Origin of the sequence: Flavimaribacter sediminis (assembly GCF_019492055.1) — a bacterium.
GTDB lineage: Bacteria > Pseudomonadota > Alphaproteobacteria > Rhizobiales > Rhizobiaceae > Flavimaribacter > Flavimaribacter sediminis.
On sequence record NZ_JAICBX010000003.1, the window covers coordinates 626,125 to 683,512 of the forward strand.

Annotated in this window: 49 protein-coding genes (2 of these 49 running past the window's edge); 25 read left to right on the forward strand and 24 right to left on the reverse strand. The window is 61.3% G+C overall.

Going from position 1 to position 57,388, the window contains the following annotated elements; translation table 11 throughout:
- The 3 genes in view from K1W69_RS18630 to K1W69_RS18640 are tightly spaced (at most 20 nt apart) and all read right to left on the reverse strand, a layout consistent with a single transcriptional unit that may run on beyond the window.
- Positions 1-2,641, reverse strand: partial view of a sarcosine oxidase subunit alpha gene (locus K1W69_RS18630; RefSeq protein ID WP_220229919.1) — the 5' portion only. It extends 347 nt beyond the left edge of the window; 2,641 of the gene's 2,988 nt are visible here — the first part of the coding sequence; its start codon is at positions 2,639-2,641; its stop codon lies off the left edge, out of view.
- On the reverse strand, positions 2,638-2,946 hold the full coding sequence (locus K1W69_RS18635) for a sarcosine oxidase subunit delta (protein ID WP_220229920.1): 309 nt from the start codon (positions 2,944-2,946) through the stop codon (positions 2,638-2,640). Before K1W69_RS18635 ends, K1W69_RS18630 begins: the two co-directional genes overlap by 4 nt.
- Before the next feature lie 20 nt (positions 2,947-2,966).
- On the reverse strand, positions 2,967-4,220 hold the full coding sequence (locus tag K1W69_RS18640; protein ID WP_220229921.1) for a sarcosine oxidase subunit beta family protein: 1,254 nt from the start codon (positions 4,218-4,220) through the stop codon (positions 2,967-2,969).
- 328 nt (positions 4,221-4,548) lie between these two features.
- On the opposite strand from K1W69_RS18640, the gene rpsU reads away from it, so the two are divergent.
- Positions 4,549-4,773, forward strand: coding sequence for a 30S ribosomal protein S21 (rpsU, locus tag K1W69_RS18645; RefSeq protein WP_220229922.1), 225 nt, complete (start codon positions 4,549-4,551; stop codon positions 4,771-4,773).
- A 109-nt stretch (positions 4,774-4,882) separates the two neighbouring features.
- Entirely contained in the window at positions 4,883-5,722 is an 840-nt protein-coding gene (locus K1W69_RS18650) for a tetratricopeptide repeat protein (RefSeq protein WP_370688271.1), read from the forward strand.
- 84 nt (positions 5,723-5,806) lie between these two features.
- On the opposite strand, the gene K1W69_RS18655 is transcribed toward K1W69_RS18650, so the two are convergent.
- The 5 genes from K1W69_RS18655 to K1W69_RS18675 all read right to left on the reverse strand — a co-directional run bounded on the left by K1W69_RS18655 (position 5,807) and on the right by K1W69_RS18675 (position 9,958).
- Positions 5,807-7,201 carry an NAD(P)(+) transhydrogenase (Re/Si-specific) subunit beta gene (locus K1W69_RS18655; RefSeq protein WP_220229923.1) on the reverse strand — a complete coding sequence of 465 codons (1,395 nt, stop codon included), beginning with the start codon at positions 7,199-7,201 and terminating at the stop codon, positions 5,807-5,809.
- A 10-nt stretch (positions 7,202-7,211) separates the two neighbouring features.
- The gene (locus K1W69_RS18660) at positions 7,212-7,631 is read right to left on the reverse strand and encodes a proton-translocating transhydrogenase family protein (RefSeq protein ID WP_220229924.1); all 420 of its coding nucleotides are present in this window, start codon (positions 7,629-7,631) and stop codon (positions 7,212-7,214) included.
- On the reverse strand, positions 7,631-8,782 hold the full coding sequence (locus tag K1W69_RS18665) for a Re/Si-specific NAD(P)(+) transhydrogenase subunit alpha (RefSeq protein WP_220229925.1): 1,152 nt from the start codon (positions 8,780-8,782) through the stop codon (positions 7,631-7,633). The genes K1W69_RS18660 and K1W69_RS18665 overlap by 1 nt, the downstream gene beginning before the upstream one ends.
- 79 nt (positions 8,783-8,861) lie before the next feature.
- The gene (locus K1W69_RS18670; protein ID WP_220229926.1) at positions 8,862-9,086 is read right to left on the reverse strand and encodes an aa3-type cytochrome c oxidase subunit IV; all 225 of its coding nucleotides are present in this window, start codon (positions 9,084-9,086) and stop codon (positions 8,862-8,864) included.
- A gap of 143 nt (positions 9,087-9,229) precedes the next feature.
- Positions 9,230-9,958 (reverse strand): N-acyl amino acid synthase FeeM domain-containing protein, encoded by a 729-nt coding sequence (locus K1W69_RS18675; RefSeq protein WP_220229927.1) that lies wholly within the window; start codon positions 9,956-9,958, stop codon positions 9,230-9,232.
- 389 nt (positions 9,959-10,347) lie between these two features.
- Here K1W69_RS18675 and K1W69_RS18680 point away from each other — a divergent pair, with 389 nt between their 5' ends.
- The gene (locus K1W69_RS18680; protein WP_220229928.1) at positions 10,348-11,634 is read left to right on the forward strand and encodes an MFS transporter; all 1,287 of its coding nucleotides are present in this window, start codon (positions 10,348-10,350) and stop codon (positions 11,632-11,634) included.
- Positions 11,635-11,646: 12 nt separating this feature from the next.
- Here the strand turns inward: K1W69_RS18680 and K1W69_RS18685 are convergent, their stop codons facing one another.
- The gene (locus K1W69_RS18685) at positions 11,647-13,983 is read right to left on the reverse strand and encodes a putative bifunctional diguanylate cyclase/phosphodiesterase (protein WP_220229929.1); all 2,337 of its coding nucleotides are present in this window, start codon (positions 13,981-13,983) and stop codon (positions 11,647-11,649) included.
- Positions 13,984-14,067: 84 nt separating this feature from the next.
- Positions 14,068-17,544: an indolepyruvate ferredoxin oxidoreductase family protein gene (locus K1W69_RS18690; RefSeq protein ID WP_220229930.1), complete on the reverse strand. Its 3,477-nt coding sequence runs from the start codon at positions 17,542-17,544 to the stop codon at positions 14,068-14,070.
- Positions 17,545-17,682: 138 nt separating this feature from the next.
- On the opposite strand from K1W69_RS18690, the gene K1W69_RS18695 reads away from it, so the two are divergent.
- The 6 genes from K1W69_RS18695 (at position 17,683) to K1W69_RS18720 (ending at position 22,591) form a co-directional block, all read left to right on the forward strand.
- Positions 17,683-18,375 carry a TetR/AcrR family transcriptional regulator gene (locus tag K1W69_RS18695; protein ID WP_220229931.1) on the forward strand — a complete coding sequence of 231 codons (693 nt, stop codon included), beginning with the start codon at positions 17,683-17,685 and terminating at the stop codon, positions 18,373-18,375.
- Complete coding sequence (locus K1W69_RS18700; protein WP_220229932.1) at positions 18,372-19,262, forward strand: amidohydrolase family protein; 891 nt, start codon at positions 18,372-18,374, stop codon at positions 19,260-19,262. The genes K1W69_RS18695 and K1W69_RS18700 overlap by 4 nt, the downstream gene beginning before the upstream one ends.
- Before the next feature lie 20 nt (positions 19,263-19,282).
- Positions 19,283-20,011: a PIG-L deacetylase family protein gene (locus tag K1W69_RS18705; RefSeq protein WP_220229933.1), complete on the forward strand. Its 729-nt coding sequence runs from the start codon at positions 19,283-19,285 to the stop codon at positions 20,009-20,011.
- Positions 20,011-20,685 (forward strand): 4-carboxy-4-hydroxy-2-oxoadipate aldolase/oxaloacetate decarboxylase, encoded by a 675-nt coding sequence (locus tag K1W69_RS18710; protein ID WP_220229934.1) that lies wholly within the window; start codon positions 20,011-20,013, stop codon positions 20,683-20,685. The genes K1W69_RS18705 and K1W69_RS18710 overlap by 1 nt, the downstream gene beginning before the upstream one ends.
- On the forward strand, positions 20,678-21,745 hold the full coding sequence (locus K1W69_RS18715) for a 4-oxalomesaconate tautomerase (RefSeq protein ID WP_220229935.1): 1,068 nt from the start codon (positions 20,678-20,680) through the stop codon (positions 21,743-21,745). Before K1W69_RS18710 ends, K1W69_RS18715 begins: the two co-directional genes overlap by 8 nt.
- 66 nt (positions 21,746-21,811) lie before the next feature.
- On the forward strand, positions 21,812-22,591 hold the full coding sequence (locus K1W69_RS18720) for a gamma-glutamyl-gamma-aminobutyrate hydrolase family protein (protein ID WP_220229936.1): 780 nt from the start codon (positions 21,812-21,814) through the stop codon (positions 22,589-22,591).
- Here the strand turns inward: K1W69_RS18720 and K1W69_RS18725 are convergent.
- Together K1W69_RS18725 and K1W69_RS18730 are read right to left on the reverse strand one after the other, a co-directional pair.
- Positions 22,581-23,597, reverse strand: coding sequence for a LacI family DNA-binding transcriptional regulator (locus K1W69_RS18725; protein WP_220229937.1), 1,017 nt, complete (start codon positions 23,595-23,597; stop codon positions 22,581-22,583). The genes K1W69_RS18720 and K1W69_RS18725 overlap by 11 nt on opposite strands.
- Positions 23,598-23,743: 146 nt before the next feature.
- Positions 23,744-24,220, reverse strand: coding sequence for a MarR family winged helix-turn-helix transcriptional regulator (locus K1W69_RS18730; protein WP_220229938.1), 477 nt, complete (start codon positions 24,218-24,220; stop codon positions 23,744-23,746).
- Positions 24,221-24,390: 170 nt separating this feature from the next.
- Between K1W69_RS18730 and K1W69_RS18735 the strand changes: the two genes are divergently transcribed.
- From K1W69_RS18735 to K1W69_RS18745, 3 genes are all read left to right on the forward strand, one after another.
- Entirely contained in the window at positions 24,391-25,182 is a 792-nt protein-coding gene (locus tag K1W69_RS18735) for a creatininase family protein (protein ID WP_220229939.1), read from the forward strand.
- A 63-nt stretch (positions 25,183-25,245) separates the two neighbouring features.
- Positions 25,246-26,307 carry a CobW family GTP-binding protein gene (locus K1W69_RS18740; RefSeq protein ID WP_220229940.1) on the forward strand — a complete coding sequence of 354 codons (1,062 nt, stop codon included), beginning with the start codon at positions 25,246-25,248 and terminating at the stop codon, positions 26,305-26,307.
- A gap of 13 nt (positions 26,308-26,320) precedes the next feature.
- On the forward strand, positions 26,321-27,295 hold the full coding sequence (locus K1W69_RS18745) for a WD40 repeat domain-containing protein (RefSeq protein WP_220229941.1): 975 nt from the start codon (positions 26,321-26,323) through the stop codon (positions 27,293-27,295).
- Positions 27,296-27,301: 6 nt separating this feature from the next.
- On the opposite strand, the gene odc2 is transcribed toward K1W69_RS18745, so the two are convergent.
- Positions 27,302-28,435, reverse strand: a complete 1,134-nt coding sequence (odc2, locus tag K1W69_RS18750) for an ornithine/lysine decarboxylase (RefSeq protein WP_220229942.1) — start codon at positions 28,433-28,435, stop codon at positions 27,302-27,304.
- 530 nt (positions 28,436-28,965) lie between these two features.
- On the opposite strand from odc2, the gene K1W69_RS18755 reads away from it, so the two are divergent.
- From K1W69_RS18755 to K1W69_RS18775, 5 genes are all read left to right on the forward strand, one after another.
- Positions 28,966-30,165 (forward strand): amidase, encoded by a 1,200-nt coding sequence (locus K1W69_RS18755; protein WP_220229943.1) that lies wholly within the window; start codon positions 28,966-28,968, stop codon positions 30,163-30,165.
- A 2-nt stretch (positions 30,166-30,167) separates the two neighbouring features.
- Positions 30,168-31,079: a LysR family transcriptional regulator gene (locus K1W69_RS18760; protein ID WP_220229944.1), complete on the forward strand. Its 912-nt coding sequence runs from the start codon at positions 30,168-30,170 to the stop codon at positions 31,077-31,079.
- A 109-nt stretch (positions 31,080-31,188) separates the two neighbouring features.
- Positions 31,189-31,824, forward strand: a complete 636-nt coding sequence (locus tag K1W69_RS18765) for a DUF1007 family protein (protein WP_220229945.1) — start codon at positions 31,189-31,191, stop codon at positions 31,822-31,824.
- Positions 31,824-32,786: a nickel/cobalt transporter gene (locus K1W69_RS18770; protein WP_220229946.1), complete on the forward strand. Its 963-nt coding sequence runs from the start codon at positions 31,824-31,826 to the stop codon at positions 32,784-32,786. The genes K1W69_RS18765 and K1W69_RS18770 overlap by 1 nt, the downstream gene beginning before the upstream one ends.
- 178 nt (positions 32,787-32,964) lie before the next feature.
- Complete coding sequence (locus K1W69_RS18775; RefSeq protein WP_220230028.1) at positions 32,965-33,951, forward strand: uroporphyrinogen decarboxylase family protein; 987 nt, start codon at positions 32,965-32,967, stop codon at positions 33,949-33,951.
- Positions 33,952-33,962: 11 nt separating this feature from the next.
- On the opposite strand, the gene K1W69_RS18780 is transcribed toward K1W69_RS18775, so the two are convergent.
- Both K1W69_RS18780 and K1W69_RS18785 read right to left on the reverse strand, forming a co-directional pair.
- On the reverse strand, positions 33,963-34,184 hold the full coding sequence (locus tag K1W69_RS18780) for a hypothetical protein (RefSeq protein WP_220229947.1): 222 nt from the start codon (positions 34,182-34,184) through the stop codon (positions 33,963-33,965).
- Positions 34,171-34,869: a GNAT family N-acetyltransferase gene (locus K1W69_RS18785; protein WP_220229948.1), complete on the reverse strand. Its 699-nt coding sequence runs from the start codon at positions 34,867-34,869 to the stop codon at positions 34,171-34,173. Before K1W69_RS18785 ends, K1W69_RS18780 begins: the two co-directional genes overlap by 14 nt.
- Before the next feature lie 103 nt (positions 34,870-34,972).
- Between K1W69_RS18785 and K1W69_RS18790 the strand changes: the two genes are divergently transcribed.
- Positions 34,973-36,142: a pyridoxal phosphate-dependent aminotransferase gene (locus tag K1W69_RS18790; RefSeq protein ID WP_220229949.1), complete on the forward strand. Its 1,170-nt coding sequence runs from the start codon at positions 34,973-34,975 to the stop codon at positions 36,140-36,142.
- A gap of 18 nt (positions 36,143-36,160) precedes the next feature.
- On the opposite strand, the gene K1W69_RS18795 is transcribed toward K1W69_RS18790, so the two are convergent.
- From K1W69_RS18795 to K1W69_RS18820, 6 genes are all read right to left on the reverse strand, one after another.
- Positions 36,161-37,777 (reverse strand): TRAP transporter large permease, encoded by a 1,617-nt coding sequence (locus K1W69_RS18795; RefSeq protein ID WP_220229950.1) that lies wholly within the window; start codon positions 37,775-37,777, stop codon positions 36,161-36,163.
- 6 nt (positions 37,778-37,783) lie between these two features.
- Complete coding sequence (locus K1W69_RS18800; protein WP_220229951.1) at positions 37,784-38,464, reverse strand: TRAP transporter small permease; 681 nt, start codon at positions 38,462-38,464, stop codon at positions 37,784-37,786.
- 69 nt (positions 38,465-38,533) lie between these two features.
- Positions 38,534-39,535, reverse strand: coding sequence for a DctP family TRAP transporter solute-binding subunit (locus K1W69_RS18805; RefSeq protein ID WP_220229952.1), 1,002 nt, complete (start codon positions 39,533-39,535; stop codon positions 38,534-38,536).
- A 339-nt stretch (positions 39,536-39,874) separates the two neighbouring features.
- Entirely contained in the window at positions 39,875-41,248 is a 1,374-nt protein-coding gene (locus K1W69_RS18810) for a sigma-54-dependent transcriptional regulator (RefSeq protein ID WP_220229953.1), read from the reverse strand.
- Positions 41,248-42,999, reverse strand: a complete 1,752-nt coding sequence (locus K1W69_RS18815) for a sensor histidine kinase (protein WP_220229954.1) — start codon at positions 42,997-42,999, stop codon at positions 41,248-41,250. The genes K1W69_RS18810 and K1W69_RS18815 overlap by 1 nt, the downstream gene beginning before the upstream one ends.
- A 41-nt stretch (positions 43,000-43,040) precedes the next feature.
- Positions 43,041-43,682 carry a 2-dehydro-3-deoxy-phosphogluconate aldolase gene (locus K1W69_RS18820; RefSeq protein ID WP_220229955.1) on the reverse strand — a complete coding sequence of 214 codons (642 nt, stop codon included), beginning with the start codon at positions 43,680-43,682 and terminating at the stop codon, positions 43,041-43,043.
- Positions 43,683-43,846: 164 nt separating this feature from the next.
- Here K1W69_RS18820 and trhO point away from each other — a divergent pair, with 164 nt between their 5' ends.
- Positions 43,847-44,785 (forward strand): oxygen-dependent tRNA uridine(34) hydroxylase TrhO, encoded by a 939-nt coding sequence (trhO, locus tag K1W69_RS18825; RefSeq protein WP_220229956.1) that lies wholly within the window; start codon positions 43,847-43,849, stop codon positions 44,783-44,785.
- Positions 44,786-44,833: 48 nt separating this feature from the next.
- On the opposite strand, the gene K1W69_RS18830 is transcribed toward trhO, so the two are convergent.
- Entirely contained in the window at positions 44,834-45,856 is a 1,023-nt protein-coding gene (locus K1W69_RS18830; RefSeq protein ID WP_220229957.1) for a Fe(3+) ABC transporter substrate-binding protein, read from the reverse strand.
- Between the two features lie 222 nt (positions 45,857-46,078).
- Here K1W69_RS18830 and rirA point away from each other — a divergent pair, with 222 nt between their 5' ends.
- Positions 46,079-46,543, forward strand: coding sequence for an iron-responsive transcriptional regulator RirA (gene rirA, locus K1W69_RS18835; RefSeq protein WP_220229958.1), 465 nt, complete (start codon positions 46,079-46,081; stop codon positions 46,541-46,543).
- A gap of 62 nt (positions 46,544-46,605) precedes the next feature.
- Here rirA and K1W69_RS18840 read toward each other — a convergent pair whose 3' ends face one another.
- Positions 46,606-46,887, reverse strand: a complete 282-nt coding sequence (locus K1W69_RS18840) for an SCP2 sterol-binding domain-containing protein (RefSeq protein ID WP_220229959.1) — start codon at positions 46,885-46,887, stop codon at positions 46,606-46,608.
- 141 nt (positions 46,888-47,028) lie between these two features.
- Between K1W69_RS18840 and K1W69_RS18845 the strand changes: the two genes are divergently transcribed.
- The 5 genes from K1W69_RS18845 to K1W69_RS18865 all read left to right on the forward strand — a co-directional run bounded on the left by K1W69_RS18845 (position 47,029) and on the right by K1W69_RS18865 (position 56,337).
- Complete coding sequence (locus K1W69_RS18845) at positions 47,029-48,180, forward strand: acyl-CoA dehydrogenase family protein (RefSeq protein ID WP_220229960.1); 1,152 nt, start codon at positions 47,029-47,031, stop codon at positions 48,178-48,180.
- Between the two features lie 207 nt (positions 48,181-48,387).
- Entirely contained in the window at positions 48,388-49,617 is a 1,230-nt protein-coding gene (locus K1W69_RS18850; protein ID WP_220229961.1) for a DMP19 family protein, read from the forward strand.
- An 89-nt stretch (positions 49,618-49,706) separates the two neighbouring features.
- Entirely contained in the window at positions 49,707-53,045 is a 3,339-nt protein-coding gene (locus K1W69_RS18855) for a transglutaminase family protein (protein WP_220229962.1), read from the forward strand.
- Positions 53,046-53,049: 4 nt separating this feature from the next.
- A complete protein-coding gene (locus tag K1W69_RS18860; RefSeq protein WP_220229963.1) occupies positions 53,050-55,455 on the forward strand; it encodes a circularly permuted type 2 ATP-grasp protein in 2,406 nt (801 codons plus the stop codon).
- 3 nt (positions 55,456-55,458) lie between these two features.
- Positions 55,459-56,337, forward strand: coding sequence for a transglutaminase family protein (locus tag K1W69_RS18865; RefSeq protein ID WP_220229964.1), 879 nt, complete (start codon positions 55,459-55,461; stop codon positions 56,335-56,337).
- Between the two features lie 28 nt (positions 56,338-56,365).
- Here K1W69_RS18865 and K1W69_RS18870 read toward each other — a convergent pair whose 3' ends face one another.
- Positions 56,366-57,388: the 3' portion of an MFS transporter gene (locus K1W69_RS18870; protein ID WP_220229965.1), read on the reverse strand. The gene runs 177 nt beyond the window's last position; only the last 1,023 of its 1,200 coding nucleotides appear in the window; the start codon falls outside the window, past its right edge; it ends in the stop codon at positions 56,366-56,368.

Here is a 57,388-nt window from a genome sequence, read left to right on the forward strand (position 1 = left end):
TCTTCGCGATCGCCCATCCGAGGCCGGCGTCGTGCGGCGTCACCGTGCCATCGGTGTCCTGGCCGACGATGATGAAGCCTTTTTCGGCGCGCAGCACGTGCATGGTTTCAGTGCCGTAGGCGCAGGCGCCAAGCGGCTCGGCCTGCTTCCAGACCGCTTCCAGCACCGCCTGTCCGTAATGCGCCGGCACGTTGATTTCGTAGCCCGGCTCGCCGGTGAAGGAGACGCGGAACAGCCGCGTCGGCGCGCCGCAAATCTTGCCTTCACGCACGCTCATATGCGGCATGGCGTCGTTCGAAAGATCGATCCCCTCGACCAGCGGCGCAATGATGTCGCGCGCCTTCGGTCCCTGCACCGCGATCACCGCCCACTGTTCCGTGGTCGATGTCAGCCAGACGTCGAGATCCGGAAACTCCGTCTGGAGATAGTCTTCCATGTGATTGAGAACGCGCGGCGCGCCGCCGGTCGTCGTGGTCACGTGGAAGCGGTCTTCCGCCATGCGGGCGACGACGCCGTCATCATAGATGAAGCCGTCCTCGCGCAGCATGATCCCGTATTTGCAGCGGCCGGGCGCCAGTTTCTGCCAGCCATTCGTGTAGATGAGATCGAGGAACTTCGCCGCGTCCGGTCCCACCACCTCGATCTTGCCGAGGGTCGAGGCGTCGAAGACGCCGGCCGTCTCGCGCACGGTCTTGCATTCGCGGCTGACGGCGGCGTGCATGTCCTCGCCGGCGCGCGGGAAATACCAGGCGCGTTTCCAGTTGCCGACATCCTCGAAAACGGCGCCCTGTTTCGTCGACCATGCATGGCTGAAGGTCTTGCGGGCCGGATCGAAGAGCTTGCCGCGACTGTGATTGACGATCGCGCCATAGGTGACCGGCGTATAGGGCGGCCGGAACGTGGTGAGGCCAACCTCCGGCATCTGGCGGCCGAGGGATTCCGCCGCGATCGCCAGCCCATGGATGTTCGACGTCTTGCCCTGATCGGACGCCATTCCATTGGTGGTGAAGCGCTTGACGTGCTCGATGGAATGCATGCCCTCACGCACGGCGAGACGGATATCCTTCGCCGTCACGTCGTTCTGGAAGTCGACGAAGGTCTTCGCTGTGCTGTCGGCGCCGGCGCCCCGGGCGCTGCCCGACATGCCGCCCGACCAGTCGATGGCGCCTGCGGCTTCGATGCGCAGCGAGAGCCGCTTCGACTTGCCGGCGCCAAGGGCCGCGCTGCGACCCGCCGCGATCGCTTCATCGACCGTTTCCTGCAGGCCGGTCACGCCGTTGCAGCCGCCGACGGAAACCGAGGCCTGCACATTGTCGCCCGGCAGAAAGCGCTCCGTCTCCGGATCCCAGACCACCTTGCCGCGGGACTGGGAATAGAGATGGACGGCGGGCGTCCAGCCGGCGGAGGTGATCAGCGCGTCGACCGGTATCTGCGTCTTGCCGCGGCCGCCTTCGACGGTCATCGAGGAAATGCGCCGTCTGCCTTTTGCGCCAACAACGGCGCTTGCCGTCATCACGTCAATGCCGAGATCGGCGGCCGTGGACAACAGTCCCTCGCCCGGAGCATCGCGCGTATCGACGATCGCCGGCACGGACACGCCGGCGCGCGCCAGATCGAACGCGGCGGCGTAGGCTGAATCATTGGCCGTGTAGACCCCGACCTTTGAACCGACGGCCACGCCATAATGGTTGAGATAGGCGCGGGCGGCGGAGGCGAGCATGATGCCGGGGCGATCATTGTCGGCGAAAACCATATGACGCTCGATGGCGCCTGTGGCGAGAACCACCTTTTGGGCGCGCACCTGCCAGAGCCGCTCGCGCGGCAGGTCCGGATGCGGATCGGAGAGATGGTCGGTGACCCGTTCGCACAGCGCCACGAAATTCTGCGCGTAGTACCCGAAGGCAGTCGTGCGCGTCAGCACCCGGACATTGTCCATGGCGGTGAGTTTCGCAGCCGTATTCTGCGCCCAGTCATAGCCGTTGTCGCCGTCGATGGTGACGTCCGTGTCATAACGCAGCGCGCCGCCCGCTCCCGCCTGCTCGTCGCACAGGATCACGCTGGCGCCGCTCATCGCCGCCGCGAGCGCGGCGGAGAGCCCGGCGACGCCGGCGCCGACCACCAGAACGTCGACATGCTCGTAGCGGCTGGAATAGTGGTCCGGATCGGGTTCGTCAGGCGCAACGCCGAGACCAGCCGCGCCCCGGATGAAAGGCTCGTAGAGCTTCTGCCAGGCGACTTTCGGCCACATGAAGGTCTTGTAGTAGAAACCCGCGGCGAACATCGGGGACAGCATGTCGTTGACGGCGCCGACGTCGAAGGCGAGCGACGGCCAGCGGTTCTGCGATCCCGCCCGCATCCCTTCGAAAACCTCCTGGACGGTGGCGCGGACATTCGGCTGGCGACGGGCGCTGTCGCGAGAAATGTCCATCAGCGCGTTCGGCTCTTCAGAACCGGCGCCCAGAACCCCGCGCGGCCGGTGATACTTGAAGGACCGGCCCATCAGGTGCACGCCGTTGGCGAGAAGCGCCGAGGCGAGCGTATCGCCTTCCAGGCCCGTATAAATCTCGCCGTCGAACATGAAACGGACTTTTCTTGCGGGCGTCAGCCGCCCTGCGCCCGCGATCCGGTTGGCTCCGCTCATTTCCCGTCTCCCTTTTTGGTGAGAGAATCGATGTCGGGTTTCGGTTCGCCGGTCTTGTAGGTCGCAAGAAACTTGTCGGACACGGTGTCGCGCACGGCGTTGAAGAAGCAGCCACAGCCGTGGACATGCCGCCAGCGCTCATAGGCCAGCCCCTTCGGATTGGACCGGATGAAGAAGAATGTCTCGAATTCCTCGTCGCTGATATCGGCCATGTTGGTCGGGCGCGCGATATGCGCCTCGCCGGCATGGGCGAACTCCAGTTCGGGCCGTTCTTCCTGGCAGTAGGGGCAGTAAATGAGAAGCATGTCTTTGACCCTGAATTCGTTCAGTGAGCCACGGCCGCCGCGGCGGCCTCGTCGATCAGTCTTCCGGTGCGGAAGCGTTCCAGCGTGAATGGCGCATTGATCGAATGCGGCGCGTCATTGGCGATCGTATGCGCAAACACATCGGCCGATCCCGGCGTCGCCTTGAAACCGCCGGTTCCCCATCCGCAATTCACGTAGAGGCCGGGCACCGGCGTTTTCGCCAGTATCGGCGACCGGTCCGGCGTCACGTCGACGATGCCGCCCCAGGAGCGCAGCATCTTCATGCGCGTGAAGATCGGAAACATCTCGCAGATCGCATCCAGCGTGTGGCTGATAATGTGCAGTCCGCCGGTCGGGGAATAGGAGGTGTACTGGTCGGTGCCCGCGCCGATCACCAGTTCGCCCTTGTCGGACTGGGAGATATAGGCGTGCACCGTGTTGGACATGACGACGCAGGGAAACACCGGCTTGACGGGTTCGGACACCAGGGCCTGCAGCGGATAGCTCTCGAGCGGCATTCGGACGCCGGCCATCTGCATCAGGACCGAACTGTGACCGGCCGCCACGACGCCGACCTTCTTCGAGCCGATGAAGCCGCGCGTCGTCTCGACGCCTTCCACGGCGCCGTTCGAGCCGCGCTTGATTCCCATGACTTCGCAATTCTGAATAATATCGACGCCGAGGTCCGACGCGCCGCGCGCATAACCCCAGGCGACAGCATCGTGGCGCGCGACGCCGCCGACGCGTTGCAGTGCGGCCCCCATGACCGGATAGCGCGCCGTCTGCGAAATATTGAGCGGCGGGCAATAGGCCTTCGCCTGCTCGGGCGTCAGCCACTCGTTTTGCACTCCGTTCAGCCGGTTGGCGTGGATGTGGCGCTGAGCGCCCTGCACGTCATGCACATTGTGGGCGAGCATCATCACGCCGCGCGCGGAATACATGACGTTGTAATTGAGTTCCTGGCTGAGGTCGCCCCACAGCTTGATCGCATGATTATAGAGACCGGCGCTCTCGTCATAGAGATAGTTGGAGCGGATGATTGTGGTGTTGCGCCCGGTGTTTCCGCCGCCGAGCCAGCCCTTCTCCAGCACCGCGATATTGCGGACGCCATGTTTGCTCGCCAGATAATAGGCGGTTCCCAAACCGTGCCCGCCGCCGCCGATGATAACGACGTCGTATTGCTTCTTCGGTTCGGGCGAGGTCCACTGTTTGGGCCAGCCCTTGTGTCCGCGCATTGCCTCGCGCGCGACGGCGAAAATCGAGTATTTCCGCATCGATACGTCGAACTCCCGGTCTCACGGCCGATCCTGTTTCGGCCAGGCTATGCTTCTGTTCGCAGATTTGGCGGAGCCATGATGCTTTCTTTGCGACGTTCAGCGCCGCGCAATTTCCGTCATTGTCTTCCAGGCGGACAAATTTGAGCCAAACTTGCCGATTACAAAGGCCAGCTATGGACTTGAGCGCGCAACTCTGGTACAGGCAGCGCAACCGTGAGGTCTTCAGACTTTCGCGAAGTAGGCATTTGTCCTAATTTTTTTCGATAGATCTCGACTGTTCGCGCGGCCGCGCCGCTGAACATCAACCGGAAGGAACGTGACTAAGGTGCAGGTACTTGTCCGCGACAACAATGTAGACCAGGCGCTCCGCGCTTTGAAGAAAAAGATGCAGCGCGAAGGCATTTTCCGCGAAATGAAAATGCGGGATTTCTACGAGAAACCCTCTCAGAAGCGCGCGCGCGAAAAGGCTGAAGCCGTCCGTCGCGTACGCAAGCTGGCCCGCAAGCGGGCGCAGCGCGAAGGTCTGCTCGGCGGTCGAAGCAGTCGCTGAAGCCTGCCATCATTCAAACGTTTTTGCGCGTTTTGCTGGGCGGGGCGACACGTTCGCCGCCGCCCTTTTTGACAAGCGGCATTGAGAGACGATTGAACAGGGATCCCGGGTGAACGCCATCCATCGAAAAGCTGAAGGACGCCTGAAAGCCGCAGCCCTGCTGTTTGCCGCATCGACCATGCTTGCGGCGGCCGGCTGTACGACGACCGGTCCGGTCGAGGTTATCAGCATCGACGAGGCTCAGGGAACGCAGGAGAACATCTCCTCGCTCACCAACGTCATCCGCAACAATCCCAACGATCCGAAGGCCTACAATACGCGCGGCAGCGCCTATGGCCGGGCCGGAGAGTTCAACAAGGCGCTGGCGGATTTCAACAAGGCCATCGCGATAGATCCGAACTATTACCAGGCCTACGCCAATCGCGCGCTTGTCTATCGCGGCATGGGAGACCTGTCGGCCGCCTCGAACGATTACAACAAGGCCCTGCGGATCAATCCCAGGTACGACGTCGCCTATATCGGCCGCGGCAACATGTATCGCCAGGCCGGCCAGACCAACAACGCGTTCAACGATTTCCAGGCGGCGATCAATCTCGATACGACCGATCCCCGCGCCTACAACAATCGCGGCCTGATCTATCAGACGCGCGGCCAGCACAAGCTGGCGATCGAGGATTTCTCGACAGCCATTTCGCTGTCGCCGAGCGCGCCCCTGCCCTACAGCAATCGCGGCCTCTCCTATCTGGCCCAGGGCGACGACGAGAATGCGTTCGCCGACATCAACAAGGCGCTTGATCTCGACAAGACGATCGCCGAGGCCTGGGTCAATCAGGGTCTGGTGTACGAAAAGCGCGGCGAGTTGACGAAGGCCAAGCGGTCCTACGCCCATGCGGCGCGGCTCGATCCAGACTACAAGCCCGCCAAGGACGGCCTCGCCCGGGTCAGCTGACCGGTTTTCGCTCTCGACAATTTTGAGAAAGGCGCACGCATTGTCCGACCCGCGCCGGCGCGCGGGTCGATGCATGGCTTGGCGTCAGTCGATCGACTTGACGATGTCTTCCGTCATTTTCTTGGCGTCGCCGAGCAGCATCATCGTGCCGTCCTTGTAGAACAGCGTATTGTCGATGCCGGCGTAACCGGAGCCGAGCGAGCGCTTGACGAAGAGGCAGGTCTTGGCCTTGTCCACGTCGAGGATCGGCATGCCGTAGATCGGCGATGACGGATCGTCGCGCGCAGCCGGATTGGTCACGTCGTTCGCTCCAATGACATAGGCGACGTCGGCCTGTGCGAACTCGGAATTGATATCTTCGAGTTCGAATACTTCGTCATACGGCACATTGGCTTCCGCCAGGAGCACGTTCATGTGTCCGGGCATGCGGCCAGCCACCGGATGAATGGCGTATTTGACCTCGACATCCTTTTCCTTCAGCAGATCGGCGAGTTCTCTCAGCGCGTGCTGCGCCTGGGCGACGGCCATGCCGTAGCCCGGAACGATGATCACCTTGGAGGCGTTCGACATCAGGAACGCGGCGTCTTCAGCCGAGCCAAGCTTGACGGAACGGTCGATGTCGTCGTCTGCGGCGGCGGCGGTCTCGCCGCCGAAGCCGCCGAGAATCACCGAAATGAATGACCGGTTCATGCCCTTGCACATGATGTAGGACAGGATCGCGCCGGAAGACCCCACCAGCGCGCCGGTGATGATCAGCGCCAGATTGCCGAGCGTGAAACCGATGCCGGCGGCTGCCCAGCCGGAGTAGGAGTTGAGCATCGATACGACGACGGGCATGTCGGCTCCGCCGATCGGAATGATGATCAGCACGCCGAGAGCCAGCGACAGGATGACGATCAGCCAGAAAACGCCGTGACTTTCGGTCGCCACCAGGACCGCGACCAGCACGACGATGGCGATGCCGAGGCCGGCGTTAAGCGCATGCCGCATCGGCAGCATGATCGGCTTGCCGGACATGCGTCCGTCAAGTTTCAGGAAGGCGATGATCGATCCGGTGAAGGTGATCGCGCCGATGGCCACCCCGATCGACATCTCGATGAGGGCCTGTGCGTGTATCTCGCCAACGGCGCCGATCCCGAAGGAGGAAGGCGCATAGATCGCAGCTGCGGCGACCATGACGGCGGCCAGTCCGACCAGCGAATGGAAGGCGGCGACCAGTTGCGGCATGGCGGTCATGGCGATCTTGCGCGCGACATAGGCGCCAACGCCGCCGCCAAGCGCAATGCCGACGATAATGAGCAGAAAACCGCCCCAGCCCGCCGATGTCAGCGTCAGGGTGGTGACGATCGCCAGCCCCATGCCGACCATGCCGTAGATGTTGCCCTGGCGGCTGGTGGTGGGATGCGAGAGACCTCTCAGGGCGAGAATGAACAGAACGCCTGAAACGAGGTAAAGGAAAGCCGCGAAACCTGGAGTCATTCGACAGCCCTCACTTTTCTTTTTTCTTGTACATGGCGAGCATTCGCTGGGTGACCAGGAAGCCGCCGAATATGTTCACCGAGGCAAGCACCAGGGCGATGAAGCCGAAACCAGTGGCGAGCCCGCTTGCGGATATGCCGACGGCGAGAAGCGCGCCGACAACGATCACGGAAGAGATGGCGTTCGTAACCGCCATCAGCGGTGTATGGAGCGCCGGCGTAACCGACCACACCACGTAGTAGCCGACGAAGATCGCGAGCACGAAGATGGCGAACTGGAAAACGAACGGGTCGATCACGCCGTCGCTTGCCGCGTGAGCGGCGGCTCCGGCTGTTTCAGCCGCGGCCGGAAGACCGGCGACAGCGTCGCGCACGCCTGCAACCGCGGCCTCCAGGCTGTCGAGGGCCTTGTCGAGTGCAGTATCGGCCATCATGCTCCTCCGTCTGTTGCGGTTCCGCCGAAATTCGGATGAACGGCTTTTCCATCATGGGTCAGCAGCGTCGCTTTCACCAGTTCGTCTTCGGTATTGATCGAAACGGTCTTGGTTTCAGCGTCCACCAGGGTTGCAAAAAACGCCATCAGATTGCGCGCATAGAGCTGCGATGCGCTGGCGGCGACGCGACCGGGCACATTGTTGTAGCCGATGATACGAACACCCTCGACCTCCGCCACCTGACCGGCTTTCGCGCCTTCGACATTGCCGCCGCGCTCAACGGCCAGATCGACGCAAATCGAGCCCGGCCGCATCGCCTTGAGCATGTCTTTCGTAATCAGTCTTGGCGCCGGCCTGCCCGGTATCAGCGCCGTCGTTATGACGATATCCTGTTTGGCGATGTGATCGGCCACCAGCGCCGCCTGCTTGGCCTGGTATTCTTTCGACATTTCCTTGGCGTATCCGCCTGCGGTTTCCGCCGCCTTGAATTCCTCGTCTTCGACCGCAATGAATTTTGCGCCGAGCGAGGCCACCTGCTCTTTCGCCGCCGGGCGCACATCGGTCGCCGAAACAACAGCTCCAAGACGGCGCGCGGTGGCGATCGCCTGAAGACCGGCGACGCCCGCCCCCATGACAAAAACCTTTGCGGCGGGAACCGTGCCGGCCGCGGTCATCATCATCGGCATGGCCCTGTCGTACTCGTGCGCTGCGTCGATGACTGCGCGGTAACCGGCCAGATTGGCCTGTGACGACAGGACGTCCATCGACTGCGCGCGGGTTATGCGCGGCATCAGCTCCATGGCGAAGGACGAGATCCCCGCCTTCGCCATGGCGGCAATCGCCTTGTCGTTCGAATAGGGGTCAAGGGTCGCGATCACCACTGCGCCCTTCTTGTAGGTCTTGATTTCGGCGTCCGTCGGACAGGCGACCTTCAAAACCACATCCGCGGTCTTTGCGCCTGTCGCGGTCACGAGCTTGGCGCCGGCGGCGGCGTATTCTTCGTCCGGAATGCGCGACTCAAGTCCCGCGCCCTTCTGTACGGAGACGTCAAATCCCAGTCCGATCAGCTTTTTGACGGTGTCTGTGGAAACCGCCACGCGGCTCTCGCCGGAAGTCGATTCTTTCGGAACGAATACAATACTGGCCAAGTTTCTCTCCCCGGTGTTTACGACATGCCAGAACGCCGAGGCAGGCTTTCGCCAACCGTCCGCACACGTCCTGCTGCCATCATCTCAGAAGCATGACGCCGATAACGATGAGAACGATCGTGAGAAGCGAGGAAAAGATGAAGCCCGCCGACGTGAAGAAGCCGATCGCCATGCCAAGGAGGATCGCGATGATGGCCATGGTTCCGTATTTCGAGACGCTCAGGAACCCCTCGTAGGTTTTTTGGTGTTCTGCGTAATCCATATCAGCGCCGGTTTCCACCGGCCCGGTCGATTCTTCAGCCATGAAGATGCTCCCTGCAAAGTAACCGCATGCGTCGGGACGGTCCGGACAGGAGCTGGATACGCCAGTCTATCTTGCCTGTTCCCGTAGAATAGACCCTTCGCATACACGAAAGGCATGGCACAGGGCAAGGCGTCTTTCCCCTGTTATGCGGCGCGCAGATATTTGGCGGTGGGCCGGATTGTGAGCGGCGGGATTTCCTGCTCCTCGTGCGGCGCAAACATCATTTTCTGTTCAAAGAGCTGCGAGCGGAAGAACGGAAACCGCGTGTAGAGCCGCGGCAGGGTCGCTGGAACGTTGACGGACAGCAAAACCGCATCAACATTGTAGTTGTTCCAGTTGTACTGGGGCTGAAGCAGGCGATAGGCTTCGAACACGCGTGTGTAGAACGCCTCATGCGTTGTTTTGACGAACGCCAGGCAATGGTCGACCTTGAAGTAGTCCGTCGCCATGGTGGCTATGCGCAGCGTCAGATAGGGTATGGCGGGAATTTCCCTGACAATGGCGGGATCGGCTGCGAGACGCGCCGGATCGATAATTGTCTTGCCTGCGTCAAGCAATGGATCGAGAACCTCCGGGAACGCCTTCCTGGCGGGGCTTGTGCGATGATCCGGCGTGACGTGATGGATGCGCACGGTGCTGACGAGTTCTTCGTCGTAATACACGCCGAAGACATAGGCTTGCGGATCGAAATCGTAGGCGTCAACGGCACTGTCGCCAAGGAACGGCATGATGTCGGCGGCCAGGAAAGCCTTTCTACGTAGCCGGGCGATGTCCTCGAAGTCTTCGGTGTAGGAAATTCTGCGATATTCCACCTTATCGAGAATACCGAGCAACTTTTCGTTAAAGACGGACTGTTTGCTCGTCTTGTCCATCGGCGCCCCTGAATTGGTAAATAACTGGTAAATGCTACCAGCGTGATTTTATTTAATAAAGATTTAACAATTCTCTAACGAATGAGAATTCATGTTAAGGTTAATTATGCATTTCGAATGGCCGGAGTGAAAATTGTCAGGTTGCAACTTGCATCGACGTTACGCACACATGAATAGTAATCCCCGTCAACGATTTACATAAGACGCAAACACGAACGTCCAGCGCGACACAATCAAACTGTTATTGACCGGTTCAAAACCAGTCGTTTTTCAACACTTTAAGCTATTGCCCGTTCGACATCGTTGACCAACAGCGTCGCGTGCGGCGAAACTGTGATTCGGCGCCGCGAACAATGCGCAACGATTGTGGCAATCAGGGGTTAGGAAACATGACTGGCGGGGGCGTCAGCAAACTGCAGAAGCCGGCTCTCGTACTGGCCATTCTCGGCACGATCAATCTGGTCAACCAGATGGATCGGGTGCTGTTTTCGCTGATGGTGGAGCCGATCAAGGCTGAACTCAATTTTTCCGACAGCCAGATGGGGCTTCTCGGAGGCATTGCGTTCGCCGTTTCCTATGCCGTGATCGGACTGGTGGCGGGGCGAATCGCCGACAGTTGGAACAGGGTCCGGTTGATTGGCCTTGCCCTAATGATCTGGAGCGCGGCGACCGGCGCCATGGGTTTCGCCTACAGCTTTCTTCAGATGTTCGCCGGCCGGGTGGCTGTCGGCGTCGGAGAAGCAGGCTGCGTTCCCGCCTCCCAATCAATCATTTCCGACACCGTGCCGGTCAAGGACCGGGCGATGATGATCTCTCTCTTTACCGGTTTCGGCACCGTCGGCACGCTGGTCGGCCTGCTGCTTGGCGGCCTCGTGCTGGAACAGATTGGCTGGCGCATGACATTCGTCGCCTTCGGACTGTTCGGCGCCATCCCGGTGGCCATGCTGTTTCTGTTTCTGCGTGATCCACGCCCGGAGCGTCGCTTCGTCGCATCGGAAGCGCTGTCGTTCAGCGATGTGCGCGCAATGCTCAAGCGTCGCGAAACACAGGCTTTGATCATCGCCATTCCGTTGCTTTACACCATGGTGGGCGCGGCGACCTGGATTCCCGCGTTCTTTCAAAGAACCTACGGTATTTCCACGGAAGAATTCGCCCGGGTCGGCGGCGCTTTCCTGGGCCTCGGCCTTATCGCCGGAACATTTGGCGGCGGCCTGATCATCAAGTTTCTGGTGAAGCGCGACGCCCGCTGGGAATTCTGGTGGTCCGGCATGTCCTGCGCGCTGGCGCTTGTTCCGCTACTGCCCATCTATCTGGGCGCGGATCTCTCCATCGCCTACCCCTGCCTCTTCGCCGCCTTCTTCATTTCGGCGACAGGTTTCGGTCCCTCCATGGCCTGCATGCACAGGGTGGCCAACCAGGCCGTTCGCGCTACGGCGATCGCCGTCATCATGTTCGCAACATCCCTCATCGCCTATGGGGGCGTGCCCGCAGCCATAGGCGTCCTCAGCGATATCTTTGCACAACTGGGAATATCGGCTGATGACGGCGCGTCGCTCAGATACGCCATGCTTGCGACGATGCTGCTGCCGCCGCTCGCGTCCGTCATGTTCTTTCGCTACGCCTATGTCGCGAAACTGGACGACGCGCCGGACGATGCAAAGGCAATCAGCGGATAGGCGTCAATGGCGTTATTCGACGGAATGACGCTTGTCTTCGGCAAGAGCCGCTTCAGCGGGCGCCCGCTGTTTGCGATCCCGCCCTGAAATGCTCGAAATAAGCTCGGCGATGCTTCCATAGGGCACCGGAACGCCAAAGAAGAACCCCTGAACGAATTCGGCGCAATTGCTGCTTCTTATCAACTGCAACTGTTCCTCGGTCTCCACGCCCTCGATCACGACTTCCATGCCGAGTTCCCGGGAGAGATGAACGATGCCCTTGAGAAGCTTGAAAGTCTGCTCGTTGCCGGTGATGTCCGAAACGAAGGACCGGTCGATCTTGACCTTGTTGAGCGGCAGCAGATGGAGATAGCTCAAGCTGGAATATCCGGTGCCAAAATCGTCGATGGCGATGACGACGCCCTTTTCGCGAAGCTTCTCCAGAACCCTCTTGGCCTCGGACATGTCCTGAACGAACGCGCTTTCCGTCACTTCGAGTTGCAAACGCGAAGCTTCGAGACCTGAGGCCTTGAGAGCCCCCTCAACCATATCGACGACGTCTTCGTTGCGCAGATCATTGGCGGACAGGTTGACCGAGACGCCGACATCGTCGCCCCAGTTCGCGCAATCCCGGCAGGCGACGTTCAGCATATGCCGCGTCAGTTCTCCGACGACGCCCATCTCCTCGGCAAGGGGAATGTAGGTTGCGGGAGACACTGACCCGAATTCCGGGTGATACCAGCGCGAAAGCGCCTCGCAGCTGGCCACGGCCATCGTGCCGGCCGCGAACATCGGCTGGTAGACGACGGAGAAGGATTTCGTGCGTATCGCATCCCGCAGCGCCGCTTTCATCTTCTGCAGGCGCGTATATTTCTCGTCCATGTCCTCGGCGAAGATCGTCCAGCCGTTCTTGTTGTTGTGCTTGGTTTCATAGAGGGCGAGGTCGGCCTTGATATGCAGATGATCCAGGCGCGATTCCGACTTCGCCGCCACGACGACGCCGGCGCTCAGGCTGACGAAGAGGCGATTGCCGTTGATCAGATAGGTTCCGCGCAGGCTGTCGAACAACTCCGTCATCAGCTGATCGACATGCGCCTCGTCCTTGACGTTGCGGACGAAGATGACGAATTCGTCGCCGCCGAAGCGCGACAGCGTCATGGTGTCGTCGGCAAGCCCCGTGAGCCGCGCCGAGAGCGCGCACAATAACCGGTCTCCGGTCATGTGACCGCTGGTGTCGTTCACGTGTTTGAAGTCGTCGATATCGAGAACGACGAGGGCGAAGCGTTCGTCGTCCGGCATTTCGCGAATGTTCTGTTCGACGAATTCGGCGAAATAGGCGCGGTTCGGCAAACCGGTGAGTTGGTCGTACCGCGCCATGTGCATGATTTTCTCTTCCGCGCGGATACGGGCCGTCACGTTTTCGAAGATCAGAACAGCGCCTTCATTGCTTCGTCGTTTCGCAGTGAATTCCAGATACCGGTCGTCGGCGAATTTCAGAAGCGCACGCGACTTTCGTCCCTCTAGCAGACTTTCAAGTTGCGAACGCACGACGTCGGCCCGCTCCTCGGTCAGCAATGTCTGTTTGACGCCGTAGCGCAGTATTGCGTTGATTGTATGCCCGGTGAGCATCACGCCGTCCCGGAGGCCCAGCAATTCAACCGCCTTCTGGTTGGCCACGACGATGCGCTTGTCCTTGTCCAGCATGAAAAGGCCATGCGGCATATTGTTGAGCGCGGTGTCGAAGCGCCCGGCGATCTTGGCGAATTCCCGATGCGCCATGACATTGTCATAGAGAAACTCGCGCACGCCGTTGGCCATGGACCGCGTCGTCAGGATCAAGGGAATGATCAGCAGGCCGAGCAACGCCATGAACAGGTCGCCGCGCAGAAAAAGCGCGATGAGAAACGGCGCGCAGGCGCTGATGGATATGATGTCGACAATGCGCTTCGAACCGAAGTTCCTTCCCACCACGGACACCATCGAGCCCATTGTGATCGACAGGGAGGCGAGTTCGGCGAAATTGTCACGCGTAAAGAAGAAACTGTAGCCGGTCATGCAGCCGACGGTCAGCGCCAGAAGGCCGACCCCGATCGTGTAGATGCGCTCCCATCGGGCGATCGTCGCCGGATCGTTAACGGAGAACTCGACTTCATCGAATCTGTGAAAGGATTGATTGCGGCCAACGAAGATCAGGAAAATCAGACCGGCGAATACCAGGTAAGCCGGGTCCCTGACCTTGAGATAGATCAGGAGACACGTCACCACGTGCGCGATCATTCCGGCGCGCAGTGTCATGCGATTGCCGAATAGCGATCGCACGAATGACAGATACACATCTGTCGGGATGTCGCCGTCTGTATTTGCCGTCATCTGTGATGCCATTTATTTTCGGCTCAACAGTAAATTAAAAGAATTAAGGAAGCTTTTATGTGCTGTGAACCCCCAATCCGGACTTTATTCAGCGGCAATATTCGTCGAAACGGGTTCTCCGTCGAAAAGTCTCGTGAGCTCCGAGGCTTCCTTCTCAGCCGCCTCGATTGAACGCTTCTTGACATGGCCATAGCCGCGAATGTTCAGCGGGTAGGCGAGCAATCTTGCTGCGGCCTCCAGATTTCCGGCGACCAGACCGCCCGCCACGTCGTCAAGAAGCGTTTCATAGTCCTTGAGTATGCGGCGCTCCTCGCGTCGTTCCGCCTGATATCCGAAGAGATCCAGCGCCGTGCCTCTCAAGCCGCGCATTCCGGCGAGAAGCGGATAGAATTTCATGAGCCACGGTCCGAAACTGCGCTTCTTCAGACGCCCCTTTTCATCGCGATGCGCAAGCAGCGGCGGCGCTAGATGAAATTCGAGGCTGTCCCATCCCTGAAACTGACGCTCCAGCTGACGTCTGAAATCGCCATTCGAATAGAGCCGCGCAACTTCGTATTCGTCCTTGATCGCCATCAGTTTGAAAAGCGCCCGGGCCGCAGCTTCGGTAAGGGGGCCGGCTTGTCCTGCGACAGCGGTCTCCGCCGCCTCGATCGCAGCGACCTTCGAGCGGTAGCGGCTGGCGTAGGCGGCATTCTGATAGGCGTGAAGAAACGCGCTGCGGCGCGCGATCATCTGCTGCAGATCTTCCGTCTCGCCGCCTTCTTCCGCAGGCCTGTCGGCGTCCTCGATCAGAGACCGGACATGATCCGGATCGACCGAAGCCCTGCGTCCCCAGCGAAACGCTTGTATGTTCATGTCCACCGCCTGACCATTCAGCCGGATCGCCTCCTCGATCGTATCGGCGGCAAGGGGAACCGAACCCGATTGCGCCGCCATTCCCAGCATGAACATGTTGGCGGCGATCGCATTGCCGAACAGCTTGTTTGCGGCGTTAGAGCCATCGAAGAAAGCAACGTTTTCCTCGCCGGCCGCCTGCGTGATCGCCCGCTTCAACCGCTCGGTCGGAAGATGGTAATCGGCGTTGCGCGCAAAATCGCCAGGCATGACTTCCGCGATATTCGCAATAAAACGGGTCTCGCCCTCTCGAACGGCCGCCAGAACCTTTCGCGACCCGGACACGACAAGATCGCAGCCGAGCACAAGATCGGCCTTGCCGGCGGGCACCCGGATCGCATGGATGTCTTCCGGACGGTCTGCGATGCGCACATGCGAGAAGACCGCGCCGCCCTTCTGGGCGAGACCGGCCATGTCGATCATGCCGCAACCCTTGTTCTCCAGATGCGCAGCCATGCCGAGAATGGCGCCGATCGTGACGACGCCTGTTCCGCCGACGCCAGTGATGATGCAGGCCCAGCCGGCGTCCATCGGAGCGATCGAAGGCGCGGGCACGCCGTCAAGCGGATCGCTTGTCAGGGCAAGCCCTTCCGCTTTTCTCAGTCTGGCGCCGTGCACCGTCACGAAGGACGGACAGAAACCCTCGATGCAGGAGAAATCCTTGTTGCAGCTTGACTGGTCGATCCGGCGTTTGCGCCCGAACTCGGTCTCTACCGGCTGTACGGAAACGCAGTTCGACTGAACGCCGCAGTCACCGCATCCCTCGCAAACCAGTTCATTGATGAATACCCGCTTGTCGGGATCCGGAAAGGCGCCGCGCTTGCGCCGGCGACGCTTTTCGGCGGCGCAGGTCTGGTCGTAGAGCAGCACCGTCACACCCGGAATGTCGCGCAGCTCCCGCTGGACGGCGTCGAGTTCCGACCTGTGATGGAAGGTTATGCGATCCGGCCAATCCATGCCCTGCGGGTACTTGTCGGGTTCATCGGACACGAGCGCGATCCGGTCGACGCCTTCCGCGCGGACCTGTCGCGCAATCGCGTCGACGGTGAGCCCGCCCTCATGCGTCTGTCCCCCGGTCATGGCGACCGCGTCATTGTAAAGGATCTTGTAGGTAATGTTGATCTTTGACGTCAGCGCGAAGCGGATCGCCAGAAGGCCGGAATGATTGTAGGTGCCGTCTCCGAGATTCTGGAAAATGTGCTTTCGGTCGGAGAACAATCCCTGCCCCACCCACTGCGCGCCCTCGCCGCCCATCTGGGTGAAGCCCTGCGTGTTGCGATCCATCCAGATCGACATGAAATGACAGCCGATCCCGGCCGCCGCCGTCGAACCGTCCGGCACCTTTGTCGAACTGTTGTGCGGACATCCGGAACAGAAATAAGGCGTTCGCTGGGCGATGTCCGCCGTATCGGCAAGCATCGCCTGGAACTGCCGGATACGCTTGACCTTGGCGTCGATTTTTTCCGAATGGCCGATTACCCGCAGGATCCGCTCGCCGATGGCCACCGATATGTCGTTGGGGTCGAGCGCGCCGCGAACCGGAAACAGCCAGTTGTCGTGTTCGTCCCTCTTGCCGACGATGACCGGTTGCTGGCCGGCGCCATAGAGCTCTTCGCGCAATTGCGCTTCAATCAGGGAACGCTTTTCCTCGACCACGATCACCATATCGAGACCGTCGACCATGGGAAGGAAATCCTCGCGCGAGAGCGGCCAGGGCGTCGCGATCTTGACCAGGCGCAGGCCGATCCTCTCGGCTTCGCGCTCGTTGACGCCCAGATCTTCCAGGCTCTGGCGCACGTCGAGGAAGCTCTTGCCGACGCTGATGACGCCAAGCTTCGGACTGCGCCCGCCCGAATAGACGATGTGATTGAGGCGATTGGCGCGAATGAAGGCGCTTGCGGCCTGCCGCTTGTATTCGTGCAACCGGATTTCCTGGCCGATGAAATCCAGTTCTCCCGGCCTGATGTTCAGGCCGCCCGCGGGCATGTCGAATTCCGGCGTAACAATGTTCAGCCGATCGAGGCCCGCCTCCACGGAAGCGGTCGACTCCACATTATCCTTCACGCATTTCAGCGCCGCCCAGGTTCCCGCGAAGCGCGACAGCGCATAACCGTACAGGCCGTAATCAATGATTTCCTGGACACCCGCCGGATTGAAAATCGGGATCATGGTGTCGACGAACTGGAATTCCGTCTGGTGGGCGTTGGTGGAGGATTCCGCCGTATGGTCGTCGCCCATCAGCGCCAGAACGCCGCCATGCCTTGAACTGCCGGCTAGGTTGGCGTGGCGAAAGACGTCGCCCGTCCGGTCGACGCCCGGTCCCTTACCGTACCACAAGGCGAAAACGCCGTCGAAGCGGCCACGGCCGTCAAGCTCGGCCTGCTGGGTTCCCCAGCACGCGGTCGCGGCGAGTTCCTCGTTGATGCCCGGCTGGAAGACGATGTCGGATTCTGCGAGTTTTCGCCCGGCGCGCGCAAGCTGCTGGTCAAGGCCGCCGAGCGGCGATCCGCGATAGCCGGAGACGAAGCCGGCTGTGTCGAGACCCGCCCGTCGGTCCAGTTCCTTGCGCATCAGCAACAGCCGAACAATCGCCTGGGATCCGGTGACGAAAATCCTGTCTTTTGTCAGATCGTACTTGTCGTCGAGCGTTACGTCATGTGCTGTCATCGAATCCTCCGTCGCTTAGAGTAATTCTATTTCACGGCGAATAAAAGCAATCGATCGCTGTGCGTGGGGCGATGTTCCGGCGCCTGCGACAAAGTCCGTTTGACTTGGCTTCGCTTTGGATGCATTTAACATGCAATTATGCAAAAGAACGAAAAGATTGAACGACCGTACAAGAAGGCGCGGCCATCCACGCGGGATGCGATCCTCGACGCCGCGGAGACGCTCATGGCGCAACACGGCTACCACGCCGTCAGTCTGCGCGAGATCGCGCGCGCATCCGGCGCCAATCTCGGCAGCGTCACCTATCATTTCGGCGCCAAGGAAAATCTGCTCGCCGAAATCTACGAACGCCACACGCACCCGATGAATCAGCGGCGCATGGAACTGCTGCGCGAAGCCGAGCGCATTAACGATCAGGAAGACCGGTTGCTGGCGGTGATCCGGTCATTTGTGCTGCCGGCGTTTTCTTCGCAATCCGACGTCGCCGGCGGCGGCGCCCGGTTCACCAGAGTGAGGGCGATCCTGTCGATGGAGGGCAACGAAGCCGCCCAGCGCATCATCTCGGCCTCCTTCGATGACACCAGCCACGCATTCGTCGACGCGATCGCCGGCTGCATTCCCGGCGCCGATCGCAACGCGATTGTCTGGCGCTGCCATTTCCTGCTGGGCGCACTGTACTACACACTGGTCAATGGCGACCGCATCGACCGCCTCACCGGCGGTGCGTCAAGCGGCGAAGATCACGAACTGGCGATCGACCAACTGGTGCACGCCACGGCGGCCTCGCTCCGTGACCTTTCCAAAGCCGGCGACGGCCGAACCTCAACATGACGGCGAAACACCAAATGGTCACACCAGGCTATCTGCCCTTTGATCCCGATCCGGGCAAACCACATATCGTTCTGCCAGCAGGCGCCTGCGATAGCCACTGTCATGTCTTTGGACCTGCGAACAAGTTCCCCTATTCCCCGACGAGCAGCTATGTTCCTGTCGATGCGCCGAAGGAGCTCTTGTTCAAGCTGCAGGAATTCCTTGGCTTCGAAAGGGCGGTGATCGTTCAGGCGAGTTGCCACGGAACCGACAATTCGGCTCTGGTCGATGCATTGCAGGCCTCCAGAGACACCAGCCGGGGCATCGCCATCGTCGGTCCGGATATCGACGACAGGGAACTCGCCTCGCTCCATGAAGCAGGCGTGCGCGGCGTTCGCTTTAATTTCGTCAAGCGATTGAAGGCGCGCCAGTCACTCGAAGATCGCCTGAGCGTCGTGGAAAAGATCGCGCCGCTCGGCTGGCATGTCGTTATCTATACGGAACCTGAGGAGATGGACGAGATCCAGCCGTTTCTGGAAGGCGTGGACGTGCCCGTGATCTTCGACCACATGGGCCGCGTACCGGTCGAGAAGGGTGCTGATTGCCCGGAATTCGAGCGGCTGGAGCGGCTTTTGACAAGCAGTGACCGGTTCTGGATCAAGGTCAGTTGTCCCGAACGTCTGTCCAAAAAGGGACCGCCCTACCTTGACGCGGACGCGGTGTCGCGGCGGCTGATCGAGATCCTGCCTGACCGGGTGCTTTTTGGCACCGACTGGCCGCATCCCAACATGGTGAGCCATATGCCGGACGACGGACTGCTGGTCGACCGCATCGCGCGCATATGCCCGGACGAAACCTTGAGACGAAAAATGCTGGTCGACAATCCGACCCGCCTCTACTGGACCTGAGAAACAAGGAAGGAGAAACCATGGACAAGACCGGACTGGTTGTCAGCGCCCACGCCGCGGACTTCGTCTGGCGCGCCGGCGGCGCGATCGCCCTGCACGCCGAACGCGGATACCGCATGACGGTCGTCTGCCTGAGCTACGGCGAACGCGGCGAATCCGCAAAGCTCTGGAAGAACGAAGGCATGACGCTTGAAAAGGTGAAAGTCGCGCGCAAGGCGGAAGCGGAAGCTGCCGCGGAAGCGCTCGGCGTCGCCGATCTTGTGCTCTTCGATATCGGCGACTACCCGCTCAACATCGACGCCGCCGCAATAGACCGGCTGGTCGACGTCTTCCGCCAGGTGCAACCGAGTTTCGTGCTGTCGCATTCGCTGGACGATCCCTACAACACCGATCATCCGGCGGCCACGCGCATGACGCTGGACGCCCGCATGATCGCTCAGGCCTGGGGTCACAAGCCGGGGGAAAAGGTGCTCGGCGCGCCGCAGATGTATCTTTTCGAGCCGCACCAGACCGAACAATGCGGCTGGAAGCCCGACACCATTCTCGACATCACCGATGTCTGGGAGAAGAAACGCGCCGCCATCGAGTGCATGGAGGGGCAGGAACATCTGTGGGACTACTACACCAATGTCGCGGAGAACCGCGGCAACCAGTTTCGCCGCAATTCCGGCGGCCAGGCTGGCGGCAGACCGGCGCGCTACGCCGAAGGTTTCCAGTCGATCTTCCCAAGAACCGTGGATGAACTGTGATGAGCGCCGTTGTCGTACAGAACATCGAACGCGCCGAGGCAGCGGCGCGCGACGCGCTCGGCCAGTATGGCGTCGCCACCGTCCACGAGGCGCAGGGGAGAAAGGGCCTTCTCGCATCCTATATGCGGCCGATCTATCCGGGCGCTCTCGTCGCCGGAACGGCGGTGACGGTTTCGCTGGCGCCCGCCGACAACTGGATGATCCATGTGGCGGTCGAACAGTGTCGGGAGGGCGACATTCTGGTCGTCGCGCCGACATCGCCCTCCGACGCCGGCTATTTCGGCGAGTTGCTGGCGACGTCGCTTGCAGCGCGCGGCGTGCGCGGTCTGGTAATTGACGCCGGCTGCCGGGACATCAAGCCGCTGTCCGAGATGCGGTTTCCAGTCTGGTCGAAGGCGGTGTCAGCGCAGGGCACCGTCAAGGAAACGCTTGGAAGCGTCAATGTGCCGGTGGTTTGCGCCGGCGAACTCGTCAATCCGGGCGACGTCATCGTCGCCGATGACGACGGCGTCGTCGTCGTCCGGCGTGAGGAAGCGGCCGACGTGGTGGCGAAATCGCAGGCGCGCGAGGAAAAGGAAGCGGAGGTTCGCCAGAAGCTTCAATCCGGCCAGTTGGGTCTCGACGTCTACGGCATGCGCGAGAAACTGAAGGCGAAGGGCCTGAAATATGTCTGAGGGAATTCCCTGCGTCTGGATGCGCGGCGGCACGTCCAAGGGCGCGTATTTCCTGAAGCAGGATCTGCCAGCGGATATCACAGAGCGCGACCGGCTGCTTCTGTCCATCATGGGCTCCCCCGATCCGCGGCAGATAGACGGCATCGGCGGCGCAGACCCGCTGACGAGCAAGGTCGCGGTCATTAGCCGCTCAGAACGTGAAGACGCCGATATCGACTACCTGTTCCTGCAGGTTTTCGTCGATCAGGCGATCGTCACCGACGCCCAGAATTGCGGGAACATTCTCTCCGCTGTGCTGCCGTTTTCGGTCGAGAAGGGACTTGTCGAAGCGGGTGTGGAAAAGACCGAGGCCCGGATTTACATGGTAAACTCCGATCAGGTGGCCATCGTCACGATCGACACGCCGGGAGGAAAGGTCAGCTATCGCGGTCAAGCGTCCATTGACGGCGTTCCCGGAACCGCGGCGCCGGTGCTCGAGGATTTTCCGGACGCCGCCGGATCGACCTGCGGCGCCCTGCTGCCGACGGGAAACGCCGTCGACATGATCGACGGGGTCGAGGCGACGCTGATCGACAACGGCATGCCGGTGGTCGTGGTCGCCGCGAAGGATTTTGCGATCACCGGCTATGAGACCCGCGAGGAGCTTGAGAGCAACGAGGAAATGAAGGCCAGGCTCGAAAGGCTGCGTCTGAAAGCCGGGCCGATGATGAACCTTGGCGACGTCAGGGAAAAATCGGTGCCGAAGATGACCCTGATCGCGCCGCCGGCAAAGGGCGGCGCCATTTGCACCCGCACCTTCATTCCGCACCGTTGCCACGCTTCGATCGGCGTTCTCGGCGCTGTCAGCGTCGCCACGGCCTGCATGTTGCCTGGGTCGCCCGCTCACAAAATGGCGCAAATTCCGGCCGGCGACCGTAAAACGATTTCGGTCGAACATCCGATTGGCGAGACAAGCGTGGTGATGGAAACCGAGCCGGAGGGCGACAGCGTCAAGGTTCGCAAGGCGGCCATTGTGCGCACCGCGCGCAAACTGTTTGAAGGTCTCGTCTATCCGGCTTGACCGGTCGTCGCACTTGTGTGCATCTGCCGGCGAACGCATTGGCGCACAGCCAGCCAGGAGATGCAGATGACCAAGCCAATCGTGGCGCTCCCAGCAGACGTCAAGCACACTGACGGATATGACTGGCACGCCTCGCCTCGCCAATATGTCGACGCTGCGCTAAAGGCCGCAGACGTCGTGCCCCTGATCGTGCCCGCGTTCGGCCTGGAAGAGGGCGCCGCCGAAGCGATCGCCTCCGTGCTCGACCGGGTGGACGGCGTACTGGTCACCGGCGCGCGCAGCAATGTCTATCCGGAACTCTATGGCGAGCAGGCGACAGAAGCCAACGGGCCTTACGACAGGGAACGCGATGCAACCAGCATTCCGTTGATCCGCGGCGCGATCGAGCGCGGCGTTCCGCTCTTTGCGATTTGCCGGGGCATCCAGGAGCTCAATGTCGCGCTTGGAGGCACGATCGCCACCGAGATTCATGAAAAGGAAGGCAATCTCGATCACCGCCGTGTCGAAAGCGACGATCCGGATGTCCGCTTTTCCATCCGCCAGCAGATAAAAATCGAGGCGGGCAGCTGCCTCGCCACTATTCTTGGCGCGGATAAAACAAGCGTCAATTCTCTGCATCGTCAGTCAATCGGAAATCTGGCGCCTGAGCTCGGCGTGGCGGCGGTCGCCGACGACGGGGTCATCGAGGCGGTGTCAGTGACGAATGCGCGGGGATTTGCCGTCGGCGTGCAATGGCATCCGGAATACTGGGCGACCACCGATGCAACTTCACAGCGGCTTTTCAAGGCGTTCGGAGACGCCGTGCGGTCCTATGCCAGGAGCAGAGAAAGAGCGCTTACGGCTTGAGCGGCGTCGTCGACTGGCGAATCCGCATTTCCGGCCGGATCAGATGCAATCCGTCCGCCTCGCTTGAACCGTTGAGCTTGTCCAGCAGCGCGCGCGCCGCCATGCGGCCAACTTCAGACTGGCCGTTCCAGACGGTCGTCAGAGACGGCGTCGCGATCGAGGCTTCTTCCAGGTCGTCGTAACCGGTGACAGACACATCCTTGCCGGGAATCAGGCCGGCTCTGGCGATGCCGTTCATCAGCCCGATCGCCACCAGATCGTTCCAGCATACGGCGGCCGTCGGCTTCTGCGGCAGCGACAGAAAATTGACCGCCGCCTCGAATCCCGCCTGCTTGGTGCGCGGACCGGGAATGCGCAGGTTGGAATCGACCTTTATGTTGGCTTTCTCGAGCGCCGCGACATAACCTTCGTAGCGGTGACGGCCGGTCGAGGTCTGATCGGTGCCGCCCACCATGGCGATCACCCGGTGACCCAGTCCGATCAGATGGTTTGTCGCCAGCGCAATGCCGTAGGCGTCGTCGCCGCGGAAGATCGGGACATCCAGATCGTCGACTGTGCGTGCGATGAGAATGGCCGGCATGTTGTTGTCTTCGGCCAGCAGAATATCGTCTTTCGGCGTTCCGATAGCCGGCGACATGATCACGCCGTCGCCGCCGAGCTGCAGCAGGGTTTCAATGAAATTGCGCTGCTTCTCCACCGAATCATAGTGGTTAGAGAGGATGAAGGTTTGCCGGTTCCTGTCGAGTTCGCTTTCGATGGCCCGCAGGATTTCGGCGTAGAACGGGTTCATGATGTCATGCACCACCACGCCGATGATGCCGGAACGCGATGTGCGCAGGCTGGCGGCGCGACGATTGTAGATATAGCCCAGCGCGCGCGCCTGCTCCTTGATCCGGTCGCGTGTCGCATCGGCGACCAGAGGACTGTCGCGCAGCGCCAGCGACACCGTAGCGGTGGAAAGCCCCAGCGAGTCGGCGATCGTGGAAAGCTTGACCTTCTGGACCAATACACAAACCCTTTCGAATAGGACCGGCCTGCGCGCCGGTCACCTGCGCGCTCGCTTTTAAAGTGAAATTAAAAAGTTTTAAAGAGCGCCGGCGGAACTGTTGCGCCAGGATGGGCGCGCAGACGCGCTCCTTGAGCTGTCCTGGATCAAGTGTCGATAGCCGCGACCAGATTCTGGTCGATCTTTTTCAGAAGCTTGGCAAGAGTCTTTATGTCCTTTGCGACGAGACCTTCGGTGGCGAATTTCTGCGAGCGCTTCACCGCCTTCCTGACCGCCTTGACGGCTTCCTGGCCCTCTGTCGTCAGAAATACCCGGGACTGTCGGCCGTCCGTCTCGGACTCGCGCTTCTCGACGAACCCCTGGGCGGCAAGCCGGCTTATGGTTTTGGTCATTGTGGGCGCGCGCACGCCAAGTTCGGCGGCGATCGCCGACAGCGGCTGACCGTTATTGGCGTCCAGAGACAGGATAACCGAATCCTGGCCGGCATAGAGACCCACTTCCAGCAATTGCCTGGACAACAGCGTTCTGGAGCTGCGCGCGGTCGCCGCAAGTTGTGCGAAAAGATCAACCTCCCGGTCCGCGTTCTTCTTCCGGTCTCCGTTGGATTTGCTTTTTTTGGCCACTTCGGGTCCCCTCTACGGTTGCGAAGGAATGCATACGGACAGACCACTATACGCGTTGACTGTGCCGAAATCAAAATGCACCCATAGATTGTATAAACGGTAAAATCGCCGAAGTCTCCTTCTGGCCTGACCGTTGACCGGGACCGCTTACACGAGTAACCGCTTGGTTCATGACATCACCGGAACCAAGATGGTCGGAAAATCCGCCAGGATTGGACGACGCAGACCGTTCGGACTGGATCGCCGTTTTGCCGCTCGGCGCCTTAGAGCAGCATGGCCCGCATCTGCCGCCGGAAACCGATTCGATAATCGCCGAGGGAATTGTCGAACACGTCATTTCCGTGCTTCCGAATGATCTGCCGGTGACATTTCTGCCGGTGGAGCCGGTCGGCTATTCGGTCGAACATGTCGATTTCGGTGATACGAAGACACTCTCCTTCGACGAAGCCGTACACCGCTGGCTCGGAATCGCCGGAGACCTTCACGCAGCCGGCGTCCGCAAATTCGTCATGCTCAACGCCCATGGCGGAAATTCTCCGTTGATGACGATCGTCGCAACGGAAGCCCGTATCCGGTTCGCAATGCTGGCTGTGGCGACAAGCTGGACGCGCTTCGGACTGCCGCCCGATACGATCACGGCGGACGAAAAGGCGTTCGGCATCCACGCCGGCGAAATCGAGACCTCTGTGATGCTGGCGCTCAGGCCCGATCTCGTCGACATGAAGCGCGCCGACGACTTTCTCTCACTGCAGGCGGAACTCGAACACGAGACGCGGCTTTTACGCGCCTACGGTCCACACGCCTTTGGCTGGAAAATGCGCGACCTCAATCCGAAGGGAGCAACCGGCAACGCCTTGGCTGCGACCGCTGAAAAGGGACAAAGACTGATCGACCATTCGGTCGCCGGTTTCATCGACCTGCTGCGCGACGTTGATGGATTCGATCTCGAACGTCTCGCGTGACCACTGGCGCGCGAGCCGCCATGGTCCTATATCAAGTCTCGAATTCTTCCCGGAGCTTTTTTCATGAGCGAAGCCGCAAGCCCCATTCCTGTTACAGTCCTGACCGGTTATCTCGGCTCAGGCAAAACCACCCTTCTCAACCGGATCCTGACGGAAAACCACGGCAAACGCTATGCGGTGATCGTCAACGAGTTCGGCGAGATAGGCATCGACAATGATCTCATCGTCGAATCCGACGAAGAGATCTACGACATGAACAATGGCTGCATCTGCTGCACCGTGCGCGGCGATCTGATCCGCGTAGTCGAAGGCCTGATGCGCCGCCCGGGCCGCTTCGACGCGATCGTGGTGGAAACGACAGGCCTCGCCGATCCCGCGCCCGTCGCCCAGACATTTTTCATGGATGACGATGTGCGGTCGAAAACGAGGCTGGACGCCGTCGTCGCGCTTGTCGACGCCAAACACCTGCCATTGCGTCTGAAGGACAGCCGCGAAGCCGAAGACCAGCTCGCCTTCGCCGATGTGGTGCTGCTGAACAAGACCGACCTCGTCGACGCAGACGAACTCGAGCGCATCGAACAGACGATCCGGTCGATCAATCCGTCGGCGCGCATACACCGTACGGAACGCGCCGCGATCAATCTCGAAAAGATCCTCGACCGCAACGCCTTTGACCTGCAGAAGGCCCTTCAGAACGATCCGCATTTCCTCGACCACGACGATCCCGGGCATGTCTGCGGACCGGATTGCGATCACGACCACCACGACCACGATCATCACCATCACGGTCACGACCATCACCACCATGATCACCCGTCGGACATTCACGACACCAGTATCCAGTCGATATCGCTGAAGGCCGGCCCGCTCCGGCCGGACCTGTTTTTCCCCTGGATTCAGTCGATCACCCAGAATGACGGTCCTTCCATTCTGCGTCTCAAGGGAATTATCGCCTTCGACGGCGATGACGAGCGTTATGTCGTTCAGGGCATCCACATGCTGATCGAGGGAGATCACGAGCGCGTCTGGAAGCCTGACGAAAACCGCGAAAGCCGGATGGTTTTCATCGGCCGTGATCTCGACGCCGAGAAATATCGCCGAACCTTCGCAGCCTGTCAGGCCTGAGCGTCTCTCGCAAATGGCCACAGTCGCGCCTCTGGACCTTGACGCTCACTGTCTTGCCGCCGCCTTTCTGGGCGATGTTCCGTTCTTTGCTCTGGTCGACGGGACCGTCCACTGGCTCGACCACGGCCATCATCATGCCCAGCTCTGCGACGGCATGGTTTCAGCCAGCGCCGATCCGTTTTCCAAGCGGCTGCTCATCGGTGGCGAAGACGGGAAGGTCGGGAGCATAGACGGTAGCGGCGAGACACGAGAAATCGCCTCGCTGCCCAACAAGTGGATCAACAGCGTTGCCGCCGGACCGCGCGGGAGCGTCGCCTACAGCGCGGGCCGGTCGTCCTATGTCGTCCTTGAAGGCGGGAAAACGCACGAGTTTGCCGAACAGCGCACCGTTGAGGGGCTGGCATTCGCCCCGAAGGGCATGCGGCTCGCCGTCGCGCGCTACAACGGCGTGTCGCTGCACTGGATCGGGACCCAGGCGGCGGCGGTCGATCTCGAATGGAAAGGCGCGCACACCGACGTCGATTTTTCACCGGACGGCGCTTACGTGGTGTCGACCATGCAGGAAAACGCCTTGCACGGCTGGCGGCTGAAGGACAATCGGGACATGCGCATGAGCGGCTATCCGGTCAAGGTCAAGTCGCTGAGCTGGAGCGCAAAAGGCAAATGGCTGGCGACGTCCGGAGCGCCGGCCGCGATTGTCTGGCCCTTTACCGGCAAGGACGGCCCGATGGGCAAGTCGCCGCTGGAACTCGGCACGCGCGGCGACCAGATGGTCACCTTCGTCGCCTGTCACCCGTCGGACGATGTGGTGGCGATCGGCTACACGGACGGGATGGTGCTCGCAGTTCGTTTCGGAGATCAGAAGGAAGCGGTGATGCGCAGAGGCGGAAACGCCCCGATCAGTTCCATGGCATGGAACAGCCGGGGCGTTCAACTGGCGTTCGGCTCGGAAGCCGGAGAGTGCGGGGTTATCGACCTGTCGGCCTGAGCGACGTCAGATCACGTAGGACCGCAACGGCTCGAAACCGTTGAAGGCGACCGACGAATAGGTCGACGTGTAGGCGCCCGTGCCTTCGATCAGCACTTCGTCGCCGATGGTCAGCGACACCGGCAGCGGATACGGCACCTTTTCGTACATGACGTCGGCGCTGTCGCAGGTCGGACCGGCGAGCACGCAGGGCTCTACAGCGTCGCTGTCGCGCGGCGTGCGGATCTGGTAGCGGATCGCCTCGTCCATGGTTTCGGCGAGACCGCCGAACTTGCCGATGTCGAGATAGACCCAGCGCAGATTGTCGTTGTCGGCCTTGCGCGACACCAGAACCACTTCCGCCTTGATCACGCCGGCGTTGCCGACCATGCCGCGGCCCGGCTCGATGATGGTCTTCGGAATACGGTTGCCGAAATTGCGGCTCAGCGCTTCGAAGATCGCCTGGCCATAGGCCTGGGCGGTCGGAACGTCCTTCAGGTAACGGGTCGGAAAACCGCCGCCCATGTTGACCATCTGCAGCTGAATGCCCTGCTTCAGCAGCGCGTCGAAGACGCGGCGCGCATCGGCGAGCGCCCGGTCCCAGGCCTCCAGGTTGGTCTGCTGCGAGCCGACATGGAAAGAAACGCCATAGGCTTCGAGGCCGAGGTCGTTCGCATAGCCGAGAACCTTCGACGCCATATCAGGAACGCAGCCGAATTTGCGCGACAGCGGCCATTCGGCGCCTTCGCCGTCGGTCAGCACGCGGCAGAAGACCCGTGCGCCGGGCGCTGCACGGGCGACTTTCTCGACTTCCTCGCAGGAGTCGACGGCGAACATCGACACGCCGAGATCATGGGCGCGCGCGATATCGCGCTCCTTCTTGATCGTGTTGCCGTAGGAGATGCGGTCGGGCGTCGCGCCGGCTTCGAGAGCCAGTTCGATCTCGACGACCGAAGCGGCGTCGAAGTTGGAGCCAAGCGAGGCCAGCATCCGCAGGATTTCCGGGGCCGGGTTCGCCTTGACGGCGTAAAAGATGGCGCTGTCCGGCAGCGCACGCGAAAAGGCGCTGTAATTGTCGCGCACAATGTCGAGATCGACGACGAGGCAGGGGCCGTCGGGTCGTCGGGTGTTGAGAAAATCGCGAATTCGATCAGTGGTCATTACACTCTCCCAATCGGAGCGCCTTGCGCTCCTTTACCGGACGGATCCGGTAGACAAAGGGTATCTCATAGTTGCCGCCTGCCAGGCGTTGGAGAACCGGGCATGCGACGCATATGCGACACGACGAGGGACGACCGCCCCCAATGAGCGATACGTCTGGCTTTGTCTGCCTTGGATTGGATGGGAGTCCCAACCGCACTTCCGGCAATGAAGGTGTGCCTCTAGCAGTAACCCCGGCGTTTGGAAGGCCGGCAGACACCATAAAGGCCCGCACCGTCGTTGCTTCAAGATGTCCTCGCTCTGAAGGTTGGCCGACAGAACGACTGGAGGGGTTAGTTCCAGGTACCTTACCGATGACCTCACCAATTCGAGGGTCGGCGGACACCCACAGGCACGTGCGACTTTGGGCAAGACGCAGATAGTCGTTGCCGCTGTTATAATCAAGTAAAAACTTGCAACGAATTTGCATGGCTGTATTGCATCCAATTTCGTTGAACGACATATAAGCCACAGTTCAGTATATTGAGACAATGAGCGCGACAAAAATGCCATCCGACGCCTGGAACGCATTCATGGAGAGCCCCGGCCCCGAGGTCGCGTCCAGCGGCGCGGGACCGCTTGCGGGATGCAGTCTCGCGGTCAAGGATATCTACGACGTGGCGGGCTACGTCACCGGCCGGGGCAACCCCGACTGGAAGAACGAAACCGGTCCGGCGGAGCGCACGGCGCCGTCCGTTCAGATCCTGCTGGACGCGGGCGCCAGTTTCACAGGCAAGACCCAGACCGACGAGCTGGCCTTTTCTCTCACCGGCGACAACGCGCATTATCCGAGACCGATCAATCCGGCCGCGCCAGATCGCGTCACCGGCGGATCTTCCTCCGGTTCGGCGGCCGCCGTGGCGGGTGGCCTTGCCGATATTGCGACGGGTTCCGACACGGGAGGCTCGATCCGTGGCCCGGCCTCGTTCTGCGGCCTGATCGGGCTCAGGGCGACGCACGGCGTGATATCTCTCGAAGGAACGATGGCGCTCTCCCCCAGCCTCGATGTCTTCGGCTGGTTCGCGCGCGACATGGAGCTCTACGAGCGGGTCGCCGGCCTGCTGCTGCCGGATTCCGACGCACGGTTCACCCGGGTCAAGCGACTGCCCGAGATGGAAGCGCTGCTTCTTGCACCGGACGCGCGAGAGGCCTACGAAACCATGCTCGCAAAGACGCAGGGCGTGCTTGGCGCTGCTGGTGAAACAGCAATAGAAAGCCTCGACGCCGATCAGAGATATTGGTGTTTTCGAAACATCCAGGCCCATGAAGCCTGGCGCGAACATAGCGTCTGGATATCTGCGAAGGATCGCCACCTCGGACCGGGCGTCAGGGAACGTTTTGACTATGGCGCAACCATCGACCGCCAGACCTATGACGAGGAGACCCGGCGCAGGCGTGACCTGACGCGGGAAGTGGAGCAACTGCTCGGCGACGACGGGCTGATCCTGATGCCGACCATGCCTGGAGCCGCGCCGCTCGCCGACGCATCCTTCGAAGCCATTCAGGATTATCGCGAAAGGGCGCTGCGCATGTTGTGCCTGTCGGGATTGACCGGCATGCCGCAACTGACCCTGCCGATGGCGACGGTGTCGGATGCGCCTTTCGGATTGTCGCTTTTCGGGCCCGCCGGATCCGACCGGGCCCTGCTGCGGCTGGGCCGGCGCATCCTCGAGGCCGCCAACGGGAGTTGATCATGGACTCACTGACCAGAATTCGCGCTTTCATCGACGTCGTCGAGGCCGAGGGATTTTCCGCCGCCGCCCGCAAGAACGGTCGCTCGAAGGCGCTGCTTTCGAAATATGTCCGGGAACTGGAAGACGATCTCGGAGCCCTGCTTCTCAACCGGACCACCCGCCAGTTTTCCCTGACGGAAGCCGGCCACACCTATTACCGCACTGCCTCCGACATCTTGAAGGAGATCGACAACCTGGCGGATCTCGTGCGCGAGAACAACGCCGACCTCAAAGGCACGATCCGCATTTCCGCGCCACGCACCTTCACGGACGCGCAAGTCGGGCGCTGCATGGTGGAGTTTGCAAAGGCCAATCCCGAAATCAGGCTGGAAATAACCTCGGAAGACCGGTTCGTCGACCTTGTGGAAGAAGGCTTCGACGTCGCCATCCGCATTACCCGCCTGGCCGACTCCGGACTGATCGCCCGCAAACTGGCGCCGTTCCGGGTCTTCGTTTGCGCCAGTCCCGACTTCATGGCCAGCCACCCGGATCTCAAGGAGCCGACCGATCTTGCACGGGTTCCCTGCATCACCGACACCAACACAAGATCGCTCAACAACTGGCAGTTCAAGGGCAAAAATGACGCGATGGTCTCGGTAACGGTGAAGGGTCCGATGGAAATCAATAGCCCGATGGCCAGTCTGGAGGCCGCAAGATCGGGGCTTGGCGTCGCCCTGTTGCCGGATTTCATCGCCTGGCCTGCAATCCGCAACGGCGAAATCGTGAGCCTGTTCGAAGACCGCCTTCAGGATGATTCCGGCATCTACGCGGTCTATCCGCACCGGCGCTACCTCCCGGCCAAGGTCCGCGCCTTCGTCGACTTCATGGCCGCCTGGTTCAAACAGAATCCAGGATGCCATGCGGCATTGTAACAGGTGCATTCCTGCCGCAATCCGGGTAATATGGGGCAACCGATCAAACAACCGCCTCAATCGCCTGCCAGCACACAAGGATTGTCGATTCCGTGAAAGATCCGATCGCATGAAGACGCTGATCACCGCAGGATGCCTCGCCCTTGCTTCCGCTTCAGCGGCGGCCGCCCATCCGCACGTCTTTGCGGAGGCCCGGCTTGAGGTGATCATCGACGACAAGGGCGGCGTCGACCAGCTGCGCCATGTGTGGCGCTTCGACGAACTGTTTTCCTCGACCGTGATGCTGGATTTCGACGCCAACGCCGATCTCGAGCTTGAAGACGACGAACTCGCGGAAGTCGGCACGGTGATCAAGGATTCACTGGCCGATTACAACTACTTCACCTTCGTGACGAAGGACGGCAAGGAAATCAGCGTCACGCCGCCCGATGTCATTCACGCCGATTTCCAGGACGGGCAATTGCTGCTCTTCTTCGCAGTCAAGCCGTCGGAAAAAATGTCCCTGACGGGCGACATGTCCTTCGGGACCTACGATCCGACGATGTACACCGCGATAGAGTTCTTCAACGACGAGGACATGGTCGTCAAGGGAAACGCAGGCGCATGCAGTCGCAAGGTGATCAGGCCCGACGCCGACGAGATCATTTCGCAGAACCAGGACATGCTCACCGACGCCTTCTTCAACGATCCGGCGGGCAATGATTCCTCGAAATTCTTCGCCACCAGGCTTCAAATATCCTGCTGATGTCTGACGGGCGCAAGACAGCGATCCTGATTTGCCTCGCCTGCGCGCTCGCTCTGGCGCTGTCCGACGCGGCGCTCGCTCAGTCGTCTCTCGGCATCGGCGCGGCGGAGCCCGCCATCAAGACGGATGGACTGTTCGGCTCAGTCATGAGCTGGATCAATACCCAGCAGCAGACATTCTACCGCTCGCTTTCGACGGCGCTCAAGGCCATGCGCGACGACCCGACGAAACTCTGGGTGCTCATCGGGCTGTCCTTCAGCTACGGCATCTTCCACGCTGCAGGCCCCGGGCACGGCAAGGCCGTGATCTCCTCCTATCTGATCGCCAATGAGCAGGCGCTGCGCCGCGGCGTTGCGATTTCCTTTCTCGCCGCAATCATGCAGGGGCTTGTCGCGATCGGCGTCGTGGGCGTCACCTATTTCGCGTTGCGCGGAAGCGGAATATCCATGACCGTTGCGACCTGGTGGCTCGAGATCGCCAGTTATGCGTTGATAGCAGGTTTCGGCGGCTGGCTGCTGTTTCGCAAATTGCGCCCGTCGCCGGCGCATGACGATCATCACCATCACGTGGTTGGTCCCGATGGAGCATGCGCGACCTGCGGCCATTCCCATGCGCCGGATCCGGTCAAGCTCCAGTCAGCGGATTTTGATCTGCGCGGCGCCTGGTCGGCCATCGTCGCGATTGGTCTGAGGCCCTGTTCCGGCGCGCTGATCGTGCTGACGTTCGCGCTTCTGAACGGACTTTACCTTGGCGGGCTCCTGTCGGTCGCGTCCATGTCGATCGGAACCGCAATCACCGTCTCCATACTCGCCACCCTGGCCGTGACCGCCAAAGGGGTCGCCGTGCGTTTCGCAAGCACGGAATCGGCGGCCATGCGTGTCACCCACGTCATCGAGATCGCCGGCGCGGCGCTGGTTCTGATCCTCGGGCTCACACTGCTGACCGCCGCGCTCCAGGCCTAGGCGTTTTCGTGCGCCTGCCCGACGGCACGACCTTCGGCGCCGTCCTTCTAGCCGCAAGGTCAATTATCGCGTATTGCTCCTTCCTGAACGGCTACGCCGCATCGACACCTAGGAGGAGAATACTTTGAGCGACGCCAACAAGATCCTGCTGCCGACATCTCTCGTCGGTTCCTACGCCATGCCGCAATGGCTGATTAACCGCGACAAGCTTGCAGGCCGGTTTCCGCCGCGCACCCGCGCCAGGGAATTGTGGCGAGTCGACCCAGAATTTCTGGAAGAGGCCCAGAACGACGCGACGCTGCTCGCCATTCGCGATCAGGAGCGCGCCGGTCTGGACATCATTACCGACGGCGAGCAGCGCCGGGAAAGCTATTCCAACCGCTTCGCAACCGCGCTTGAAGGCGTCGACATCGACAATCCGGGAACGGCGCTCGACCGCTCCGGCCATCCCAATCCGGTGCCGCGCGTGGTCGGAAAAATCCGCCGCAAGCACGCCGTCGAGGTCGAGGACGTGAAATTCCTGCGCGCCAACACCGACCGCCGCATCAAGATCACCGTGCCTGGCCCCTACACCATGTCGCAGCAGGCGCAGAATGATTTCTACGACAGCGAAGCCGAGATGGCGATGGACTACGCCGCCGCCGTCAACGAGGAAGTTCGCGACCTGTTCGAAGCCGGCGCCGACATCGTACAGCTCGACGAGCCCTACATGCAGGCGCGGCCGCAGACGGCCGAAGAATACGGACTGGACGCGTTGAACCGGGCGCTTGACGGCGTCACGGGCGAGACCGCCGTGCATATCTGCTTCGGCTATGCGGCGATCATCCACGAACGTCCGGAAGGCTATTCCTTCCTGCCGCAGTTTTCAGCCTGCAAATGCAACGCCGTCTCGATCGAAACAGCCCAGTCCAACCTGGATTGCAGTGTGCTGGAAACGCTGCCTGACAAGACGATCATCCTCGGCGTGCTTGATCTCTCCGACATGACCGTTGAAACGCCAGACGTGGTCGCCGAACGCATTCGCAAGGGATTGAAGCATCATCCGGCGGACAAGATCGTCGTCGCGCCTGACTGCGGACTGAAATACCTGCCGCGCGACATCGCCTACGGCAAAATGAAGGCCATGGCCGACGGCGCCGCGATCGTCAGGAAAGAGCTGCAGTAACCAGCGAACGTTCAGCCTTCATCCGGGTCGCCGTCATGGCGCTGCTTGTAAAGTCCGCGCAGCCAGAAGACGGCGAAGAAGGCGAGCACGCATAGCACTGCGATCACGATGGCGAGCCAGGGTGAGATTTCGCCGAGAAACAGCATGATCTGCGGCATGAAGTAGAACAGGCCGAAGGCCCCCGCGAGGATGATCGCCGCCGCAATCGCGGAAGCGCGGTCATTCCTGGTCATTGGACTTCCTTTTTGGTCTCAACTCTTCAAGTCTTCGGATCTGCCTGCCCTCACTATCGAAATTCGCAGGATCGAGCCATTGCTCGAACGCGTTGCGAAGAACCGGCCACTCGCCGTCGATGATCGAGAACCAGGCGGTGTCGCGGTTTTTGCCCTTGACCACGGCGGCCTGCCGGAAAACGCCTTCCGGCGTCATGCCGAAACGCAGCGCCGCGCGTTTCGAAGGCCCGTTCGCGTTGTCGCATTTCCATTCGAAGCGTCGATAGCCGAGCGTATCGAACACATGGCGCGCAAACAGGAAAAAGGCTTCGGTCGTGACCGGCGTTCGGGCGATCATGCTGCTCCAGTAGATATGGCCGATCTCGATGACGCCCATACCTTCTGTGATCCGCATCAGGGTCTGGCGGCCGCCGACGACCCCTTTCTCCCTGTCGATCACGACGAAGTAAAGCGGATCGTCGCTTGCCTGCGCGGTGTCCAGCCAGGGTTGGAAATCGGCGCGGGAGGACGGCGGAACCTCCGGCAGGTAGGTAAAGCGCGCGGCCGCGTCGTCGACCGTCGCGGCAGAAAACAGGCCGTCTCCATGCCTGGCCGCCGACAGCGGCTCCAGTCGGGCGAAGCGGCCTTCCAGCGCCTTGCGTTCAGGCCGGGGACAACCGGTCCAGTGTTCGAGATTTCGTGCCATTGCGCCCGATCTGCATGTTTACGGATATCCATCTACAGGTTAGAGCAGGTCGTGACCAGATCGAACAGGTCACGGATCGACCATTGCTATCCGGGAGAGAGACTTGAAAACCGTTGCGGCCTTCGACCGTCTGGGAGAGGAAAACGCCTTCGCCGTTCTTGCCCGCGCTGCAGCCCTGCAGGCTTCGGGCCGGGACATCATCAATCTTGGCATCGGCCAACCGGACTTCAAGACGCCGGCGCATATCGTCGAGGCGGCCGTAAAGGCGCTGCGCGACGGTCAGCATGGCTATACGCCCGCAAACGGGCTGCAGGCTACCCGCGAAGCCGTCGTCCGCCGAACCCTGACCACGACCGGCGTCGAGGTCCCGGCGGATCGCGTTATGATCATGCCTGGCGGCAAGCCGACCATGTTTGCGGCGATCATCATGTTTGGCGAGCCGGGCGCCGAAATCCTTTATCCCGACCCCGGCTTTCCGATCTATCGGTCGATGATCGACTATACGGGCGCGACGGCCGTGCCGGTGCCGATCCGCGAGGAAAACGGTTTCGCCTTCTCCGCAGAGGAAACCCTGTCGCTGATCACCGACCGCACGCGGTTGCTGATCATCAATTCGCCCGCCAATCCCACGGGCGGCGTGACACCCCGCGCCGAGATCGAGAAGCTGGTTGCGGGTCTTGAAAAATTCCCCGGCGTCGCGATCCTCTCCGACGAGATCTACGACGTGATGACCTATGACGGCGAAACGCATACGTCGCTGTTGACCTTTCCGGAGATCCGCGACCGGCTGATCGTCCTCAACGGCTGGTCCAAGACCTGGGCGATGACCGGATGGCGCATGGGCTGGTCGATCTGGCCGGACGGGCTTTACGACAATGTGCGCAAGCTGGCGGTCAACTGCTGGTCTTGCGTCAATGCGCCGAGCCAGTTCGCCGGCGTTTCGGCGATCGACGGACCGCAGGACGAGGTCGACGCGATGATCGCCTCCTTCGACCGGCGCCGCAGACTGGTGACCGAAAAGCTTGAAGGCGTAAAGGGCGTGAGCTGCATCCTGCCCAAGGGCGCTTTCTACGCCTTCGCCAATATTCGCGACACCGGATGGAAATCCAGGAAACTGGCCTCGGCCCTGCTTGAGGAGACCGGCGTCGCCACCGTTGGCGGTCCGGATTTCGGCACATTGGGAGAAGGCTACATCCGCCTCTCCTGCGCCGCTTCCGACGATGACATCGCCGCCGCGATCGAGCGGATCGACCGGTTTCTCAACCCGGCGTGAAACCGAACCGGCCGCCGCCTACCGCGTGACGATCTCCGGCCCCATCAGCGCATAGGGCAGCGTGGTCGAAAGCGCCGGCAGATAAGTCACGAGGATCAGGAAGACGAACAGCACGGCGACGAACGGAAGCGCCGCCTTGACCACCTGCATCAGGCTCATCCCCGTTATGCCTGACGTGACGAAGAGGTTGAGCCCGATTGGCGGCGTGATCATGCCGATTTCCATGTTCACAACCATGATGATGCCCAGATGCACCGGATCCACGCCAAGTTCCATGGCGATGGGGAAGACAACCGGCGCCACGATCAGCAAAAGGCCCGACGGCTCCATGAACTGACCGCCGATCAGAAGCAGCACGTTGACGGCGATCAGGAAGGTGAACCAGTTGAAGCCGATCCCGATCATCGTTTCCGCAATCGACTGAGGAATCCGCTCTCCGGTCAGCACATGGGCGAACAGCAGCGCGTTGACGATGATGAACATCAGCATGATGGTCGTGCGCGAGGCGTCGACCATGACCTTGCGGGTTTCCTCGTTGAAGAAGGCGCGCAGGAAATTGCGTCCCATCAGGCCAAAATTGCGTCCCCAGACCGGAAATCCCGCTGTGAGATAGGACGGTAAGGCGGAAACGCCGCCGGTTCCCCGCCATAGTGCATAGGCGATGGTGATGGCGACGGACAGGATCACCCCGACCCAGAAGCGGTGGGCAAGCGTCACGGTTTCGGAATCGGCGGTCGCGAAGAATGACAGTATCATCCAGACGAAGAAGAAGGCGAGGCCATAGACGGTCGCCGAAAAGCCGACGCGCCGACTGTCGGAATCGGTTTCCGAAACCCAGGGGATTCCCTTCATCGGACCCATGTCGCGATAGATGAAGATCGCCACGAAGAAGGCGTAGACGGCGGCCACCGCCGCCGCTTCGGTCGGCGTGAAGACACCGCCATAGATGCCGCCGAGAATGATGATGATCAGGAACATGCCCCAGCCGGCCTGTTTTCCGCCCTCGACCAGTTCGTGCACGCCCTTCCAGGGCTCGGCCGGCAGGTTCTTGTAGCGGGCCATGACATAGATCGCGATCATCAGCATCAGACCGGCGACGATGCCCGGAATGACGCCGGCCAGAAACATCCGGCCAACCGAAACATCGGTCGCGGCCGAATAGACGACCATCACGATCGACGGCGGAATGAGGATGCCGAGCGTGCCCGCATTGGCGATCACGCCAGAGGCGAACTCCTTCGAGTAACCGACCTGGCGCATGCCGGCGATGGCGATCGTGCCGATTGCGACCACGGTGGCGGGCGACGATCCCGATAGCGCCGCAAACAGCATGCAGGCCAGCACGCTCGCCATGGCCAGCCCGCCGCGAAAACTGCCAACGGCCGCGATCGCGAAGCGGATGATCCGGTTGGCGACGCCTCCGGTCGACATGAAGGCGGAGGCGAGAACGAAGAATGGAATGGCCAGCAGCGTGTAGTTCTGCGACGCCGTGAAGAGCTGCAGCGCCACGGACGACATGGAGTCGGCCGAGAAGAAGGCGATGATCAGGATGGAAGACAGCCCCAGGGCCACGGCGACGGGAACGCCGAGAAACAGCAGGACGAGAACGAGGATGAAGAGAATGGCTGCGGTCATCTCGAATCAGTCCTTCAGCACGTTGCGGTTTTCAGCGACGAGATCTTCCGCCTCGTGTCCGGCGATGATCAGGTCGCGTTCGCCCGTCCATATCTGGATCATCGCCTGAAGGCCGCGGAATGCGAGAAGCGCGAGACCGACCGGCAGAATGAGATAGGCGATCCAGCGCTGGATCCGGTCCTGCAGTCCGAAGGTTTCCTGCATCCATTCCGGATAACGCAGATCATCGAGACCGATGCCGATCTGGAACATGCGGTTCCAGTAAAAGATGGCTCCGCCCTTGGTGTCGGCGCCGAACAGATTCAGCCACGACGCCCACAGCAGGGTGATCGCATAGGCAAACACGCAAAACGCGCCGAACAGCGCGGCGACGCGGAAAAGCCGCGCGGGAAACAACCGGATCACCGCATCGACGCCGAGATGCAAGCCGGCGCGCGCGCCATAGCTCATACCGAAAAGAATCATCCATGCGAACAGGATGCGGGTGAATTCAAGCGCCCCGCCCCACCCGGAATTGAAGCCGTAACGCGCAATGACCTGGGAGAAGGAGACAATGGTGATAAGCGCCAGCAGCACCGCCAGCACATTTTCCTCGAAACGAGCGATCGCTTCAGGATTAGCCCGTTCGACAAGAAAAAATATCACGACGACGAGCGCCATGATCCCGTAAATAATGAATTCCCCCATTTCGCCCTCCCCGTGACGAAGTCTTGGATGCCCGCAATCACGCGGGCATCCGGTTTATCCGGTGAACAATCAGCTGCTTGAGTTGGAATCCACAGCAGCCTGGATGACATCTTCACCAATGTCGTCCTTGAACTGGTCCCAGACGGGTCTCATCGTTTCGACCCAGACCTTGCGCTGCTCGGGCGTAAGCTCGCGAATTTCGCCACCCGCGGCGATGATGCCCTGCTTGGCCTGCTCATTGATTTCAGTTGCTTGGGCGTTGGCCTTCCGCACTTCTTCGGCGAAGATCGTCACGAACTGCTCGCGAACATCCTGAGGCAGGCTGTCCAGCCAGTCGGTCGAGGTGATCGCGAGATAGGTGAGAAGCTGGTGGTTGGTCTCGGTGACGCCATCCTGCACTTCAAAGAACTTCTGCTTGTAGATGTTGGACCACGTGTTCTCCTGACCGTCCACAACGCCGGTCTGCAATGCGCCGTAAACTTCCTTGAAAGCGAGTTTCTGGGCGGAGGCGTCCATCGCCTCGATCATGGCGACCGCGACGTCCGATGTCTGAACGCGGAACTTCAGGCCATGCGCGTCTTCCGGCGTCAGAAGCGGCTTGTTCGCCGAAAAATGCTTCAGGCCGTTATAGATATAGCCAAGACCGGTATAGCCCTTGTCCTCGACAGCGCCGAGCATCTCCTGTCCGACCGGGCCTTCCGTGAAGTTGTTGACTGCATCCATGGAAGAGAACAGGAACGGTAGGTCAAAGAGACGATACTTCTTTGTATAGGCCTCGAACTTGGAAAGCGAAGGCGCGGCGACCTGAACGTCGCCAAGCAGCAGGGCTTCCATCACCTTGTCGTCGTCGAACAGCGTGGAGTTCGCATAGACCTCCATGCAGGCCTTGCCGTTCATTTCTTCATTGATGCGCGCCGCAATCGCGTTGGCGGCGTCGCCCTTGGGATGGCCGCTGTCAGCAGTCACGTGGCTGAACTTGATGACGATTTCGCCATCGTCGCAGGCAGCCATCGCCTGACCTGCCGATGCGAAGAGTGCGATTGCCGAAACGGCGCCGAGTAATTTCTTCATAGTCTCCTCCAGAGAGCCCTGGCTCTTGCTGTTAGCGAACGGCTTTGGCCGTTCGACTTCATTTGCTCATCCGGCTCGGGGCCGGCTCGATACGTCATGCTGTTTCAGGGATGCGCTTCGATCTTCAGTGTCGATACGAAACTGCCCCTCCCGAAAGACAACGTGCCGTCGCCACATCTTAAGCAAGCATCATGCCAAACCCGGGGAGGCCCGGCAATTATCAAAATTTATGTATGAATCAGAAAGACTTGGGAAGATTGCGCCGTGTCGGACCGCACAGGCGCTACGGCGACATTGGGTAGCCTGCGACACAATCTGAAAGCGGCAATGGGTAGGATTCTACACATCGGCCTGTTCGTCTTGGCCGACGTCCTCCACATCTGCGGTCACGCCGAGTCGCTTCATCTTGTCGTAGAGCCCTTTTCGGGAAATTCCGAGCGCCTCGTACACCGGTCGCAACGCGCCGTTATGGCGCGCTATTTCAGCTTCGATCGCCGCCTTTTCGAAGGCGGCCACCCGCTCGGCCAGCGTCGCGTCCGGATTGCCGGCGACGTCTGACCGGTCGTCGAAACCCGACCACATACCAAGCACAAAGCGGTCGGCGTAGTTGCGCAGTTCCCGCACGTTGCCCGGCCAGTCATGCGACAGCAATTGCAGTTCCAGGGCGTGGTCGATCGGCGGTATCTCCCTTCGATACCGGGCGCGCGCGTCCCGCGCCAGGTGGAAGAACAGCAGCGGAATATCGTCCTTGCGATCCCTGAGCGGCGGCAGGGTGAGGGTCACCACGTTCAGCCGATAATAAAGATCGGAACGGAATGCGCCCTTGCGCCCTTCCGCCTCCAGGTCGAATTTCGTGGCGGCCACGAAGCGCACGTCGAGCGGAACGAGATCATTCGAGCCCAGTCGTTCAATGCAGCGATGCTCGATCGCTCGCAGCAATTTGGCCTGCAGGTCGAGCGGCATGGACTCGATCTCGTCGAGGAAGATCGTCCCGCCATTGGCGTGTTCGAGCTTGCCGATGCGCTGTTTCTGCGCCCCAGTAAAGGCGCCGGGTTCGTGTCCAAACAGTTCCGACTCGAAAATGTCGGCCGGCAGCGCAGCGCAATTGATGGCCACGAAATTGCCGCCGGAACGCGGGCTGTAATCATGCAGTGCGCGGGCGACGACCTCCTTGCCGGATCCGGTTTCGCCGACGATCAGCACATCGGCGTCGGTGTCCGCGACCGTGCTTATCTGACCGCGCAGTTTGACGATCGGCGCAGAGCGGCCGGCAAGCCGCTGGATCAGGTCGTGGCGTTGGTCCAGTTCATTGCGCAATGTCCGGTTTTCAAGGACAAGCCGGCGTTTCTCCAGCGCCCGCTCGACGACCGTGGACAATCTGGAGACGACAAAGGGTTTCTCGATAAAGTCATAGGCGCCGGCCCGCATCGCCTCGACCGCCATCTGCACGTCGCCATGCCCGGTGATCAGGATGACCGGGTAGGCGGAATCGACAGCAAGAATTTTCTTCAGCAGCGCCATGCCGTCGTCGCCCGGCATTCGAATGTCCGTGACGACCACCGCATAATCGTCACGCCCGAGCCGCGCGATAACGTCTTCCGAGCCCGCATGCGCCGTGACCGGCAGGCCCTCGAGTTCCAGCCCCTGGGCGAGCGCATGGCGCAAATCCTCGTCGTCGTCGACCAGATGAACTGTCGGGGAACCGTCGCTCACTACTCCGCCGCCTCCCTTTGGCTGTCGACGGACTGCAGCCACACCACGAACCGCGCGCCGCCGAGCGCGCTCTTTTCCAGAGAGATCCGTCCGCCGAAATCACGCACGATGCCGCTGGCGATCGAAAGACCGATGCCGATGCCGCTGCCGACGCTCTTGGTCGTGAAGAAGGGCTCGAACACGCTGTCGGCGTTCTCGTCGGACACGCCCGGCCCGTCGTCGTCCACGCAAGCGGCAACATTGCCCTCGTCGTCGCACGACAGGCTGACGACGATCCTGCCATGTCCCCTGTCTCCGATGGCGTCGACCGCATTGTTGATCAGATTGACGAAAACCTGCGAAAGGCGGATGCGTCCGCCGAGCACCTGAGGCAGGTCGTCCGGCGGGTTCCATTCGATCACGATGCCGGCCTTGTTCGCCCGCGGCTTCGTCAACATCAGGGCTTCGTCGACAATCGGGGCAAGCGTGACAGGCTTCACGCTCGTGCCGGGTTTGCGAGAAAAGGAAAGCAGGCTGCGCGACAGCCCCGCCATGCGATCGACCAGACCTGTAATGCGGCCGAGATTGTCGCGGACGCTGTCGATGCGATCCTTTTCGAGCAGCCTCACCGAATTGTCGGAATAGGTGCGGATCGCCGCAAGCGGCTGGTTGAACTCGTGGCTGAGCGCAGCGGACATCTGGCCGAGCGCGGCCAGTTTTCCGGCCTGAACAAGTTCGGCCTGGGCCTTGCGCAAGCGCTCTTCGGCCTGTCGCCTTTCGTCGATTTCCTGCGAGAGGGAGAGGTTGGTTTCGCGCAAGGCGCGGGTGCGTTCCCGGACCAGCCGCTCTAGCCTCAGCGCCGCCGATCGATCTCTGCGCATGCGCAGGATTTGCGCCTCGCGCCATTGCACGAGGGCGAACAGACCGGCGCCGATCAGCAACACCACGAGGCCGGCGATGACGCCGCCGACGAGGCTCGCCGAAAACAGCGGCCGCCTGTCGGTCAACACATGCAGCTGCCAGTCAAGAAGCGTCAGGTCTCGGGAAAGGTCGCTGCCCGGAAGCACGCTGTCCCCAACCCGATACCTCAGAGCCTCGCCGTTCACCGAGGCGAGGGAAGAAAACGGCTGCAGGCGCCATTCGGGTCGGTTGCTCAGGAAGACCGTGCCCGTACGGTCGATCACATAGACAGGATCCGGCGACAGCGACCAGGTCGCCTCCACCGCGTCGAAATTGACGTAGACGGCCACATGTCCGATCAGCCGGGAGCCTCGCCGGACGCCGAAGGCGAAAGCGTAGACGCGACGGCCGTCGCCAGTAATCAGCGCCTGGCGGCCGAGCCGGCCCTGCGCCGAAGCGTCAAGCAGAGCGCGTTGCTGTTCGTGTGATATGGGAAAGTCGTAATCGGCTGACGCCAGCACGCTGCCGTCTGGCCGCAAAAACGCCACGTCCTCTGCGCCCGACATGCCGGAAACCTCGATCGCCTTGCGCTTCGCCTCCGCCGCGTCGCCGGAGCCTTCGAAAAGCGCGATGACGGAATCTTCATGCGCCAACAAAGGCGGCAGCAATCGGTATTTGTCGAGGATTCCGGTCAGCGCCTCCGTCTGTACGGCGAGCGTTTCCGCCGCCCGGACCTGCAACTGTCTTTCCGCCTGCATGCGCAGGAACAGACCGCCGCCATAGGCGGCGGCGGCGCCGACGACGAACGTCAGGAGCAGGACCGCCAGCTGCAGCTGGCGAAACGACCTGCGAATGGTGTATCCGCTGACCATTCAGGCAATTTATGCAGTTTTTTCGCAGAACGCCATTGGCGTCAGGACGCGGTCAGGGCGCAGGCTTCTTCAGCGAGGCGGGTGATCGCCTTCCAGTCGCCGGCCGTGACGAGTTCCTTCGGCGCAACCCAGGAGCCGCCGACGCAGACGACATTGGGCAATGACAGATAGCTCTTTGCGTTGGCCGGCGTAATGCCTCCGGTCGGACAGAAACTGGTTCCCGCAAGCGGCGAGGACACGGATTTCAGGAAAGCGGCGCCGCCGGATTGTTCGGCCGGAAAAAACTTCATGACGCTGTAGCCTTCCTCGCGCAGGCTCATCACCTCGCTGACGGTCGCGGCGCCCGGAAGAAGCGGCACGGGCGCTTTGCGGGAGACGTCGAGCAGTTCCTGCGTCGTACCTGGCGTCACGATGAATTTCGAGCCGGCCCGCATCGCCTTTTCGAACTGCGCGGCGTTGAGAATGGTTCCCGAGCCAACCTCCGCGCCTTCAACCTCGTCAGCCACGGCGCGGATCGCATCGAGCGCCGCCTCTGTGCGCAAAGTGATCTCGATTGCCTTCAGACCGCCGGCGACGAGCGCGCGCGCCAGCGGAATGGCGGTCGCCACGCTGTCAACCGCAAGCACCGGTATGACCGGCTGCAAGGTCAGGATGGAAAGCAGTTTTTCGGTCTTCACGCCCATGTCGCCCCCGGCAAGTCATTGAAACACGCTATCGTCGATACCCCGCCATACCGGCCATGTCCATACAGGCGCAAGACAGGCGCGGGAGCGACGAACGGGGCGAAAGCGCGCAGAAGCTCACGCAACCGTTGCACATCCGCGTTTCCGGTTATATTGCAACGGCCATGAACACACACGTTACGACATCGCGCGCGACAGACCGTTTTCTGGTCGCCGCCCTCTATCATTTCACGCCGCTGCCGGATTTCGCGTCATTGCAGGCGCGCCTGCAGGAGGTTTGCGTGAACAATGGCGTGAAGGGCACGCTGCTGCTTGCGTCCGAGGGGATCAACGGAACGATCGCCGGACCGGACGACGGCATCCGCGCAGTCCTCGATCATCTGTGGTCGATTCCGGCGTTCAGCGGCCTGGAGCACAAGGAAAGCCGTGCTTCGGACATGCCGTTCAACCGGATGAAGGTGCGGCTCAAGAAAGAGATCGTGACGATGGGAGTCGAGGATATCGACCCCTTGAAAAGCGTCGGAACCTATGTCGATCCGCAAGACTGGAACGCGCTGATTTCCGACCCGGACACGATCCTTGTCGATACGCGCAACGATTACGAGGTCGCCATCGGGAAGTTCCGGGGCGCCGTCGATCCGGAGACGAAGTCGTTTCGCGAATTTCCCGGCTGGGTGCGCGACCACGAGGAAATGCGTGATAAACCCAGGGTCGCGATGTACTGCACCGGCGGCATACGGTGCGAGAAGGCGACCGCGTTTCTCAAGGCTGAAGGATACACCGAGGTCTTCCACCTGAAAGGCGGCATCCTGAAATATCTCGAAGAGGTCCCGGAAGAGGAAAGTCTCTGGGAAGGCGCCTGCTTCGTTTTCGACGAACGCGTCTCCGTCGAGCACGGCCTGAAAGAAGGGCCGCACACATTGTGCCACGCCTGCCGCCATCCGTTGACGCCACAGGAGACGCAGAGTCCGTTCTACGTCAAGGGCGTGAGCTGTCCGCATTGTCATGAATCCCGCAGCGAGGAAGACCGGGCGCGGTTCCGCGAACGCCAGAAGCAGATCGAGCTTGCGAAAAAGCGCGGCCAAAAACACATCGGCGAATAATAAAGGCGGCCGCAATGGCCGCCTTTCAGGGGTCGCTGACTACCTGAATCAGTTGTTGAAACCAACCATGTCGACCAGTTCGGAAGCCTTCTGGCGGTTCTTCGCGATCTCGTCGAGAGGCAGCGGATCGGGATGGATCTCGCCGAAGGATTTCACGATGTCAGACGGTTCGGCTTCCGGATAGACCGGATACTCGAAAACCTGTTCGGCATAGATCTCCTGGGCTTGTGGGCTGGCCAGAAATTCCATGAGCTGGAGCGCCGCGTCCTTGTTCGGAGCGTGCTTGGCGAGCGCCATGCCGGAAATGTTGACATGCGTTCCCCGAGCATCGGAGTTGGGAAACAGCACCTTGATGGCGTCGGCCCATTCTTTCTGTTCGGGTTCCTTGTCGTTGGTCATCATCAAACCAACGTAATAGGTGTTGCCGATGCCGAGATCGCACTCGCCGGCATAGATGCTTTTGGCCTGGGCGCGGTCATTTCCGGCGGGTTTGCGGGCCAGATTGTCTTTGACGCCTTTCAGCCATTCATCGGTCGCGGCCTCGCCATTGTGGGCGATCATCGAGGCGATCAGGCCGATATTGTAGCTGTGCTGGCCGCTTCGGATACAAATCTTGCCTTTCCATTTCGGATCGGCGAGCTCCTCATAGGTGATCGCGTCCTGCGCGACCCTGTCCTTCGAGGCGTAGACCACGCGCCCGCGGGTGGTGACCCCGAACCAGTGGCCGTCCGGATCGCGATACTGCGCCGGTATTGTGGAGTTGATGGCGTCGCTGTCGACGGCTTCGGTGACGCCTTCTTCCTTGGCGTTGCTGAGGCGGCTTATGTCGACGGTCAGAATGACGTCGGCCGGAGAGTTCTCGCCCTCGGCTTTCATCCGCTCCACCAGGCCCTTGTCGAGAAACAGAACATTGGTCTCGATGCCTGTCTTCTCTGTAAATGCGTCCAGCAGCGGCGCGATCAGGTCCGGCTGGCGATAGGAGTAGATATTGACTTCGTCCGCCAGGGCGACGCCCGCCGTGGCGGTCGCGAAGGCTGCGCAAAGAATCGTTTTCGTGAAGCTTTTTTTCATGGCGTTTCCCCTCGGTGATTTTCCTCACTGCAAAACAGGATAGTGATTGTCAATATTGACCGCAACAAAAACAAGATAATCACAATCATGTTATCTTGGTTCAGAAGAGCAAAAACCCATGCAGGGAGGATACCGCCATGGCCCGCTCGTTCGCCTTAAAACTTGACAGACGCAATCTAAATAAATAGAATGATTCTAAATTAGACACAGGTGAGAAGTCCCATGCGGGTGACCAAACAGACAAATTATGCAGTCCGGATACTGATGTACTGCGCTGCGAATCCTATGGAACTCAGCCGCGTGCCGGAGATCGCGAAAGCTTACGGCGTTTCGGAACTGTTCCTCTTCAAGATCCTGAAACCGCTGGTGAGAGCCCGGTTGATCGAGACCGTCCGCGGACGAAACGGCGGCATCAAGCTGGCGCGCCCGGCGGAGGAGATCACCCTCTTCGACGTGGTGCGCGAAACCGAAGACAGTTTCGCCATGGCCGAATGTTTTGAAAACGAGTCCGCCGATTGTCCGCTGGTCGACAGCTGCGCCCTGAACACGGCGTGGCGGGATGCGCTCAACGCCTTTCTCATGTCCCTTTCGAAACACACGATCGCCGACCTTTCGGCTTCGCGTTTCGACATTGTCGGACGACTGGGCATTCCGACGGAACAGCCCCTGGCCGCCGCGGCGCGCTGACAGGGATTTCGCCCCTGCCCGCCTGAGCGCCGACAGGGGCGTTTTCATTTTATGATTTCAGCTTAAAGAACCTGGCTGAGCTTCATTGCGACGCCCATATCGCCCTCGATTTTGAGCTTTCCCTGCATGAAGGCAGCCGTCGCGTCGAGGTCTCCGGCGACGATTGATTCCAGATCTTCGAGGCTGAGACTGATCGTGCAATCGGCGTCCTTGTCTTCCGTGGTGACCGTCTGGTGGTCGATGACCAGAACGCCATCGTCGCCGCAGTCGAATTTCACGACATTGCTAAAGGAACCCTGCTCTACGCGGGGCCGAATGGTGTCGGCGATATCGGAAATGCTCATTCGTCGTCTCCTCTGAGGTGATGTGTTGTCGGGCGGCATATAATCGTCATCGCGGTCCGGCGCCAAGTAGGCCGTCAAAAAATTATGACGTTGACGTAAAGGTAAATGAGTGGAATTCTCCTTTCGCCGGGAGGAAGGCCAATGAAATTCACGGACGAGCACCGACAACTGGGCGCGACGGTCGCCCGGTTCGTCGAGACGGAAATCAATCCGCATGTCGACGCGTGGGAGGACGCGGAGCAGTTTCCCGCCCACGAGCTCTTCGGCAAGCTGGGACAACTCGGCCTTCTGGGCATCAAATACGACACCGCCTGCGGCGGCCTCGGGCTCGATTTTTCCTATTCCATGGTAATGGCCGAGGAACTCGGCGCAGTCCATTGCGGCGGCGTGCCGATGGCGATCGGCGTCCAGACGGACATGTGCACGCCCGCGCTCGACCGCTTCGGTTCAGATGAACTGAAGCAGGAGTGGCTGACGCCATCGATCGCCGGCGAACTGGTCGGCTGCATCGGCGTGTCGGAAGCCGGCGGCGGCTCGGACGTCGCAGCCCTCAGGACAACAGCCGTTCCGGATGGTGACGATTACATCGTCAACGGTTCGAAGATGTGGATCACCAACGGTATGCAGGCCGACTGGTGCTGCCTGCTCGCCAATACCGGCGAAGGTCCGGCCCACCGCAACAAGTCGCTGATCATCGTGCCGCTCGATTCGAAAGGCGTCACACGACAGAAAATCCACAAGATCGGCATGCATTCATCCGATACGGCCGAACTCTTCTTCGACGATGTGCGCGTGCCGAAGCGCAACCGCATCGGCCAGGAGGGCATGGGCTTCACCATGCAGATGCAGCAGTTCCAGGAGGAGCGCCTCTGGGTGGCGGCCTCCAGCCTGAAGTCGCTGGACCGGCTGATCGACGAGACCATCGCCTACACGCGCGAGCGCCGCGCCTTCGGCAAATCCGTCCTCGACAACCAGGTCGTCCATTTCCGGCTGGCCGAACTTCGCACGGAGGTCGAGAGCCTGCGCGCGCTGACCTGGCGGGCCATCGAAGACTATGTCGATGGCAATGACGCCACGCGGCTCGCCTCCATGGCGAAACTGAAATGCGGCAGGCTCTATCGCGAAGTCGCCGACGCCTGCCTGCAATATTGGGGCGGCATGGGCTTCACCGCCGACAATCCGGTGAGCCGCGCCTATCGCGACGGTCGCCTCGGCTCCATCGGCGGCGGCGCCGACGAGATCATGCTTGGCATCATCTGCAAACTCGAGGGAACCTTGCCGGCAGGCCGTTAATTGCCTCTTCAATTCGAGAGCATGGCGACACGGCTGGCCTGTTACATCATCCAGAACACCTGAGCAGGACCGGCGCAACACTCCGTCAGCGACGTTACACCGAGCTGGATAAAAAAATTCCGCTCCCTTCACAATGTCGCCCGTCACGAAAAGCCGATACACTCATAAAGTGCGCGTCATCCCCATCCCGGAAGAGGACAATCACACATGACCACCCCCATGGACGCCATTCTGGTCAAACGTTCCTCTGTCGAAGCCGCGAAGGCGGGAGCGGACACCAAATCGCTTGCTTACGATGTTTTCGATTTCGTCCATGCCATGATCTGGGACGGATATTACGAGAGCAATCAGATCAATCCCAAAGCTGTCGCTCTCTATCACGTCGAGAAATATTATGGAGAGGTCATGAACGGCGGACACAGTCAGTTTATTCACAACACCGCCGCCGCCGGACACTCCTGGAACGATGCTCTCGAAGCGCTGCAGGCGATGGGCGCCTCGAAACATGAAGACATTCTCCGCCGGATGATTTCCTGGGTCGAAGAAAATCCTGAGGAAGCCGAAAAACAAACCGGCTTCACGGGAGGTATTGCACCCTATCTCGACCAACTGGATGAGGAATTTTACGAGGTGAACAGGGAATCGCCGTTGACGGACATGACTTCGCAATGGGCGCTTGGCTGGGACGAACTCAGGGCTGTCGATGACGACGCGTTTGAACGAGAACTCATCAAACTCACCAAGCTCAATCCCAATCGCTCAAGAGAAATGGCGTCAAGGAGGATCGACTGGCTGAACCGGCAGATCGCCGAATGGCTGTATGCCTCCACCGGCATGGCCGCCGCTGCTGTCCCCGGCGACGGCGGACGTCGATACCTCTACAGCCCGCTGGATGCAGAGGCGGATGGGCTGGATATATTGATCTGCAAGATCGATACGCTCGACAAGACGCGATGGGCTGTCGTCTCGGATTCCTGGACGAGAATTTACGAATTCCTGGAAGAAGACTCACAAGGGAAATCGCAGGATGGACTGGAAGACGATATCCATTCAGCGATTCGGCAAAAGGCTGCAGCATGGTACGGACGGGGCCATGCGGGAGCACAGCTGTCTGAAGTCGAAGCCGCCCGGACAGAAGACATCATCAATCTTGCGATTTCTCACAACGCCGCCGTCGCACTCGATCTTCTATTGAGGAACGCCGACTACGAATCAGAAACCCAGGTTTTCGTATCGGCCGTCCGCAAGTCGCGCATCTGGCCCGCGCCCGCGAGCGTCGAATGGGCGATCATCATCAAGGACGAATTGCTGACCGCCAGAACCTCGGCGATTGGCGCCTCGCTCACCCGCGAGAATTCCGACGGAACGACGCTCATGCTCACTGTCGACGCGCGCCAGATCGCAAAACATCATATTTGGTCCGTCGGCGATCACTAACCACAAGCGTCCTTGGTCGCGAATACCGTTTGTGCATCGCCGCCGTTTATGAAACCATTGCGGCCCAAACGCAGTTTCCAGTAGTTGACATGTCAATCAAAGCCTCAATCTATCATCTCACCCATTACCGTTACGACCGTCCCGTGTCGCTTGGCCCGCAGATCATCCGTCTGCGTCCGGCGCCGCACAGCCGCACGCGGGTCATCTCGCATTCGCTGAAGGTCGCGCCGACGAAGCACTTCGTGAATCACCAGCAAGACCCGTACGGCAACTGGATGGCGCGGTTCGTGTTTCCCGAACCGGTCAGGGAATTCAAGATCGAGGTCGACCTGGTCGCCGACATGACGGTCTACAATCCGTTCGATTTCTTCGTCGAGGAAAGCGCCGAGGAATGGCCCTTCGACTACAGCGAGGACCTGTCGCCGGATCTCGTCATCTATCGCACGCCCGAAGCGGTCGGACCGCTTCTGGCCGACTACATGAAGTCGATCGACCGCTCGATCGAACGCACGGTCGATTTCATCGTCAATCTCAACGCGCGCCTTTCCGGCGACATCGGCTACGTCATTCGCATGGAGCCCGGCGTCCAGACCCCGGAAGAGACCCTGGAGCGGAAAACCGGCTCCTGCCGCGACACGAGCTGGCTGCTCGTCCAGATTTTACGCAACCTCGGATTTGCGGCGCGGTTCGTGTCGGGATACCTGATCCAGCTCAAACCGGATCTGGTGTCGCTCGACGGTCCGCCCGGCACCGATCATGACTTCACCGACCTGCACGCCTGGGCCGAGGTCTACCTTCCCGGCGCAGGCTGGATCGGCCTCGACCCGACATCCGGGCTTCTGACCGGGGAGAGCCACATACCGCTGGCCGCCACCCCGCACTATCGCAACGCCGCGCCGATATCCGGCATGGCGAGCGCCGCCGAAGTCGACTTCGCCTTCGACATGCAGATCAGGCGCACGGCCGAACATCCGCGCATCACCAAGCCGTTTTCGGAGGAAGCCTGGGCGGATCTCGACCGACTGGGACATGAAGTCGACCAGTCGCTCGCCGCCGGCGACGTGCGGTTGACCATGGGCGGCGAACCGACCTTCGTCTCGATCGACGATTTCGAAGCCGACGAATGGAACACCGAAGCCGTCGGACCAACCAAGCGCGAATTCGCCGACAAGCTCATACGCCGCCTGCGCGACCGTTTCGCGCCCGGCGGCTTCCTGCACTACGGCCAGGGCAAGTGGTATCCCGGCGAAACCTTGCCGCGCTGGACCTTCTCGCTCTACTGGCGCAAGGACGACAAGCCGATCTGGTCCGACGAAAATCTGATCGCCGCCGAGAAGACCGACGCGGAAGCGACGCCGGCGCAGGCGGAAATCCTGCTGAAGACCATCGCGGACGAACTCGGCGTCGACGACGGTTTCGTTGCTCCGGCTTTTGAGGATCCCGCGGAGTGGATCGTCAAGGAAGGCAATCTGCCCGAGAACGTGACGCCCGAGAACTCGAAACTGAAGGATCCGGAAGAACGTTATCGCATTGCGCGGGTGTTCGAACGGGGTCTCACCGAGCCTTCGGGCTACGTCCTGCCGATCCAGCGCTGGCAGGCGAAAGCCGGCGGACCTCGCTGGCAGACCGAGAAATGGAAGACCCGGCGCGGCTACCTCTATCTGGTGCCGGGCGACAGTCCCGTCGGCTACCGGCTGCCGCTTGGAACATTGCCCTATATTCCGCCGTCGCAGTTTCCCTACATCAATCCGGCCGACCCGACCGAAGAGCGCGGGCCGCTGCCTGATTTCGAAACGCAGGACGGCGTCGCCGCAGAGCAAGGCGCGCGCGCCCAGCCCATGGCCTCCTTCAACGCTATAGAGCCGGGTCAGCAGATCGTCGAACAGCATATCGGCGAACTGGACGGCGCGGTGCGCACGGCCATGTCGGTCGAGCCGCGCGACGGACGTCTCTGCGTATTCATGCCGCCGCTCGAGAAGGTCGACGATTACCTCGAACTCGTGGCCGCCGCGGAAGCCGCCGCCCGCAAGCTTGGCATGCCCGTTCATATCGAAGGCTACGCGCCGCCCGGCGATCCGCGCATGAACGTCATACGCGTTGCGCCCGATCCGGGCGTGATCGAGGTCAACATCCACCCGGCCGAAAGCTGGAGCGAGTGCGTCTCGATTACCGAAGCCATCTACGAGGAAGCGCGGCAAACGCGCCTCGGCGCCGACAAGTACATGATCGACGGCAAGCACACCGGCACCGGGGGCGGCAACCACGTCGTCGTTGGCGGCGGCAAGCCGGCGGACAGCCCGTTTCTCCGGCGTCCCGATCTTCTCAAGAGCCTGATTTTGCACTGGCAGCGTCACCCGAGCCTGTCCTACCTGTTTTCCGGTCTGTTCATCGGCCCGACGAGCCAGGCGCCCAGGATCGACGAGGCGCGCCATGACAGTCTCTACGAACTGGAGATCGCCCTCTCCCAGATACCCGCGCCCGGCGAGGGCGACGCGCCGCTCCCCTGGCTGGTCGACCGGCTGCTGCGCAACATCATGGTCGACGTGACCGGCAACACCCACCGCGCCGAGATCTGCATCGACAAGCTCTATTCACCGGACGGGCCGACCGGACGGCTTGGCCTCGTCGAGTTCCGCGGCTTCGAGATGCCGCCGGATGCGCGCATGAGCCTCGCCCAGCAGGTGCTGATACGCGCGCTGATCGCGCGCATGTGGCACAGTCCCATCGGCGGAAAGCTGACGCGATGGGGCACGGTGCTGCATGATCGTTTCATGCTGCCGCATTTCGTGTGGGAGGATTTTCTGGACGTGCTGAGGGATCTCGGCGAACACGGCTTCCGCTTCCGGCCGGAATGGTACGAGGCGCAGGCCGAATTCCGTTTCCCGTTCTGCGGCGAGGTCGAATATGAGGGTGTGAACCTCGAACTGCGGCAGGCGCTGGAGCCCTGGCATGTTCTCGGCGAGACCGGAGCAATCGGCGGCACGGTGCGCTACACTGACAGTTCGGTGGAGCGCCTGCAGGTCAAGCTGACGACGACGGACCCTGACCGTTATATCGTCGCCTGCAACAAGCGGCCGGTGCCGATGAGCAAGACAGGCGCGGGCGGCGTGGCCGTGGGCGGGGTGCGGTACAAGGCCTGGCAGCCGGCAATGGCCCTGCATCCGGTGCTTCCCGTCAACGCCCCGCTGACCTTCGACATCTTCGACAGCTGGACCGGGCGGGCGCTTGGCGGCTGCGTCTATCACGTGGCGCATCCGGGCGGCCGCAATTACGAGACGTTTCCTGTCAACGGCAACGAGGCTGACGCGCGCCGTCTTGCGCGTTTCGAGGCGCTCGGCCATACTCCGGGTGCCTATGCGCCGCAGCCGGAGACGCCGCATGGAGAATTTCCTCTGACACTCGACCTCCGGCGGTCACCCGGATTCTGATCACATGCCCGTTCAAGGCGCCGCGCCGACTCCAGACGCAATTGCCCGGTTGCTTTCAGGCTACCGGACGATGCCCGGCGTGCCGGATGAACTGATGAGCGAGGCCGGCGCCGTCCGGCCCGTCTGGCTGAACTTGCTCGAGACGCTGTCGACCATGACGACGGACGAGCTCTCCGCGCGCATGGCGCGCGGCGACCAGTATCTGCGCGACGCCGGCGTCTTCTACCGGCAATACGACGCCGACAAGGTTTCCGAACGCGACTGGCCGCTCAGCCACATGCCGGTTCTGATCGACGAGGACGAGTGGACGAAGATCAGCGCCGGGCTGGTCCAGAGAGCCGACCTCCTGGAAAAGGTGATCGCGGACATTTACGGCGAAAACCGTTTGGTGGCCGACGGCCACATTCCCGCCGATCTGGTCGCCAACAATCCGGAATGGCTGAGGCCGCTGGTCGGCGTCGAGCCGCGCTCCGGCCATTTCCTGCATTTTCTCGCTTTCGATATCGGCCGCGGGCCCCAGGGCCAGTGGTGGGTGATCGGCGACCGCACGCAAGCGCCGTCCGGCGCCGGCTTCGCGCTGGAAAACCGGATCGCGACGACCCGCGTCTTCGCCGAAACCTACGCCAGCTCCCATATCCATCGCGTCGCGGGCTTCTTCCGCACCTTTCGCGACAGCATGCTGGCGCTGCGCGGCGGCGACGAGGGCCGGGTCGGCATTCTGACGCCCGGCCTGATGAACGACACCTATTTCGAACACGCCTATATCGCCCGCTATCTCGGCTTCATGCTGCTGGAGGGCGAAGACCTGACCGTGACCAATGGCGAACTGATGGTGCGCACGGTCGCCGGCCTCAGACCGGTCAGCGTGTTGTGGCGACGCCTCGACGCCGTCTGGGCCGATCCTCTGGAACTGGACGAGAATTCCCGCATCGGCACGCCGGGACTGCTCGGCGCAATCCGCGCCGGCAATGTCACGATGGTCAATGCGCTCGGCTCCGGCATTCTGGAGACCCGGGCGTTCCTCGCCTTCCTGCCGCGTATCAGCGAGGCGATCAACGGCGAGGCGCTGTCGATGCCGAATATTGCGACATGGTGGTGCGGCCAGCAGGCCGAGCGCGACTACGTCAAGGCGAACGCCTCGGCCATGACCATCGGCAACGCCTACGCGACCCGGCTCCTGTCGGATTTCGATGATGTTTCGGCAATCGGCGGCGCGTTCAACCGCGAGATCGGTCAGTCCCTGGAAGACTGGATAGACCAGGGCGCCGGTGAACTTGTCGGACAGGAAGCCGTCATGCTGTCCACAACGCCCGCCTTCCAGGACGGAAACCTGACGCCGAGGCCGATGAGCCTGCGCGTATTCCTGATGCGGACGGCCGACGGCTGGCAGGTCATGCCAGGCGGCTTCGCCCGCATCGGCAAATCGGACCGCAGCGCGGCGCTCGCCATGCAGCAGGGCGGGTCGGCGGCCGATGTCTGGATTGTCTCGAAAAACCCGGTTCCGAATGACACGATGCTGTCGCCGGCGGCGGCGTCGTTCATGCGCAAACAGACCAGCGCGCTTCCAAGCCGCTCCGCGGACAATCTGTTCTGGATGGGGCGCTATGTGGAGCGGGCGGAAAACATGATCCGTCTTTTCAGGGCCTACCACGTGCGATTGTCGGAAGCCGAGGGCGCCGGCACGCCGCTGCTCCAGTCGCTGCATGACTATCTCAAGGGCATGGGCTCCGATCCGGACGCCGCCTTTCCCGAAGGAATCGTCGCCACGCTGCAATCCGCCTCGCACGCCGCCGGCAATGTGCGCGACCGATTTTCCGTCGATGGCTGGACGGCCCTCGACGATCTGACGCGCGCCGTCGAAGACATGCAGAGGCACGCGCTGCCCGGCGCCGACATGGCCGGCTCCATGAGCGTTCTGCTGCGCAAGCTCTCCGGCTTTTCCGGGCTTGTCCACGAAAACATGTACCGCTTCACCGGATGGCGTTTCCTGAGCATCGGCCGTTCGCTTGAACGGGCGGGCGCGCTGCTCGGCGCGCTCGCCTGGTTTGCCGACGAGGCGGCGCCCGACGGCGGTTTCGACCTTGTCATCGAGATTGCCGACAGCTCAATGACCCACCGCCGGCGCTACGCGGTTGCGACAAACCGGTCGACCGTCGTCGATCTTCTGGCTCTCGATCCGCTCAATCCGCGCTCGGTCATTTACCAGCTGAACGACATCAACACCCATATCGGCTTTCTGCCGGGCGTCGATCCGCACCAGCGATTGACCCCCTTGCAGCGCGCCGTGCTCGAGGCCCAGACGAGCCTTTCACTGAAAACGACCGATACGGTTGGCACGGACGAATTGCTCGAACTCGGACAGAAGGTGACAGCCATATCCGAGCGTCTGGCCGCGGCCTATCTGAGGTAGACCATGTTCTACGACATCACGCTCCGTATTGAATATGTCTACGACCATGACGCCGATTCCAGCCGGCACATGGTGCGGCTCTATCCGGCCGACCTGCCGGGAAAACAGCGGCCCGTGGCTGCCAATATGACGGTGAAGCCGAAACCCGGAGAATGGATTAACCGGTTCGACTATTTCGGGAACAACTTCATCGAACTGGCCTTCACCGAAGCCCATCATGAAATCGCCTTCACGGTTCAGTCGCGGGTGGAGATGTTCGAGACGAGCCCGCTGTTCGACATGTCGCCGCGCCTCTCCGAACTCGGACGCGACATCGCCGCGCAGACACGGCTCGAACCCTGGTCGCCGCATAATTTCGTCGGTCCCTCGCCCCGTGTTGTCCTGGACGAGGCGACGCGCCGCTATGCGCAAGAGGTTGTGGGCGGCGATCCGAATGCGCTGCAGGCCGTGCGGGCGATCGGAACGGCGCTGCATCGCGACATGCGGTTCGATCCGGAGGCGACGACCGTCGACACGCCGATGCTGGAGGCGTTTCACGCCCGCAACGGCGTCTGCCAGGATTTCACCCACATCATGATTTCCTGCCTGCGCGGCATCGGAATTCCCGCCGGCTATGTCAGCGGTTTTTTAAGAACCATCCCGCCGCCCGGGCAGCCGCGGATGGAAGGCGCGGACGCCATGCACGCCTGGGTGCGCGCCTGGTGCGGCTCGGAAATCGGCTGGGTCGAATATGATCCGACCAATGCGGTCGCCGCGAACACCGATCACGTGGTGATCGCACGGGGGCGCGATTATTCCGACATCGCGCCGGTGCGCGGCGTCATGCGCAGCTACGGAGACCACAAGACGACCCAGTCTGTCGACGTCGTGCCCGTGGAATAATGACATAAGTCATCTGACTGACTCTTGACTAATCCCCGATTTCCTTTTCGGCGTTGAACAACCTGACCAGCGGCCGCATGGCGAGCACGCCGAGAAACGGGCCGATGGCGAGGCACGCCATAAGCGTCGGCCAACCGAAAGCGGCCGCGAATAGCGGCGTAATCTGTACCGTCGCCACCGTCAGCAGGAAACCGAGAGCCGTTTGCAGCGTCAGCAGGCTTCCGGCCCACTCGGGCGGGACGAAATCAGCGACCAGCGCCGAGAATTGCGCCGAATCCGGAATAACCGCGATGCCCCACAACACGAACAGCGCGAACGTCAACGCCGGCGGTCCGCCGAAACTGAACGCCGTGAGGATGGCGAGCGATCCACTGGCGATCATGGCGATGATCGCGACCCGCGCCTTGCCGATCCTGTCTGCATAAAGGCCGGCGATTACGCAGAACGGAGCGCCCGCCGCGATAGACACGAAGGCCGTCAGCTTGCCCAGACTGCGCGCCGCGTCCGGGTCGAGCGTGAGCGCATAGGAGGCGGTCGCCGCCGCCGCGCCCCAGGCCCACAGGACGTAGAGTTCCCACATATGGCCGAAATAGCCGAGATAGGCCGAGCGCACCCGCGGATCCGTCCACGCCAGCCGGATGGCCTCAGGGCGGAAAGCGGGCGCGCGGCGATGATAGGGACCGAGTTCGGAAATCAGCACAAGGCATCCGCCGGCTGCGGCAAGCAGCGAGCCGGCGCCGAGCGCCATGCGCCAGTCGGCCCCGCCGAGAAAGGCAAGACCGTAAGGGACGGATTTCCCAAGCGTCAGCGTGCCGACGAGGATCCCGACCAGCAGCCCCCGGTCCCGCAACCCCCATCCGACAGTGATTTTCATGCCGACCGGATAAACGCCAGCCATCAGCGCGCCGGTCGCGAAGCGCAGCAAAACCGCTCCAAATCCGTCGATCGGGATGACCAGCAGCAGCGCATTGGCGCCAGCCGTTGCAATCGCGCAAGTCGCCAGCACCTTTCGCGGATCCAGCCGGTCGGCGAGCCCCGAAAAGGCGATCGA

Excerpts from the sequence above, each read along its gene's own strand:
- K1W69_RS18635 (WP_220229920.1), bottom strand. The coding sequence starts at position 2,946 with ATGCTTCTCATTTACTGCCCCTACTGCCAGGAAGAACGGCCCGAACTG.
- K1W69_RS18640 (WP_220229921.1), bottom strand. The coding sequence starts at position 4,220 with ATGCGGAAATACTCGATTTTCGCCGTCGCGCGCGAGGCAATGCGCGGA.
- K1W69_RS18655 (WP_220229923.1), bottom strand. The coding sequence starts at position 7,201 with ATGACTCCAGGTTTCGCGGCTTTCCTTTACCTCGTTTCAGGCGTTCTG.
- K1W69_RS18660 (WP_220229924.1), bottom strand. The coding sequence starts at position 7,631 with ATGGCCGATACTGCACTCGACAAGGCCCTCGACAGCCTGGAGGCCGCG.
- K1W69_RS18670 (WP_220229926.1), bottom strand. The coding sequence starts at position 9,086 with ATGGCTGAAGAATCGACCGGGCCGGTGGAAACCGGCGCTGATATGGAT.
- K1W69_RS18675 (WP_220229927.1), bottom strand. The coding sequence starts at position 9,958 with ATGGACAAGACGAGCAAACAGTCCGTCTTTAACGAAAAGTTGCTCGGT.
- K1W69_RS18680 (WP_220229928.1), top strand. The coding sequence starts at position 10,348 with ATGACTGGCGGGGGCGTCAGCAAACTGCAGAAGCCGGCTCTCGTACTG.
- K1W69_RS18685 (WP_220229929.1), bottom strand. The coding sequence starts at position 13,983 with ATGACGGCAAATACAGACGGCGACATCCCGACAGATGTGTATCTGTCA.
- K1W69_RS18690 (WP_220229930.1), bottom strand. The coding sequence starts at position 17,544 with ATGACAGCACATGACGTAACGCTCGACGACAAGTACGATCTGACAAAA.
- K1W69_RS18695 (WP_220229931.1), top strand. The coding sequence starts at position 17,683 with ATGCAAAAGAACGAAAAGATTGAACGACCGTACAAGAAGGCGCGGCCA.
- K1W69_RS18700 (WP_220229932.1), top strand. The coding sequence starts at position 18,372 with ATGACGGCGAAACACCAAATGGTCACACCAGGCTATCTGCCCTTTGAT.
- K1W69_RS18705 (WP_220229933.1), top strand. The coding sequence starts at position 19,283 with ATGGACAAGACCGGACTGGTTGTCAGCGCCCACGCCGCGGACTTCGTC.
- K1W69_RS18710 (WP_220229934.1), top strand. The coding sequence starts at position 20,011 with ATGAGCGCCGTTGTCGTACAGAACATCGAACGCGCCGAGGCAGCGGCG.
- K1W69_RS18715 (WP_220229935.1), top strand. The coding sequence starts at position 20,678 with ATGTCTGAGGGAATTCCCTGCGTCTGGATGCGCGGCGGCACGTCCAAG.
- K1W69_RS18720 (WP_220229936.1), top strand. The coding sequence starts at position 21,812 with ATGACCAAGCCAATCGTGGCGCTCCCAGCAGACGTCAAGCACACTGAC.
- K1W69_RS18735 (WP_220229939.1), top strand. The coding sequence starts at position 24,391 with ATGACATCACCGGAACCAAGATGGTCGGAAAATCCGCCAGGATTGGAC.
- K1W69_RS18740 (WP_220229940.1), top strand. The coding sequence starts at position 25,246 with ATGAGCGAAGCCGCAAGCCCCATTCCTGTTACAGTCCTGACCGGTTAT.
- K1W69_RS18745 (WP_220229941.1), top strand. The coding sequence starts at position 26,321 with ATGGCCACAGTCGCGCCTCTGGACCTTGACGCTCACTGTCTTGCCGCC.
- odc2 (WP_220229942.1), bottom strand. The coding sequence starts at position 28,435 with ATGACCACTGATCGAATTCGCGATTTTCTCAACACCCGACGACCCGAC.
- K1W69_RS18755 (WP_220229943.1), top strand. The coding sequence starts at position 28,966 with ATGAGCGCGACAAAAATGCCATCCGACGCCTGGAACGCATTCATGGAG.
- K1W69_RS18760 (WP_220229944.1), top strand. The coding sequence starts at position 30,168 with ATGGACTCACTGACCAGAATTCGCGCTTTCATCGACGTCGTCGAGGCC.
- K1W69_RS18765 (WP_220229945.1), top strand. The coding sequence starts at position 31,189 with ATGAAGACGCTGATCACCGCAGGATGCCTCGCCCTTGCTTCCGCTTCA.
- K1W69_RS18770 (WP_220229946.1), top strand. The coding sequence starts at position 31,824 with ATGTCTGACGGGCGCAAGACAGCGATCCTGATTTGCCTCGCCTGCGCG.
- K1W69_RS18775 (WP_220230028.1), top strand. The coding sequence starts at position 32,965 with ATGCCGCAATGGCTGATTAACCGCGACAAGCTTGCAGGCCGGTTTCCG.
- K1W69_RS18780 (WP_220229947.1), bottom strand. The coding sequence starts at position 34,184 with ATGACCAGGAATGACCGCGCTTCCGCGATTGCGGCGGCGATCATCCTC.
- K1W69_RS18785 (WP_220229948.1), bottom strand. The coding sequence starts at position 34,869 with ATGGCACGAAATCTCGAACACTGGACCGGTTGTCCCCGGCCTGAACGC.
- K1W69_RS18795 (WP_220229950.1), bottom strand. The coding sequence starts at position 37,777 with ATGACCGCAGCCATTCTCTTCATCCTCGTTCTCGTCCTGCTGTTTCTC.
- K1W69_RS18800 (WP_220229951.1), bottom strand. The coding sequence starts at position 38,464 with ATGGGGGAATTCATTATTTACGGGATCATGGCGCTCGTCGTCGTGATA.
- K1W69_RS18805 (WP_220229952.1), bottom strand. The coding sequence starts at position 39,535 with ATGAAGAAATTACTCGGCGCCGTTTCGGCAATCGCACTCTTCGCATCG.
- K1W69_RS18815 (WP_220229954.1), bottom strand. The coding sequence starts at position 42,999 with ATGGTCAGCGGATACACCATTCGCAGGTCGTTTCGCCAGCTGCAGCTG.
- K1W69_RS18820 (WP_220229955.1), bottom strand. The coding sequence starts at position 43,682 with ATGGGCGTGAAGACCGAAAAACTGCTTTCCATCCTGACCTTGCAGCCG.
- trhO (WP_220229956.1), top strand. The coding sequence starts at position 43,847 with ATGAACACACACGTTACGACATCGCGCGCGACAGACCGTTTTCTGGTC.
- K1W69_RS18830 (WP_220229957.1), bottom strand. The coding sequence starts at position 45,856 with ATGAAAAAAAGCTTCACGAAAACGATTCTTTGCGCAGCCTTCGCGACC.
- rirA (WP_220229958.1), top strand. The coding sequence starts at position 46,079 with ATGCGGGTGACCAAACAGACAAATTATGCAGTCCGGATACTGATGTAC.
- K1W69_RS18840 (WP_220229959.1), bottom strand. The coding sequence starts at position 46,887 with ATGAGCATTTCCGATATCGCCGACACCATTCGGCCCCGCGTAGAGCAG.
- K1W69_RS18845 (WP_220229960.1), top strand. The coding sequence starts at position 47,029 with ATGAAATTCACGGACGAGCACCGACAACTGGGCGCGACGGTCGCCCGG.
- K1W69_RS18850 (WP_220229961.1), top strand. The coding sequence starts at position 48,388 with ATGACCACCCCCATGGACGCCATTCTGGTCAAACGTTCCTCTGTCGAA.
- K1W69_RS18855 (WP_220229962.1), top strand. The coding sequence starts at position 49,707 with ATGTCAATCAAAGCCTCAATCTATCATCTCACCCATTACCGTTACGAC.
- K1W69_RS18860 (WP_220229963.1), top strand. The coding sequence starts at position 53,050 with ATGCCCGTTCAAGGCGCCGCGCCGACTCCAGACGCAATTGCCCGGTTG.
- K1W69_RS18865 (WP_220229964.1), top strand. The coding sequence starts at position 55,459 with ATGTTCTACGACATCACGCTCCGTATTGAATATGTCTACGACCATGAC.